The sequence below is a fragment of the Butyricicoccus porcorum genome (assembly GCF_051246315.1).
Classification (GTDB): domain Bacteria; phylum Bacillota; class Clostridia; order Oscillospirales; family Butyricicoccaceae; genus Butyricicoccus_A; species Butyricicoccus_A porcorum.
Genome location: NZ_CP178353.1, coordinates 229,971 through 287,641, shown reverse-complemented (window position 1 = coordinate 287,641; position 57,671 = coordinate 229,971). Strand labels below are relative to the sequence as shown.

At 52.4% G+C, this 57,671-nt stretch carries 53 protein-coding genes, 1 tRNA gene and 1 pseudogene (2 of these 55 cut by a window edge); 31 read left to right on the top strand and 24 right to left on the bottom strand.

Features of this window, described 5'->3' with window-relative positions:
• Nucleotides 1-497: the end of a heavy metal translocating P-type ATPase gene (locus ACLM7Z_RS01335; protein ID WP_435645481.1), read on the top strand. Its footprint begins 2,122 nt before the window's first position; only the last 497 of its 2,619 coding nucleotides appear in the window; the start codon falls outside the window, past its left edge; its stop codon occupies nt 495-497.
• A 233-nt stretch (nt 498-730) separates the two neighbouring features.
• Here ACLM7Z_RS01335 and ACLM7Z_RS01330 read toward each other — a convergent pair whose 3' ends face one another.
• Genes ACLM7Z_RS01330 through ACLM7Z_RS01320 form a run of 3 tightly spaced genes read right to left on the bottom strand, consistent with a single transcriptional unit; the run spans nt 731 to nt 2,953 of the window.
• Nucleotides 731-904, bottom strand: coding sequence for a DUF6472 family protein (locus ACLM7Z_RS01330; protein ID WP_165761143.1), 174 nt, complete (start codon nt 902-904; stop codon nt 731-733).
• A 41-nt stretch (nt 905-945) separates the two neighbouring features.
• Complete coding sequence (locus ACLM7Z_RS01325) at nt 946-1,980, bottom strand: bifunctional glycosyltransferase family 2/GtrA family protein (protein ID WP_273350202.1); 1,035 nt, start codon at nt 1,978-1,980, stop codon at nt 946-948.
• A gap of 13 nt (nt 1,981-1,993) precedes the next feature.
• Nucleotides 1,994-2,953 (bottom strand): RluA family pseudouridine synthase, encoded by a 960-nt coding sequence (locus tag ACLM7Z_RS01320; protein WP_087021217.1) that lies wholly within the window; start codon nt 2,951-2,953, stop codon nt 1,994-1,996.
• Nucleotides 2,954-3,161: 208 nt separating this feature from the next.
• Between ACLM7Z_RS01320 and ACLM7Z_RS01315 the strand changes: the two genes are divergently transcribed.
• The 6 genes from ACLM7Z_RS01315 (at nt 3,162) to ACLM7Z_RS01290 (ending at nt 7,507) form a co-directional block, all read left to right on the top strand.
• Entirely contained in the window at nt 3,162-3,665 is a 504-nt protein-coding gene (locus ACLM7Z_RS01315) for a YceD family protein (protein WP_087021214.1), read from the top strand.
• Between the two features lie 56 nt (nt 3,666-3,721).
• Nucleotides 3,722-3,904 carry a 50S ribosomal protein L32 gene (gene rpmF / locus ACLM7Z_RS01310; protein ID WP_087021211.1) on the top strand — a complete coding sequence of 61 codons (183 nt, stop codon included), beginning with the start codon at nt 3,722-3,724 and terminating at the stop codon, nt 3,902-3,904.
• A 322-nt stretch (nt 3,905-4,226) separates the two neighbouring features.
• On the top strand, nt 4,227-5,558 hold the full coding sequence (gene der, locus ACLM7Z_RS01305; RefSeq protein ID WP_087021205.1) for a ribosome biogenesis GTPase Der: 1,332 nt from the start codon (nt 4,227-4,229) through the stop codon (nt 5,556-5,558).
• The gene (plsY, locus tag ACLM7Z_RS01300) at nt 5,559-6,167 is read left to right on the top strand and encodes a glycerol-3-phosphate 1-O-acyltransferase PlsY (protein ID WP_087021202.1); all 609 of its coding nucleotides are present in this window, start codon (nt 5,559-5,561) and stop codon (nt 6,165-6,167) included.
• A gap of 41 nt (nt 6,168-6,208) precedes the next feature.
• Complete coding sequence (locus ACLM7Z_RS01295; protein WP_087021199.1) at nt 6,209-7,216, top strand: NAD(P)H-dependent glycerol-3-phosphate dehydrogenase; 1,008 nt, start codon at nt 6,209-6,211, stop codon at nt 7,214-7,216.
• A 24-nt stretch (nt 7,217-7,240) separates the two neighbouring features.
• Nucleotides 7,241-7,507, top strand: coding sequence for a hypothetical protein (locus ACLM7Z_RS01290; RefSeq protein WP_087021196.1), 267 nt, complete (start codon nt 7,241-7,243; stop codon nt 7,505-7,507).
• A gap of 292 nt (nt 7,508-7,799) precedes the next feature.
• On the opposite strand, the gene rpmB is transcribed toward ACLM7Z_RS01290, so the two are convergent.
• Nucleotides 7,800-7,988, bottom strand: a complete 189-nt coding sequence (rpmB, locus tag ACLM7Z_RS01285; protein ID WP_087021193.1) for a 50S ribosomal protein L28 — start codon at nt 7,986-7,988, stop codon at nt 7,800-7,802.
• Between the two features lie 240 nt (nt 7,989-8,228).
• Between rpmB and hprK the strand changes: the two genes are divergently transcribed.
• Nucleotides 8,229-9,167, top strand: coding sequence for an HPr(Ser) kinase/phosphatase (hprK, locus tag ACLM7Z_RS01280; protein ID WP_087021190.1), 939 nt, complete (start codon nt 8,229-8,231; stop codon nt 9,165-9,167).
• Nucleotides 9,168-9,226: 59 nt separating this feature from the next.
• On the top strand, nt 9,227-9,955 hold the full coding sequence (locus tag ACLM7Z_RS01275) for a phosphatase (protein WP_087021188.1): 729 nt from the start codon (nt 9,227-9,229) through the stop codon (nt 9,953-9,955).
• A 229-nt stretch (nt 9,956-10,184) separates the two neighbouring features.
• Here the strand turns inward: ACLM7Z_RS01275 and ACLM7Z_RS01270 are convergent.
• Nucleotides 10,185-10,258 (bottom strand) — tRNA-Gly (locus ACLM7Z_RS01270).
• A 179-nt stretch (nt 10,259-10,437) separates the two neighbouring features.
• On the opposite strand from ACLM7Z_RS01270, the gene ACLM7Z_RS01265 reads away from it, so the two are divergent.
• Complete coding sequence (locus tag ACLM7Z_RS01265; protein WP_273350210.1) at nt 10,438-11,010, top strand: TetR/AcrR family transcriptional regulator; 573 nt, start codon at nt 10,438-10,440, stop codon at nt 11,008-11,010.
• 53 nt (nt 11,011-11,063) lie between these two features.
• On the opposite strand, the gene ACLM7Z_RS01260 is transcribed toward ACLM7Z_RS01265, so the two are convergent.
• Entirely contained in the window at nt 11,064-11,258 is a 195-nt protein-coding gene (locus ACLM7Z_RS01260) for a hypothetical protein (protein WP_087021179.1), read from the bottom strand.
• A 35-nt stretch (nt 11,259-11,293) separates the two neighbouring features.
• Here ACLM7Z_RS01260 and ACLM7Z_RS01255 point away from each other — a divergent pair, with 35 nt between their 5' ends.
• The 5 genes from ACLM7Z_RS01255 (at nt 11,294) to carB (ending at nt 17,499) form a co-directional block, all read left to right on the top strand.
• Nucleotides 11,294-11,611, top strand: coding sequence for a hypothetical protein (locus ACLM7Z_RS01255; RefSeq protein WP_435645480.1), 318 nt, complete (start codon nt 11,294-11,296; stop codon nt 11,609-11,611).
• Nucleotides 11,612-11,644: 33 nt separating this feature from the next.
• On the top strand, nt 11,645-12,196 hold the full coding sequence (pyrR, locus tag ACLM7Z_RS01250) for a bifunctional pyr operon transcriptional regulator/uracil phosphoribosyltransferase PyrR (RefSeq protein ID WP_087021176.1): 552 nt from the start codon (nt 11,645-11,647) through the stop codon (nt 12,194-12,196).
• 31 nt (nt 12,197-12,227) lie between these two features.
• Nucleotides 12,228-13,136 carry an orotidine-5'-phosphate decarboxylase gene (pyrF, locus tag ACLM7Z_RS01245; RefSeq protein ID WP_087021173.1) on the top strand — a complete coding sequence of 303 codons (909 nt, stop codon included), beginning with the start codon at nt 12,228-12,230 and terminating at the stop codon, nt 13,134-13,136.
• A gap of 71 nt (nt 13,137-13,207) precedes the next feature.
• A complete protein-coding gene (locus tag ACLM7Z_RS01240; RefSeq protein WP_273350214.1) occupies nt 13,208-14,305 on the top strand; it encodes a carbamoyl phosphate synthase small subunit in 1,098 nt (365 codons plus the stop codon).
• Nucleotides 14,305-17,499 carry a carbamoyl-phosphate synthase large subunit gene (gene carB / locus ACLM7Z_RS01235; RefSeq protein ID WP_087021167.1) on the top strand — a complete coding sequence of 1,065 codons (3,195 nt, stop codon included), beginning with the start codon at nt 14,305-14,307 and terminating at the stop codon, nt 17,497-17,499. The genes ACLM7Z_RS01240 and carB overlap by 1 nt, the downstream gene beginning before the upstream one ends.
• A 53-nt stretch (nt 17,500-17,552) precedes the next feature.
• Here the strand turns inward: carB and ACLM7Z_RS01230 are convergent, their stop codons facing one another.
• Nucleotides 17,553-18,089, bottom strand: a complete 537-nt coding sequence (locus tag ACLM7Z_RS01230) for a hypothetical protein (RefSeq protein WP_435645479.1) — start codon at nt 18,087-18,089, stop codon at nt 17,553-17,555.
• 181 nt (nt 18,090-18,270) lie between these two features.
• Here ACLM7Z_RS01230 and ACLM7Z_RS01225 point away from each other — a divergent pair, with 181 nt between their 5' ends.
• The gene (locus ACLM7Z_RS01225; protein WP_087021161.1) at nt 18,271-18,492 is read left to right on the top strand and encodes a helix-turn-helix domain-containing protein; all 222 of its coding nucleotides are present in this window, start codon (nt 18,271-18,273) and stop codon (nt 18,490-18,492) included.
• Nucleotides 18,493-18,533: 41 nt separating this feature from the next.
• Here the strand turns inward: ACLM7Z_RS01225 and ACLM7Z_RS01220 are convergent, their stop codons facing one another.
• A complete protein-coding gene (locus ACLM7Z_RS01220; protein WP_087021156.1) occupies nt 18,534-19,256 on the bottom strand; it encodes a tRNA 2-thiocytidine biosynthesis TtcA family protein in 723 nt (240 codons plus the stop codon).
• Between the two features lie 302 nt (nt 19,257-19,558).
• Between ACLM7Z_RS01220 and rplM the strand changes: the two genes are divergently transcribed.
• The 8 genes and pseudogenes from rplM (at nt 19,559) to ACLM7Z_RS01180 (ending at nt 29,986) form a co-directional block, all read left to right on the top strand.
• Nucleotides 19,559-19,990: a 50S ribosomal protein L13 gene (gene rplM / locus ACLM7Z_RS01215; protein ID WP_087021151.1), complete on the top strand. Its 432-nt coding sequence runs from the start codon at nt 19,559-19,561 to the stop codon at nt 19,988-19,990.
• A gap of 25 nt (nt 19,991-20,015) precedes the next feature.
• Nucleotides 20,016-20,423 carry a 30S ribosomal protein S9 gene (rpsI, locus tag ACLM7Z_RS01210; RefSeq protein ID WP_087021148.1) on the top strand — a complete coding sequence of 136 codons (408 nt, stop codon included), beginning with the start codon at nt 20,016-20,018 and terminating at the stop codon, nt 20,421-20,423.
• A gap of 552 nt (nt 20,424-20,975) precedes the next feature.
• Nucleotides 20,976-21,713 (top strand): isochorismatase family protein, encoded by a 738-nt coding sequence (locus ACLM7Z_RS01205; RefSeq protein ID WP_087021146.1) that lies wholly within the window; start codon nt 20,976-20,978, stop codon nt 21,711-21,713.
• 132 nt (nt 21,714-21,845) lie between these two features.
• Nucleotides 21,846-23,933, top strand: coding sequence for a hydantoinase/oxoprolinase family protein (locus ACLM7Z_RS01200; RefSeq protein ID WP_087021143.1), 2,088 nt, complete (start codon nt 21,846-21,848; stop codon nt 23,931-23,933).
• Between the two features lie 23 nt (nt 23,934-23,956).
• On the top strand, nt 23,957-25,732 hold the full coding sequence (locus tag ACLM7Z_RS01195) for a hydantoinase B/oxoprolinase family protein (protein ID WP_087021140.1): 1,776 nt from the start codon (nt 23,957-23,959) through the stop codon (nt 25,730-25,732).
• Nucleotides 25,733-25,779: 47 nt separating this feature from the next.
• On the top strand, nt 25,780-26,118 hold the full coding sequence (locus ACLM7Z_RS01190; RefSeq protein ID WP_087021137.1) for a P-II family nitrogen regulator: 339 nt from the start codon (nt 25,780-25,782) through the stop codon (nt 26,116-26,118).
• A gap of 181 nt (nt 26,119-26,299) precedes the next feature.
• Nucleotides 26,300-27,705 (top strand): annotated as a pseudogene (locus tag ACLM7Z_RS01185) (IS1182 family transposase).
• 106 nt (nt 27,706-27,811) lie between these two features.
• On the top strand, nt 27,812-29,986 hold the full coding sequence (locus tag ACLM7Z_RS01180) for a cytosine permease (protein ID WP_435645478.1): 2,175 nt from the start codon (nt 27,812-27,814) through the stop codon (nt 29,984-29,986).
• Nucleotides 29,987-30,361: 375 nt separating this feature from the next.
• Here the strand turns inward: ACLM7Z_RS01180 and ACLM7Z_RS01175 are convergent, their stop codons facing one another.
• Nucleotides 30,362-31,240, bottom strand: coding sequence for a DMT family transporter (locus ACLM7Z_RS01175; RefSeq protein WP_087021131.1), 879 nt, complete (start codon nt 31,238-31,240; stop codon nt 30,362-30,364).
• A 204-nt stretch (nt 31,241-31,444) separates the two neighbouring features.
• On the opposite strand from ACLM7Z_RS01175, the gene ACLM7Z_RS01170 reads away from it, so the two are divergent.
• Entirely contained in the window at nt 31,445-32,950 is a 1,506-nt protein-coding gene (locus tag ACLM7Z_RS01170) for a hypothetical protein (RefSeq protein WP_435645477.1), read from the top strand.
• A gap of 142 nt (nt 32,951-33,092) precedes the next feature.
• Here the strand turns inward: ACLM7Z_RS01170 and ACLM7Z_RS01165 are convergent, their stop codons facing one another.
• Nucleotides 33,093-34,007 (bottom strand): S1 RNA-binding domain-containing protein, encoded by a 915-nt coding sequence (locus ACLM7Z_RS01165; RefSeq protein WP_273350229.1) that lies wholly within the window; start codon nt 34,005-34,007, stop codon nt 33,093-33,095.
• A gap of 180 nt (nt 34,008-34,187) precedes the next feature.
• On the opposite strand from ACLM7Z_RS01165, the gene ACLM7Z_RS01160 reads away from it, so the two are divergent.
• Both ACLM7Z_RS01160 and udp read left to right on the top strand, forming a co-directional pair.
• The gene (locus ACLM7Z_RS01160) at nt 34,188-34,388 is read left to right on the top strand and encodes a DUF951 domain-containing protein (RefSeq protein WP_087021123.1); all 201 of its coding nucleotides are present in this window, start codon (nt 34,188-34,190) and stop codon (nt 34,386-34,388) included.
• Between the two features lie 4 nt (nt 34,389-34,392).
• The gene (gene udp / locus ACLM7Z_RS01155; RefSeq protein WP_435645476.1) at nt 34,393-35,151 is read left to right on the top strand and encodes a uridine phosphorylase; all 759 of its coding nucleotides are present in this window, start codon (nt 34,393-34,395) and stop codon (nt 35,149-35,151) included.
• A gap of 62 nt (nt 35,152-35,213) precedes the next feature.
• Here the strand turns inward: udp and ACLM7Z_RS01150 are convergent, their stop codons facing one another.
• The 14 genes from ACLM7Z_RS01150 to ACLM7Z_RS01085 form a co-directional block, all read right to left on the bottom strand.
• Nucleotides 35,214-36,386: a Gfo/Idh/MocA family protein gene (locus ACLM7Z_RS01150; protein ID WP_087021117.1), complete on the bottom strand. Its 1,173-nt coding sequence runs from the start codon at nt 36,384-36,386 to the stop codon at nt 35,214-35,216.
• A 121-nt stretch (nt 36,387-36,507) separates the two neighbouring features.
• Nucleotides 36,508-37,914: an IS1182 family transposase gene (locus tag ACLM7Z_RS01145; protein ID WP_435645475.1), complete on the bottom strand. Its 1,407-nt coding sequence runs from the start codon at nt 37,912-37,914 to the stop codon at nt 36,508-36,510.
• Between the two features lie 107 nt (nt 37,915-38,021).
• Nucleotides 38,022-39,863, bottom strand: a complete 1,842-nt coding sequence (locus tag ACLM7Z_RS01140; protein WP_165761142.1) for an LTA synthase family protein — start codon at nt 39,861-39,863, stop codon at nt 38,022-38,024.
• A gap of 155 nt (nt 39,864-40,018) precedes the next feature.
• Nucleotides 40,019-41,200: an LL-diaminopimelate aminotransferase gene (locus ACLM7Z_RS01135; protein WP_087021108.1), complete on the bottom strand. Its 1,182-nt coding sequence runs from the start codon at nt 41,198-41,200 to the stop codon at nt 40,019-40,021.
• Complete coding sequence (locus ACLM7Z_RS01130) at nt 41,184-42,806, bottom strand: CTP synthase (protein ID WP_087021106.1); 1,623 nt, start codon at nt 42,804-42,806, stop codon at nt 41,184-41,186. The genes ACLM7Z_RS01135 and ACLM7Z_RS01130 overlap by 17 nt, the downstream gene beginning before the upstream one ends.
• A complete protein-coding gene (dapF, locus tag ACLM7Z_RS01125) occupies nt 42,803-43,645 on the bottom strand; it encodes a diaminopimelate epimerase (RefSeq protein WP_087021103.1) in 843 nt (280 codons plus the stop codon). Before dapF ends, ACLM7Z_RS01130 begins: the two co-directional genes overlap by 4 nt.
• Nucleotides 43,646-43,842: 197 nt before the next feature.
• On the bottom strand, nt 43,843-44,676 hold the full coding sequence (locus tag ACLM7Z_RS01120; RefSeq protein ID WP_435645474.1) for a hypothetical protein: 834 nt from the start codon (nt 44,674-44,676) through the stop codon (nt 43,843-43,845).
• Complete coding sequence (locus ACLM7Z_RS01115) at nt 44,645-45,214, bottom strand: ANTAR domain-containing response regulator (RefSeq protein WP_087021097.1); 570 nt, start codon at nt 45,212-45,214, stop codon at nt 44,645-44,647. The genes ACLM7Z_RS01120 and ACLM7Z_RS01115 overlap by 32 nt, the downstream gene beginning before the upstream one ends.
• Before the next feature lie 76 nt (nt 45,215-45,290).
• The gene (locus ACLM7Z_RS01110; protein ID WP_087021094.1) at nt 45,291-46,613 is read right to left on the bottom strand and encodes a glutamine synthetase family protein; all 1,323 of its coding nucleotides are present in this window, start codon (nt 46,611-46,613) and stop codon (nt 45,291-45,293) included.
• A gap of 94 nt (nt 46,614-46,707) precedes the next feature.
• Nucleotides 46,708-47,430, bottom strand: a complete 723-nt coding sequence (locus ACLM7Z_RS01105; RefSeq protein WP_087021091.1) for a glutamate synthase — start codon at nt 47,428-47,430, stop codon at nt 46,708-46,710.
• A gap of 18 nt (nt 47,431-47,448) precedes the next feature.
• Entirely contained in the window at nt 47,449-48,687 is a 1,239-nt protein-coding gene (locus ACLM7Z_RS01100) for an NAD(P)/FAD-dependent oxidoreductase (protein WP_087021088.1), read from the bottom strand.
• A 5-nt stretch (nt 48,688-48,692) separates the two neighbouring features.
• Nucleotides 48,693-49,121 (bottom strand): 4Fe-4S dicluster domain-containing protein, encoded by a 429-nt coding sequence (locus ACLM7Z_RS01095; protein ID WP_087021085.1) that lies wholly within the window; start codon nt 49,119-49,121, stop codon nt 48,693-48,695.
• 18 nt (nt 49,122-49,139) lie between these two features.
• A complete protein-coding gene (locus tag ACLM7Z_RS01090) occupies nt 49,140-50,645 on the bottom strand; it encodes a glutamate synthase-related protein (RefSeq protein WP_087021082.1) in 1,506 nt (501 codons plus the stop codon).
• Nucleotides 50,646-50,651: 6 nt separating this feature from the next.
• A complete protein-coding gene (locus tag ACLM7Z_RS01085) occupies nt 50,652-51,752 on the bottom strand; it encodes a class II glutamine amidotransferase (RefSeq protein WP_087021079.1) in 1,101 nt (366 codons plus the stop codon).
• 584 nt (nt 51,753-52,336) lie between these two features.
• Here ACLM7Z_RS01085 and ACLM7Z_RS01080 point away from each other — a divergent pair.
• The 4 genes from ACLM7Z_RS01080 to ACLM7Z_RS01065 form a co-directional block, all read left to right on the top strand.
• Nucleotides 52,337-54,412, top strand: a complete 2,076-nt coding sequence (locus ACLM7Z_RS01080; RefSeq protein WP_273349106.1) for a glutamine synthetase III — start codon at nt 52,337-52,339, stop codon at nt 54,410-54,412.
• A gap of 190 nt (nt 54,413-54,602) precedes the next feature.
• Entirely contained in the window at nt 54,603-56,315 is a 1,713-nt protein-coding gene (locus ACLM7Z_RS01075; protein ID WP_435645473.1) for an ammonium transporter, read from the top strand.
• 141 nt (nt 56,316-56,456) lie between these two features.
• Nucleotides 56,457-57,461 (top strand): FAD:protein FMN transferase, encoded by a 1,005-nt coding sequence (locus ACLM7Z_RS01070; RefSeq protein ID WP_435645472.1) that lies wholly within the window; start codon nt 56,457-56,459, stop codon nt 57,459-57,461.
• Nucleotides 57,451-57,671, top strand: partial view of a NusG domain II-containing protein gene (locus tag ACLM7Z_RS01065; protein WP_087021070.1) — the 5' portion only. 166 nt of this gene lie beyond the right edge of the window; only the first 221 of its 387 coding nucleotides appear in the window; its start codon is at nt 57,451-57,453; its stop codon lies off the right edge, out of view. Before ACLM7Z_RS01070 ends, ACLM7Z_RS01065 begins: the two co-directional genes overlap by 11 nt.

Here is a 57,671-nt window from a genome sequence, read left to right as displayed (position 1 = left end):
CGGAGATGAAGCGCCTCGGCGTCACAGCGGCGATGCTGACTGGCGACAGCGCGGAGAGTGCAGACGCGATTGCCGCACAGACCGGCATTGATGCGGTCTATGCGCATTTGCTGCCGGAGCATAAGCTGGAGCGCCTGCGTGAAATTCGGGACAAATACGGCCCGGTTCTGTTCGTCGGTGACGGCATCAATGATGCGCCGGTGCTGGCGGGTGCAGATGTCGGCGCGGCGATGGGAAGCGGCGCGGATGCGGCGATTGAAGCGGCGGATGTGGTTTTCCTGACGGGCGAGCTGTCCGCTGTGCCGCAGGCGGTTGCGCTGGCAAAGCAGACGGCGCGTGTATCCAAGCAGAACATCGTGTTTGCACTTGCCGTCAAGCTGGCGGTCATGGTGCTCGGCCTGTTGGGGATTGCGTCGATGTGGCTGGCGGTGTTCGCGGATACCGGAGTTGCCATGCTGTGCGTGCTCAACTCGATTCGCCTGCTGTATCAAAAATAAATCAGACAGAACAACAGCCGGACTGCCGGGGGATTCCCATGGCGGTTCGGCTGCTTTGCGTTTGCGTGTATTTAGGGCGTATCTGAACAATCGAAAATTTTGACTATTCTACAAATACGGACTGCTTCTTCGTTCAAAACACTTGAAATCCGAACGAATTCCAGCGTGCTTTTGCCTCGAGCCAGTCTCGCCTTTGCGAAATGTTCGTCATTTTCTTGGGTTTCAGACCGCGCCTAATTCTGGTGCCGGACGATGGAATATTCATCGCCGGGGCGGTAATAGGGACAGTTGTCGAATGTATCCTGAATGAAGTGACGCATTTCATCCTCATCCAGATCCTGTTCACAGACGGAATAGCCAAATTCCTCGTCATAAGTAAAATACATGCAGTCGTCGCATTTCGACATGAAGCAATCAGACTCCTTTGTTCTTGGAAGATAAAAAATGATTATGACTTGTGGAACACCCAGTTGTGCTGGATGAAATAGCTGGCAAAGAACAACGCGGTGTCCACTAATATTTTGATGAGCGTGAGCGGCAGGGGAAGGAAGGACAGCAGCCATACCAGCCCGCCGCTGGCGAGCATCTGGCACAGGAACAGTGCCAGATAGCGCAAGCCCTGTGCCCACCAGGCGTCCTGTGTACTGGAAAAGCTCCAGTTGCGGTTGAGTGTGAAATTCAACACGCCGGAACATACGCGCGCCCCGATGGTGGCGAGCAGGATGGCGCGTGCGGTGCGAGCGCGGAACAGGTGTGAGAACAGCGCGAACAGGACGATGTCCACGACAAAGCTGCCCAGCGATGCGGCGGCAAAGCGCAGCGGCATCGCATAGATGCGCGCGGAATCCGCAATCGGACGGAAGTGTGAGCTGCGGTTATCCTTTTCATAGATGGCTGCAATCGGGATATCATGCAGCGGAATGCCCTCCCGGGCGGCGGTGAACAGGACGTTCATTTCGTACTCGTATCGGCTTCCCGGGACGGATAGCGCGAACTCGAACAGAGATGCGGGAATGCCGCGCAGGCCGGTCTGTGTATCCGGGCAGGAAATACCGGCAGACAGCCGGAAAAACAGCGAGGAAAACCAGTTGCCGAAGCGGCTGCGTGCGGGGACGTTCCCGGTGGAAAAATCGCGTGTGCCGAGCACAATGCAGTCCGAATGCCGGGTGACCTCCTGCATCACGCGCAGGATATCGCGCACGGCGTGCTGCCCATCGCCGTCGGCGGTGACAACACCCGAAAGACCGGGGAATGCGGCTTGCGCCGCGCGTAAGCCGGTGCGCAGAGCCTCGCCCTTGCCGCGGTTGACAGCGTGATGGACAACCACACAGCCCATCGCCGCACAGCGGTCAAATGGCGCCTGCTCCGTACTGCCGTCGTCGATGACGACGATCTGTTCCACACCGGCCTGCTGTAATTGTCCGACGAGCGTGACCAGCGCATCGTCCGGGTCGAGCGAGGGAATGAGTACGGCGATGTTCATGCGTCCACCTCCATCAGCTGTCAAACAGGGACATGAATTCGACGCGCGGGACAGTAAATGTCCGCCCGTTCAGATAGGCGAGCGAGCCCGCATCAGTCGTGAAGTCGAAGCGCAGCTTGTAGGAGCACAGCGCCTGTGATTTGCGGTGATATTTGCGGTTCATATCGTTTGTGCCGTATTTGCTGTCGCCCAGCAGCGGGTGCCCCATATGTGCGAACTGCGCGCGCAGCTGGTGCGTGCGCCCGGTAATCAGGTCGCATTCGACGAGCGACAGCTCAGGCGTTTCGTTTATGACGCGGTATTGTGTGACCGCTGTGCGCGCGCCGGGAACCGGATGGTCGTGCACGCTGACACGGTGTTCGTTCTCGTGGCGCAGGATATAATTCTGGATGTGGCCTTCCCTGGGGCGCACATGCCCGCAGGTGACGCACAGGTAGCTCTTGTGTATCTCGCGGTCGCGGATCTTCTGGTTCATGACACGCAGCGCCTCAGCGGTTTTTGCCGCGATGACGATGCCGGAGGTGCCTCGGTCAATGCGGTTGCACAGCGACGGCGTGAAGGAAGCGGCATCGTTCGGATCCCAGCGCCCATATTGGTAGAGGTACGCATGAATGCGCGCGATCAGCGTATCCACCGTACCGCTGTCATCCTCGTGCACGACAAGCCCGGCGGGCTTGTTGACGAGCAGAATGTGGTCATCTTCATAGACGACGGATATATTGGGTTTGGCGGAGAGATATGTCGGCTGTTCTTTTTTCTTTGGCTTGCCGAAGAATTCGTCGTTGATATACAGCTGTAACAGGTCGCCTTCCTGCAAACGGTAGGCGAAATCTGTACGCTTACCATTGATTTTGATGCGCTTGAGACGGATATATTTGTGCATCAGGCCGCCGGGCAGCAGCGGCACGGCCTTTTCCAGGAATTTATTCAGTCGCTGTCCGCTGTCGTTTTTGGTGATTGTGAACTGTTTCACGGCGTCGGCCTCCTCTGGCTTTGTTCTGTTTTCAGTTTAAACGCAGGAAAGACAAAAAGCAATCTTTTTTGTGCGTACCGCTATACTTTGCACCAAAAATGTGCTATAATACATAAATCCAAAAAATGCGGGCGGGAATGCATTTTTTCTGTTGACAAACCGCATTTTTATGGGGTATACTAATAATTGACCGTCAGCGAGGATTGCTATGAAACTCGATTTGAAACGCATCGCGGTGACCGATGGGGAAACCATCCCGTTTTCCTACGACGCCGATCTCACGAAAGAGGAAATGAACGGAGAATACCCGTTCCGCACACCGGTTCATGTCGAAGGCGAGGTTCGGAACCATCTGGGTGTTCTCAATCTGCACGCAACCGTCCGCGCGCTGTATCAGACACAGTGCGCCCGCTGTCTGGCACCCGTCAATGTGGATCTCAATGTACCGTGCGACATGATTCTGTCCGCCGAGGTACAGGATGACGAGAGGGACGATATCTATCAGCTGGAAGGCGACAGCGTCGAGCTGGACGATATCGTGATTCCCGCACTGCTGCTGGAAGTCCATATGACTTACCTGTGTAAGCCGGACTGCAAGGGTCTGTGCCCGACCTGCGGCAAAAACCGAAACGAAGGTCCCTGCGGCTGTGACGGGCGGCAGATCGACAGTCGGCTGGCTGTCCTTCAGAAGCTCCTGGACAAGGATGACTGAAGACATGATTCCATCAAAAAAGTACTTTTAGGATAGACAGAGGAGGTGTTACCGAAATGGCAGTACCGAAGAGAAAGACTTCGAAAGCAAGACGTGATACGAGACGTAATAACGTATGGAAGCTTTCTGTCCCGGGCATGGTCAAGTGCCCGAAGTGCGGCGAAATGAAGCTCCCGCACAGAATGTGCAAGGCTTGCGGCTATTACAATGGTCGTGAGGTTGTAAAGGTTTCCGAGTGATTTCGGAGCACTTCAGCAGATTGACGAAGAAATAGAGAGGGCGGCCGCGGCTTCCTTCTCTATTTTTTTGCTGTCAGGCGGCAGGCCGCGCGTTTGCCGCGGCACCGTTCGCCTGTTTTCCCGCCGCGGTGCTTGACGGACACGCTGAGAAATGCGATAATCTCAGTAGAAGTGTCTGCGAAGAAACATGTATTAGAAAAGGATTGATGTTCCGGTGAAGCCGGGACAACGGCAGGGCGCTGCACCATGCCGCCCCTGTATAAATCCGCTGCAACGGATGTGGTTTGGAAGCATATCCGCAGGCAGAAAGGAGTATTCCATTATGGCAAAGCCAATTGTTGCAATTGTCGGACGGCCGAATGTCGGCAAGTCCCAGCTGTTTAACCGCCTGGCGGGCAAACGCCTGTCCATCGTCGAGGATACGCCGGGTATTACCCGCGACCGCCTGTATGCCGATTCGGAATGGCGCGGGCGCCCGTTTCAGGTCGTCGATACCGGCGGTATCGAGCCGAGCACGGACAACGAAATACTGAAATTTATGCGTATGCAGGCGGAAATCGCCATCAATGCGGCGGACGTGATTGTTCTGATGACCGATCTGCACAGCGGCATCACCGCAACGGATGAGGATGTTGCGACCATGCTGCGCCGCTCGCGCAAGCCGGTGGTGCTCGCGGTCAATAAATGTGACCGCCCGGGCAAGGAGCCGCCGGAATTTTATGAGTTTTACAACCTCGGTCTGGGTGAGCCGTATGCGATTTCCGCGCTGCACGGCTACGGTACGGGCGATCTGCTGGACGCCTGTTATGAATATTTCCCGGAGGAAGAGGGGAACGAAGAGGACAGCGAGTATATCAAGGTCGCTGTCATCGGCAAGCCGAATGTCGGAAAGTCTTCGCTCATCAACCAGATTTTGGGCGAGCAGCGCGTGATTGTCAGCAATATCGCGGGCACGACGCGCGACAGCGTCGATTCGCGCTTTGAAAACGAAAAAGGCAAATATCTGTTAATCGATACAGCGGGCATCCGCAAGCGCTCCCGCGTCGATGAAAAGGTGGAAAAATTCAGCGTCATGCGCTCCCTGATGGCGATTGAGCGGTCTGATGTCTGCGTCATCATGATTGACGCGACTGAAGGCGTCACCGAACAGGATACCAAGGTTGCAGGCGAAGCGCACGATGCCGGAAAGGCATGCATTATCGTCGTCAACAAGTGGGATCTTGTTGAGAAGGACGGTAAGACGATGGATCAATATACGCGCCGTGTGCGCGAAGGGCTGGCATATATGCCGTACGCACCGGTGCTGTTTTTGTCTGCGATGACCGGCCAGCGTGTTCCCAAGCTGTTTGATACCATCAATGCTGTTTATGAACAGAATGGCAGGCGTATCCCGACCGGCCAGCTCAATTCGCTGCTGGCAGAGGCGACGGCGCGCGTACAGCCGCCGACGGACAAGGGTCGCCGCCTGAAGATTTATTATATGACGCAGTCGGGGGTTCGTCCGCCTACGTTTGTATGTTTTTGCAACGACGCGCGGCTGTTCCATTTTTCTTACCAGCGCTATCTGGAAAACCAGATTCGTGAGGTATATGGTCTGGACGGCACGCCGATCCGCATGATTATCCGCGAACGCGGGGATAAGGAGAATGGCTAAATGGATTTGGTGGTCAATATTCTCGTCCTCGCTGTAGTGGGCTACCTGCTGGGCAGCATCAATTCAGCCATTCTGGTGTCCAAGCTGACCATGGGATATGATATCCGTACAAAGGGCAGCGGCAATGCCGGACTGACCAATGCATACCGCTGCATGGGCGGCGGCAGGACGCTGCTGGTACTGGTCGGCGATGTGGCAAAGGCTGCTGTTGCGCTGTATGTCGGCGGCATGCTGATGGGTGCTATGGGCAAGCTGATTGTAGGTGCGTTTGTCATACTCGGACATGTTTTTCCACTGTATTTTGGCTTTAAAGGCGGAAAGGGCGTGTTGGTTGGCGCGACTATGATCGCAATGTTCGACTGGCGTATTATCCTGATCCTGCTGGTGGTATTTCTCATACTGGTCGGCACCACGAAATGGGTTTCACTCGGTTCTGTGACAGCGGCAGCGCTGTTTCCGTTCCTGACCTATTTCTTTTACCGGGATATTCCGATGTTCGTGCTGACAGTTGCCATGGCAGCTGCGGTCATCTATATGCACCGCAGTAATATCGTTCGCATTCTGCACGGGGAAGAAAATAAGCTTACGCTGCACAGCAGCCGCAAATAATGGCGCTGCGCGGTGTACGATCAATACGGAGGAGTTTCTGCATGAAGATTTTTGTAGTCGGCTGCGGCGGCTGGGGTATGGCGCTGTCCATCCTCCTGCATGAAAATGGACATGAGGTCACCGCCTGGTCATTTTTTGAAGAGGAATGCCGTATGCTGCGCGAGGAGCACGGCAATGAGCGCCTGCTGCCCGGTGTAACGCTGCCGGAGGATATTGAGATTACCAATGACCTGACAGGTGCTGCGGAAGCAGATATTGTTCTGATGGCCGTGCCGTCGTTTGCGGTGCACTCGACCGCACAGCAGCTGTCGCACATCATTCCGCCGCAGACTGTGATTGTCAACGTCGGCAAGGGTCTTGACCGTGACAACGGCTATTGCCGCTTTTCTGAGACCATCACGAATGCGACAAATGGAAAAAATCCGGTTGTCGCACTGACCGGCCCGACCCATGCGGAGGAGGTTGCGCGCGGTATTCTGACTGCGATTCTGGCAGCGTCTGAGTCGCGCGCTGCGGCGACGCTCGTACAGCAGGCATTTATGAATGACCGATTCCGTGTCTACATCTCGCCGGATATCATCGGTGCAGAACTGGGCGGCTGCTTTAAAAATATCATCGCACTGGCAGCAGGTATTTGTGACGGTGTCGGACTGGGCGACAACTCCAAGGCAGCACTGATGACGCGTGGTCTGACAGAGATTGCGCGCCTTGGTGTCAAATTGGGCGGACGCAGTGAGACCTTTGCCGGATTGTCCGGTATGGGCGATCTGATTGTTACCTGCACCTCGATGCATTCGCGCAACCGCCGTGCCGGTATTAAAATTGGACAGGGCATGGATGCACAGCAGGCGATGAAGGAAGTCGGCGCTGTTGTCGAGGGCTATTATGCAACCGAGGCGGGCTATATGCTGGCAAAGAAGGAAGGCATTGACATGCCGATTACCTGCGCCATGTATGACCTGCTGTATCGCGGCAAACCGGTACAGGAATGCATCCAGAAGCTCATGGAACGCCCGCGCAAGAGCGAGATTGAAGACATCTGGAGATAATCATACAGACAGAGCAGCGGACACATGCCGGAATTTTATCGGCTGCGCCCGCTGTTTTGTGTGAAAATGAAAAATCTCCCTGCTGGGAGGGCGGTTGCTGAGAGCGCATATCTGGGGCGATTTGGCATGAAAAAAGCTCCCTGCGTGTTCGCAGAGAGCCAATTTATTCCCGTTGATATCAAATCAGATTGCGCGGGTAACCTTGCCGGAACGGAGGCCGCGTCCTGCCTGTGGCAGGCGAGCAAAGCGAGAGCGGGCCCCCGGCGAACTGAAATCAAGCGCGGCGCATGAACCGGAGGCAGGAGACCGGTGCCGAAGTCTCCGGCATGAAAAAAGCTCCCTGCGTGTTCGCAGAGAGCCAATTTATTCCCGTTGATATCAAATCAGATTGCGCGGGTAACCTTGCCGGAACGGAGGCCGCGTCCTGCCTGTGGCAGGCGAGCAAAACGAGAGCGGGCCCCCGGCGAACTGAAATCAAGCGCGGCGCATGAACCGGAGGCAGGAGACCGGTGCCGAAGTCTCCGGCATGAAAAAAGCTCCCTGCGTGTTCGCAGAGAGCCAATTTATTCCCGTTGATATCAAATCAGATTGCGCGGGTAACCTTGCCGGAACGGAGGCACCGAGAGCAAACATTGACATGGCACGGAGTGCCGTTAACGATAGCCTTTACGCGGCGAACGTTGGGCTTCCAAGTACGGTTGGAACGTCTGTGCGAATGGGAAACCTTGATACCAAAAGTTACACCCTTGCCGCAAACTTCACACTTTGCCATCTTTCCTGCACCTCCTTATCTTTATCATTTGAGTAACGGATATTATAATACCACAACAAACAGAGAAATGCAAGAGCAATGGACAAAAATATTTGGCAGATATAAAAAAACAGAGCGGGCGCATTGCATTGACCAGAGGTATCCGTTATAATAATATATACAGTTGAGATATCATATATCCGTACTGCCGGGCTGGCAGAAACGGTGAGAGAAATAGGATAGCATAGGAGGCTGAAGGACATGCAACTGAAAGAATTCAGCGTAACACTTGGCCAGCTGATTACTGAGTTCAAATTTGAAATTATTTACGGCCCGGAAGGGTTTGAGAAAATTGAAATTACCACAGATGACGTCAACCGTCCGGGACTTCAGCTTGCCGGTTATTTTGATTATTTTGAACCAAATCGCCTGCAAATTATGGGAAAAGTTGAGAATACCTATGTAGAACAGTTTGAAAGTGAAAAGCGCTATGAAATCTTCGATCAGCTGTGTTCTACCGGTATTCCGGCTGTCATTATCACACGTAATATTGAAGTATTCCCCGAACTGGTCGAGGCTGCAAAAAAATATGACGTAGCCGTGCTCCGAACCAACGAATTTACGTCATCCGTGATGAACGCGATTGTCGCATCTCTGAAGGTTTCGCTTGCACCGCGCATCACGATGCATGGCGTACTGGTTGAAATCTACGGCGAAGGCGTGCTCATCCTCGGCGACAGCGGCGTTGGCAAGAGCGAGACTGCCATTGAGCTGGTCAAGCGCGGACATCGTCTGATTGCAGACGACGCCGTTGAAATCAAGCGTGTTTCTGACCGTACCTTGGTCGGCACTGCGCCGGAAATTATCCGCCACTTTATCGAGCTGCGTGGTATCGGTATTGTAGATGTCCGCCGTATTTTCGGTATGGGCGCCATCAAGGACACCGAACGCATCGACCTGATTATCAATCTGGAGCCGTGGGTAGAGGGCAAAATGTATGACCGCCTTGGCTTGGACAACCAGTATAATGACATCCTGGGCCTCAGCATTCCGTCGCTGACCGTTCCGGTACGCCCCGGACGTAACCTCGCCGTTATCATTGAGGTTGCCGCCATGAACCATAGACACAAGTCGATGGGCTACAATGCGGCAAAGGAGCTCAATGAGCGCATGATGAAGTCGATGGGTATGAACCAATAAAACGTTTGACACACCGCCTGACAGCTGCTTGTCAGGCGGTTTTTTACAAGGAGGATTGTATGAAAATTGTCGCAGATATGCACACGCACACCAATGCCAGCACACATGCATACAGCTCGCTGCATGAGATGGTGCAGGGCGCAAAACGGCAGGGGCATATTGCCATCGCCATCACGGATCATGGCCCTGCCATGGACGACGCGCCGCACTGGTGGCATTTTGGAGCCAATCGCCCGTTTCCGCACAGGATTGACGGAGTCTATGTGCTGTGGGGCATTGAATATAATATTCTGCCGCCCAACGGCGGCATTGATCCCATTTCCTTGGAGGCGGCAGAATCGCTGGATTATACGATTGCCTCGTTCCATGGGCCGTGCTATTCCCCGGCAGACCAGCGCGCACATGACCTTGCGCTGGATACCATTCTGAAAAATCCACTCGTCATGTGCTTCGGCCATCTGGGCAACAGCAAATTCCCGTTCGACAAGGAAAAACTCATCTCACAGTGCAATCAGTATGGCAAAATCGTGGAGATTAACAACAATTCCACACGCGTGCGCAAGGGCAGCTGGGAGAACTGTACAGAAATCGCAAAGCTGTGCGCAAAATACCGCGTGCCGATTATGGTCACATCGGATGCGCATTCGGAATTTGCTGTCGGGCAGGTGGATGCCGCGCTGGAGCTGGTGCAGTCTGCGGGTGTGCCGGAGGAGCTGGTTATCAATGCAGATGAAAACCGCCTGCGAAATTTCCTGCTGGAACGTAGGGGCATTGATATTTTTGCATGAGGATACCGAAGCGGCAGCCTTCCGACTGCCGCTTTTGTCATTTTGGTTGGATAGAAGCCTGCTGTCAGATCGGACGCAAGTCGGGTTTCAAGGGCTCTCTCAGATTTGGTATCATACGTGCGGACACACGGTCGATCGGTGTGTCCGTTTTTTGTTTGTAGAATATCACAGGATTAGAATAACATCAAAAAAACAACCCTGCATTCATACTGAATACAGGGTTTGATTTTGGAGCAGGTAACGGGAGTCGAACCCGCTTATGCAGCTTGGGAAGCTGCCGTTCTACCGGTGAACTATACCTGCGTATCAGTTTCGTAACATATTTACTATACCATATCTGGAATTCGGTTGCAAGTAAAATATAAATTTTTATGCGGCAGGGCACGGGAATTGCGCATGGAACTGTTGCTTATCGGCACGCTGTATAGTATAATACAAATCAAATAAAATTGTACAGTGAAGGCTGTATTGGAGGAGTATATATGGCAGCGCAGAAAGAAGACAGAAGAATTCGGCGCACAAAGCGGCTGCTGCGGCAGGCGTTGGCGGAGCTGATGAACGAAAAGGAGTTCAAAGATATCACAGTAAAGGAAATTACAGACCGCGCGGATCTGAATCGCGGTACATTTTATTTCCATTACACGGACACCTATGATCTGCGTGAAAAAATCGAGGATGAATTGGTACATGATTTTAAGGAGGTCATTTCCAGCTACAGCCCAACGCCGGAAAATTATTCTGCAAGGCATATGCTGGAGCAGGCTATGGGATATATTCAGGAACAAAAATTTCTGATTCGGACGCTATTTCACAGCAGCAGCGTCGGGGATGGCCTGCAAAGCAAATTCACAGTGGTGATCGAGGACATGATTACCAGGGTGCAGGAGCAGCTGAATCTGAATGATACCGGCAAACAGGCAAAATATATCTGCCGGTTCTGCTCGAGCGGCATCATCGGATGCCTGAACATGTGGCTTCAGGAGGGAGAAGGCATGACCGGCAAGACGCTGGTTGACTGTCTGGATGATATGATTAACCGCGCGATTGTGATCTGAAGATCGTATGTAACCGGGGACGGCTTCTGTCGGAAGAGCCGTCCCTTTCTGCATCATTGCACCATTTTGTCGACCGTGTTTGCGGCATCCTGTACCGCCTGACTGACCATGCCTGCCGTTTTGTGCGCTGTGCGTGAGATTGTGCGTCCGGTGTTCGTTCCGGCGAGCGTATAATTGACTGCCATTACTGTTGCGGCAGCACCTGCAAATCCGGTGATGACACCAGTTAGAAAAGAACCTGTACGCATCGCTGCATTCCCCTTTCTCCGAGTCTGGTATCAGCATGCCCGTCGGACGCGAAACGTATGCAGGAAAATGCAGGGGATGGTTTCAAAATGTATATTTTTTGATAACTGGACAAAATATTTGGCGAAAACAGGCGCATCCTGTGCATTTCGACGGAAAGTTTGTCCGCATTTCGGTTTACAAAATCCGCCGTGCGGTATATAATAAAACACAAGATAAAACACAAGAAAAAACTGCACCTTTAAGCCGTTCCCGTGAGTTCGGCAAGGCGTTCGGAACAGTAAGTGAAGAAGGGGAATTGGGTTCAAATTACCCACCTTTGGCTTTTCGGCTTCCCGCCTGTTTGGTGCGGTGAGCCGTTTTTTATTTTCCGATGGGAGGGGAACGGATGAAGCAGGTGAAAAAGGCGGAAATCATGGATGAAAACGCCATGCGGCGTGCGATTAATCGGATTTCATATGAGATCATTGAGCATAACCACGGCAGCACGGGGATTGTTCTGGCGGGTGTGCGCACGCGCGGGGTGTTCCTTGCCGAACGCATTGCGGACAAAATCGGTGAGGTGGAGGGCACACGCCCGCCTCTGGTTTCGCTGGACATCACCGCATTCCGCGACGACAAGCAGGGCGGTACCGATGCCGCACAGCTGCCGGTGATCGAGGATATTGAGCACAGCAGCGTGATTATAGTCGATGATGTACTGTCTACCGGCCGAACAGTGCGTGCGGCGATGGAAGCCGTACTGCATATGGGGCGCGCGCAGTGCATTCAGCTCGCCGCGCTCATCGACCGCGGTCACAGAGAACTCCCCATCCGTCCGGATTATGTCGGCAAGAATCTGCCGACCTCGCGCGCGGAAACCGTTCGCGTTTATATGAAGGAATATGACGGCAGGGATTGCGTCGCCATTCTGACTGACGCAGAAGCCGAACAGGAATAAGACACACACCAATCCACAGGAGGAAGAGATTATGTCTGTCAATGCACTGGTAAGCAAGATTCGCGAGAAAAACAATCCGACTGTTGCGGGGCTGGATGCCCGTCTGGAGTATATCCCGGACCATATCACCGAAAAATATGTTGCAGAGTACGGTAAGACGCTGAAGGCAGCAGCTGCGAGTATGATGGAGTTCAATAAGGGCCTGATTGACGCGCTGTGTGATATCGTGCCGGCGATCAAGCCGCAGGCGGCATATTATGAGCTGCTCGGCCCGGAGGGTGCGATTGTCCTGCGCGATACCATCGCGTATGCACACGAAAAGGGCATGTATGTCATCGCGGACATCAAGCGCAACGACATTGGTGCAACAGCAACCGCCTATGCACAGGCATATCTGGGTCGCAGCGAGGTCTGTGGCGAGAGTCTGCCGGTCTACGACAGCGACTCCTGCACCGTGAATGCTTATCTGGGTACGGACGGCATCAATCCGTTCCTGACTGAGTGCAAAAACCGCGACAAGGGCATTTATGTCCTCGTCAAGACATCCAACAAGTCTTCCGGCGAGTTCCAGAACCGCCTGATGGGTGACCAGCCGCTGTATGTCCGCATGGCGGAGAAGGTCGCGGAATGGGGCGAAGACCTCATGACGGAGTGCGGTTACTCGCAGGTCGGTGCGGTTGTCGGTGCAACCTATCCGGAGGAGCAGAAGATCATCCGCAAGATTATCCCGCACAGCTACTTCCTCGTACCGGGCTACGGCGCACAGGGCGCAACCGCAAAGGATATTGCCAATGCGTTTAATGACGACGGCCTGGGCGCAATTGTCAACTCTTCCCGCGGCATCATGTGTGCATGGAAGAAGTGCGACCTCGATTATCAGGAAGCCGCGCGTCAGGAAGCAATCCGCATGCGCGATGATATCGTAAGCGCAATCCGCTGATTTGCGGACAGCATCTTAATTTCAGTTTGTTAAAGTTTTTTTCACATAGAAGATAAGGAGTGTATGGAACCTTGAAGAAAGCCTATCTCCTGCTGGCTGACGGCACGCTGTTTGAAGGCGTAAGCGTCGGTGCAGAGGGCGCATCTATTGCGGAAATCGTGTTCAATACCGGCATGGCGGGCTATCAGGAAGTGCTGACCGACCCGTCCTATTACGGACAGAGCGTCTGCATGACCTATCCGCTCATCGGCAACTATGGCCTGAATGCAGACGACTTTGAGTCGCGCAAGTGCTGGGTTTCCGGCTTTATCATGCGCGAAGCGTGCGATTATCCGTCCAACTGGCGCTGTGACCGTTCGCTGGATGCCTACCTGAAGAAGGAAGGCGTTGTCGGCCTGGCGGGGATTGATACCCGCCGCCTGACCCGTATTCTGCGCAACAGCGGTGTTATGAACGGAATCCTCTATTCCGAAGGCCATGAGCCGGACGAAGCGATGATCGAACAGATGAAGGCATATAAGGTGACCGGCGCAGTGAAGGCGGTCACCATCTGTGAGCCGGAGGTTTATCCGGCAACGACCGAGCAGAAGCATCGCGTTGCGCTGCTCGACTTCGGTGTGAAGCGCAACATCCAGCGCGAGCTGTGCGCACGCGGCTGTGAGGTCACTGTCATGCCGGCGTACACCGACCCGCAGACCATCCTGAACGGCGGTTATGACGGCGTGATGCTGTCCAACGGCCCCGGCGACCCGTCGGAAAATACCGAGATCATCGAAAACCTTAAGGTTCTGATCGGTTCGGGCATGCCGATTTTCGGCATCTGCCTCGGCCATCAGCTGCTGGCACTCGCCATCGGTGCGGAGACCAGAAAGATGAAGTTCGGTCACCGCGGCGTCAACCATCCGGTCAAGGATCTGGCCAAGGATCGCACCTATATTACCAGCCAGAACCACGGCTATGCGGTTGTGGGCGATACCGTCAACCCGGAAATTGCCCGCGTCAGCCATATCAACATCAACGACAATTCCTGTGAAGGCATTGAGCACATCAACGCCCCGATTTTCACCGTTCAGTATCATCCGGAAGTCAAGCCGGGCCCGCAGGACACTGCGTATCTGTTCGACCAGTTTGTTTCCCTCATGGATGAGAAGAAAGGAGGCGCTCAGTAATGCCGCTGCGCAACGATATTCATAAGGTAATGGTACTCGGCTCCGGCCCGATTGTCATCGGTCAGGCAGCAGAGTTTGACTATGCAGGCACGCAGGCCTGCCGCGCGCTGCGCGAAGAAGGTCTTGAGGTCATTCTGGTAAACTCCAACCCGGCGACCATCATGACGGACAAGGCGATGGCAGACAAGGTTTATATTGAGCCGATGACCATCCCGTGTGTACAGGAAATCATCAAGAAGGAGCGTCCGGACTCCATTCTGCCGACGCTGGGCGGCCAGACTGGTCTGAACATTGCGATGGAGCTGGTTGCCAACGGCTTCCTCGACGAGTATGGCGTCAAGCTGCTGGGTGCAAACCCGACCACCATCGACAAGGCGGAGGATCGCCAGCTGTTCAAGGACACGATGGAAAAGATCAACGAACCGATCATCGCGTCCAAGGTCGTGCACACGGTTGAAGATGCGGTTGCCTTCACCAAGGAAATCGGTCTGCCGGTCATCATCCGTCCGGCATATACGCTCGGCGGCACCGGCGGCGGTATCGCTTATACCTGGGACGAGCTGCGTGAGATTTCCGCTTCCGGCATCCTGTATTCCCGTGTCGATGAGATCCTCGTCGAGAAGTGCATCGCGGGCTGGAAGGAAATCGAATACGAAGTTATGCGTGACGGCAAGGGCAACGTCATCACGGTTTGTAATATGGAAAACATCGATCCGGTCGGCGTCCACACCGGCGACTCGGTCGTTGTCGCGCCGAGCCAGACGCTGTGCGATTATGAGTATCAGATGCTCCGTACCTCTGCGCTCAAGATCATCACGGAGCTGGGCATCGAGGGCGGCTGCAACGTCCAGTTTGCACTCAACCCGGATTCGTTTGAATATGCCGTCATCGAGGTAAACCCGCGTGTATCGCGTTCCTCTGCACTGGCATCCAAGGCGACCGGTTATCCGATTGCCAAGATTGCGGCCAAGATTGCGGTCGGCTATGGTCTGGATGAGCTGACCAATGCCGTCACCGGAAAGACGGCAGCCTGCTTCGAGCCGACGCTGGACTATTGCGTTGTCAAGTTCCCGCGCTGGCCGTTCGATAAGTTTGTCTATGCGGACAAGACCCTCGGTACGCAGATGAAGGCGACCGGTGAGGTCATGGCAATTTCCAACAGCTTTGAAGGCGCCATGATGAAGGCCGTCCGTTCGATTGAAATGAAGGTCGATTCGCTGTCCATGCCGCTGATTGCGAAGATGAGCGACGAGGATATTATCGCCAAGGTCAAGACCTGCGATTATGAGCGCCTGTTCTCCATCTGTGAGGCATTCCGCCGTGGTATCATGACCATCGATGAGGTGCATGAGATCACCAAGATCGACACCTGGTTCCTGCACGGCTTTATGCGCATTATTGACATGGAACATGCGCTGGAGCAGGCGGAAGAAATTACGCCGGAGCTGTATCTCTCGGCAAAGAAATTTGGCTTTACCGACAAGGTCATTGAGCGCCTGTCCGGTAAGTCGGTTGAGAAGGTCACCCGCATGCCGGTCTACAAGACGGTTGACACCTGTGCGGCAGAATTCGAGGCGGAAACCCCGTATTATTATTCCACCTACGATGAGGAGAGCGAAGTTAAGCCGTCCGACGGCAGAAAGAAGATTCTGGTACTCGGTTCCGGCCCGATCCGCATCGGTCAGGGCATCGAATTCGACTATTGTTCCGTTCATTCGGTTTGGGCACTCCAGCAGCTTGGCTGTGAGACTGTCATCATCAACAACAACCCGGAGACCGTTTCCACCGACTTCGATACGGCAGACCGCCTGTATTTCGAGCCGCTGACGCCGGAGGATGTCACGGGAGTTGTCAATGCCGAGAAGCCGGATGCGGCAATCGTTCAGTTTGGCGGTCAGACTGCCATCAATCTGGCAGAGCATCTGGAAAAGCTCGGTGTGCCGATTCTGGGCACCCCGGCATGGAGCATTGACGCCGCGGAGGACCGCGAGAAGTTCGATGTTATCCTGAACAAGACCGGCATTCCGCGCGCCAAGGGTGACACGGTATTTACGGAGGAAGAGGCAGTCGAGGTTGCAGATCGTCTGGGTTATCCGGTACTCGTCCGCCCGTCCTATGTCCTCGGTGGCCAGGGCATGGAAATTGCCTACAAGGAAGAGGATATCCGCGAATACATGCAGGTTATCACCCGCACCAAGATCGAGAACCCGGTTCTGGTCGACAAGTACCTGATGGGTCGTGAAATCGAAGTCGACGCCATCTGTGACGGCGAGGATATCCTGATTCCGGGTATCATGGAGCACATGGAGCGCGCCGGCATCCATTCGGGTGACTCCATCTCTGTATATCCGTCCATCACGATTGAGGATAAGCACAAGAAAACCATCATTGATTACACCAAGAAGCTGTCCAAGGAGCTGGCAGTTCTCGGTCTGGTCAATATCCAGTTCGTTCTGTACAACGATGAGGTCTATGTCATCGAAGTCAACCCGCGTTCGTCCCGTACCATCCCGTATATCTCCAAGATTACGGGCGTGCCGATGGTTGATCTGGCAACCCGCTGCATGTTTGGCGAGAAGCTGCGCGACATGGGCTATGGCACCGGACTGTATCCGGAGTGCGAGCATTATGCGGTCAAGGTTCCGGTCTTCTCGTTCCAGAAGCTGCGTGACCTCGATACCCAGCTCGGACCGGAAATGAAATCGACCGGCGAGGTTCTGGGTGTATCCACCTCGTTCCGTGAGGCTCTGCTCAAGGGCATGATGGGCGCAGGCTATGAGATGAAGAAGAAGGGCAAGGTTCTGATTTCCGTCCGCGATGCGGATAAGCAGGAAATCGTGACGGTTGCCGAGCGCTTTGCCGAGCTGGGCTTTGAGCTGTATGCGACCAGCGGCACGGCAAACGTTCTCAACCGCCACATGGTTGCGACCAACTCTGTCCGCAACGTCGATGAGCCGTCCCCGAATATGATTGACCTGATTGAATCGGGTGATATTGACTATGTCATTACCACTTCTGTCAAGGGTCGTCATCCGGAGCTTGGTGCGGTCAAGATCCGTCGCTCCACGGTTGAGCATGCAATCCCGTGCCTGACGGCGATTGATACCGCAAACGCGCTGCTGCGCTGCCTGGAAGGCGATACGCGCATTGAGTCGTGCGAGCTGGTTGATATCAACACGGTACACCTTCAGTAATTCAGATAAAAATACAAATGACGTTCCCAAACGGCGAGAGCCGGGCGGGAGCGTCATTTTTTTTGCGGCAATTTAGGGCGAGTGGGGATCGAGTGGGCGGTGTGCAGGCCGAGCGCAAAGATTCTTTCAAGGACATGTTGCAGCCGGAAATCCCATGTGCAGGGGATTGCATCAAGGGTGAGCTGGAAGACGGTTCCCAACTGGTTTTGCAGAGCCTGAAAATGCGTTTGTGCTGTTTGCATGCGCTGGTAATAGGCGTTGTGCGCGTCTGTCTTTGGATCGGAACAGAACGGAATGACAGCGGCATTCTCGAAAAAATAGTCTGATGCTTGTTCTTCCGGCGTTTGGGTCATTCCGACGAGGACGCCGCGGACAAAGCCAAAGCGCAATGCATAGCGCAGGTTTTCCAGGCATAGCTGTTCCGCTTCTGCAAGCATCTTCCGTTGCTGCCGGGTCAGAACGGCAGACAAAGCAGCTGTGGCAATCTGGTACTCGGCTTCGCAGTCCGTGCAGTCGGCGAGGATGGCTCGCAGGAGGTCATTGGTAAGAGATTGCTCTGACCACATAGGCGACTCGTTTTTCTGTGTCATAGTATCATTCCTTTTTATACAACAAACGATATGGCTAAATAATGGCCATATTATATGACTATTATAACAGCCATAATAATCAGTGTAAAGGGAAGCCGGACAAATATTGTCGAGATACTTGATATGTGGCAATAAATGGCATCCTTTTGAATACCGTATGGGAAGGAAGGGCTGCACGGTCATGATTCGATACCGTCCGTTGTGGAAAACGATGGCTGAACAGAAAGCGACTACATACACGCTGCGCGTCAAATATGGGATGAGCCATGCAACAGTGCAGCGATTGCAGGCAGATATGCCGGTATCTACTCATACACTCAATAAGCTGTGTAAAATTCTTAATTGCCGTCTGGAGGATGTTGCGGAATATATTCCGGACGAAGAAGATACTGAAAACGATTAAAAGGACTGCCAACGGCAGCCCTTTTTGCATGTCTGAAAAGATTATTTCTCGCCGTCCAGCTCCCAGCCGCGCAGCGGATAGCGCTGGATTGCACCAAAAATGCGCTGGCGCACACCGTGGTTTTCGCGCTCCAGGGAACGGAGCAGCTGCTTGATTTCCTCGCGCTTGGTGTTGCCGTCCGCCGGGCACGGATTGTGTACCACCGGCAGCTCCAGACGGCGTACCAGAGATTTGATGTATGATTCCGGCGCATAGATCATTGGACGAATGACGGTGATATCCTTGCGGTCGAGATAGGTCTGCGGCAGGAAACAGTTGATGCGTCCCTCATACAGCAGTGACATCATCAGCGTTTCAATGACATCATCATAATGGTGTCCCAGCGCGACCTTGTTGCAGCCGTTCTGTTTGGCGGTGTCGTTGAGCGCGCCGCGCCGCATTTTTGCACACAGCGAACATGGATTTTCTTCCTTGCGGATATCAAAGACAATGGTTTTGATGTCCGTCGGACGGATGATGTATTCTACCTCCAGCTGTTCGCACAGGCGCGCAATCGGGGAAAAATCCATCTCTTCATAGCCCATGTCCAGTGTAATGGCCTTGAGCGTAAAATGATTTGGATAAAACCGGCGCAGGTTGGCAAGCACTGCGAGCAGGGCAAGCGAATCCTTGCCGCCGGATACACCGACCGCAATCGTATCGCCTTCGTTTATCATATGATACTGATCCACCGCACGGCGGACATAAGACAGCATTTTCTGCATGATGAGCCTCCAGATCAATTGTGTCAGTTCTGATTCAGCTTATTATACCGCAGAGGTAGGAATATTGTACAGAGAAAAATTTTAATTTAGGTTTTGAGAATACGAGAGAATACAAGAGAATACAAGAGAAAACAAGAGTTTATTCCGGGGAAAATTAAAATCAGCAAAAAACGTGTTGACTTTGCAAAAAAGATATGGTATAACATTAAAGCACCCGCAAAGTGCAGAAAAAAGTTGCACAGACGGGAAATTGACTTCGTGAATGAAACATTCAGATAAAAATTATAATCGGAGGTTAGATCATGTCCACTTTCATGGCTAAGGCTGAAAATATCGACCGCAAGTGGTATATCGTCGACGCAGCAGACAAGCCGCTCGGCCGTACCGCAGCAACCGTAGCAGCTCTCCTTCGCGGCAAGCATAAGGTAGAGTTCACCCCTAACGTAGATACCGGCGATTTCGTTATCGTCATCAACGCTTCCAAGGCTGTCCTGACTGGCAACAAGCTGGAGCAGAAGTACTATCGCAGACATTCCGGCTGGATTGGCGGCCTGAAGGAGACCCAGTACAAGACCCTCATGGCTGAGCGTCCGGAGCTGGCTGTGGAGCTGGCTGTCAAGGGTATGCTCCCGAAGAATTCCATTGGCCGTAAGGCTGCTACCCGCCTGAAGGTTTATGCAGGCAGCGAGCACAACAACGCAGCACAGCAGCCGATCGTTTGGGCTGACAAGTAATTCTTACAAGGAGGAAATTTGAGTCATGTATACCCCTAAGAAAGCATATTTCTACGGCACCGGCAGAAGAAAGTCCTCTGTTGCAAGAGTTCGTCTTTTCCCGGGCGGCACCGGTGAGATCACCATCAACAACCGTACCCTCGACAACTACTTCGGTCTCGATACCCTGAAGCTGATCGTTCGTCAGCCGCTGGAGGCTACCAAGACCGGCGATAAGTTCGATATCGTCTGCACCGTAACCGGCGGCGGCTTCACCGGCCAGGCTGGTGCAATCCGTCACGGCATTTCCCGTGCACTGCTCCAGGCTAACGCTGAGGAGTATCGTCCGGTTCTGAAGGCTGCTGGCTTCCTGACCCGTGACCCGAGAATGAAGGAAAGAAAGAAATACGGCCTGAAGGCTGCCCGTCGCGCACCGCAGTTCTCCAAGAGATAATCTGCCGATTCTTTCAGCACAATTTTGTGCGTCTCAGAACGTCAAAATGCAGTTTTTATGCGATCTTTGGCGTCCTAAAATGTTGAGAGCTTTGGAACTGCATTTGCGACAGGCGACAAGCATGTGACAGAGAAGCAGCAAAGCTTTCGGACAAATTTAAAATATTGCAAGGGATGTTTCCGGTAAAAACGGAAGCATCCCTTGTTTTTTATTCTCAGATTGTATGGATGGCATAGCTGCCCAGTATTCAGCAAAATCACATGAAACCGCCTATCACGTTTGCGGCAATTTGTGGAACATGTCTGAAATATGAATAATATAAGAGATATAAATTCATTTTATATCGATGGCAGTCCAGACGTGTCAAATTTCTGTCAGTGTATTACGATGGACAAAAGTGCGAAAACTGTTGAAAAATACGGCTTGTGATGATATTATCAGATCGTCAAGTACAGAAGATGCTTTTGGAAAGAAAAAAGGCTTCGGACGCTGGACAACCCGGGAAATGAAAGATTGATAACTAATTCCGTCAAATAAGAAAGGAAGATTTCCATGGCAGAGAATAAAGACTTCAAGTTTGTTGACCATTATGAATTCGATGAAGAACTCCTGAAGAAGGCTTTTGCAGAAGCAAGAGCGATTTATAAGGAGCGCGGCTTCATGAGAAAGATGGGCTTCGGCAAGGCGCCGGCAATCACAACCGTTGATATGGCAAAGGCTTGGATGAGTGAAGGCCATCCGTTCACCTGCGATCATTCCGAAGAGGTTTGTGCAGAAGCGCTGAAGGTACTGGAAGCTGCAAGAAAATCCGGTGTGCCGATCTTCCACACAACCACCGGTTTCCTCGGTGAACAGCAGATGGATCTGGGCCGCTGGGATGAAAAGATTCCGCTGAGCACGCTGGATATCAACAGCGACTGGATGGAAATCGACCCGAAGCTGAAGCCGCGTCCGGAAGAGCCGGTTATTCACAAGAAGTATGCATCTAACTTCTTCGGCACGTATCTGGCACAGACGCTGAATTATCTTGGCGTCGATACCCTGATTGTCATGGGTGCAACTGCATGTGCATGTGTACGTCATACAGTTATGGATTCTACCGGCTACGGCTTCAAGACTATCGTTCCGGAAGGCACCGTCGGTGACCGTGTACCGGGCGTTGTCGAGTGGAACCTGTTCGATATGGAAGCAAAGTTCTGTGATGTCGTTCCGGTCGACGAGGTTGTCAAGTACCTCGAAGGCATTGATCCCTCTGTTTACACCAAGCATGAGAGAAAGTTCGATAAGTAAGACGGAGCACGGGTTTACATAACCAATCAATATATCAAAAACATAAACGTACGGACAAAGGTGTCAGGCATAGTTGAGGCGCCAGTGTCCGTACGTTTTTCATTTTTATATTCATATAAGGAGTGATCTGACATGAAGCGAATGGGCGTCGATGTTGGCGGTACATTTACGGATTTTATCTATGTAGACGACAACGGCAAAATTGACGTATATAAGACCTCCACTACGCCGCATGACCCTTCTATCGGTATGATGGAAGGCATCAATGCCATTTGTGACAAGCTGAACATCAAGCATGAGGAAATTGATGAAATTTTCCATGGCACGACCATTGCCACCAATATGGTTCTGGAGCATAAGGGTGCCAGAGCCGGCATGATTACCACAAAGGGATATCGCGATATCATTCATATTGCGCGCCACAAGCGCCCGACCAACTTCTCTATTGTTGAGGATATTCCGTGGCAGAAGTATCCGGTATGCCAGAGACGTGACCGCTATGGCGTTTCGGAACGCGTTGTGGCTCCGGACGGCGCAGAGCTGATCCCGCTGGATGAGGAAGAAGTGCGTCAGGCAGTCCGCAAGATGAAGGCGGACAAGGTGGAGGCCATTGCGGTATGCTTCCTGTTTTCCTTCCTGAATCCGGCACATGAGCAGCGCGTCAAGGAAATCATCAAGGAGGAATATCCGGAGGTATATATCTCCCTCAGCTCGGAGGTTCTTCCGCAGTTCCGTGAATATGAACGCTTTACAACCACGGGTCTGAATGCATACATCGGACCGACCACTGCAAAGTATATCAAGCAGTTGCAGCAGACGCTGAAGGAACAGGGATATCGTGCGAAGGTTCATCTGATGCAGTCGTTCGGCGGCGTAGCTTCCGCTGAATCTGCGCAGGAAAAGCCGGTTAACCTGCTGCTTTCCGGCCCGGTCGGCGGCGTTTTGGGTGCAATCTGGACGACCAAGCTGACCAAGATCAACAATGTCATCACGCTGGATATCGGCGGTACCTCGGCGGATATTTCCGTCCTTGCTGATCTGAACCCGAGCATGAAGCATCTGCTGGACACCAAGGTTGGCGGCTATGCGGCCATGGTTCCGATGATTGATGTCGGTACGATCGGCGCAGGCGGCGGTTCCATTGCCTATATCGATGAAGGCGGCTTCTTCCGCGTCGGCCCGCAGAGTGCAGGCGCTGTCCCGGGTCCGGCATGCTATGACCGCGGCGGCATCGAACCGGCAGTTTCCGATGCAAACATCATCCTTGGCAGACTGGGCACCAAGCTGCTCGGCGGCCGTATGGATATCAAGCCGGAGCTTGCAGAAAAGGCAATTATGGAGCGCATCGGCAAACCGCTGGGCAAGGATCTGTATGAAGCAGCGCTCGGCATCATCGATATCATGAACAACAACATGATTCAGGAAATCGAGAAGGAAAGCGTCAGACGAGGCTTTGACCCGCGTGAATTCGCGTTGTTTGCCTGCGGCGGCGCCGGTTCCCTGCATGCTTGCAGCGTCGCACGTGAGCTGGGCATGAAGAACGTCATTGTCCCGCTGAATCCGGGCGCACTGTGCGCCGTCGGCCTGGTCAACACCGACCTGATGTATGACTACTCCAAGACCGAAATGCAGCTGTCCACGAATGTCAATCTGGATATCCTGGACAAGGACTATGCGATGCTGGAAAAGGAAGCGCATGACCGTCTGGTTGAGGACAATATGGCGGAAGAGGATATTGTGATCCAGCGCGTTGCCGACTGCCGCTATGAAGGCCAGGGCTATGAGATGCGTGTCCCGGTCATCGGCGGAAAGGTTACGATGGAGACCATCGAAAAGATGAAGGAATCCTTCCACACCGTACATAAGAGACAGTTTGGCCGTTCCTACCGCGATGTTGCAGTTGAAATTGTAAACATTCGTGTCATCGGCACCGGTAAAATTGAGGATCTCGAACCGATCAAGATTGGGAAGGGCAATGGTCATGTCGAGGATGCTGTCATCGGCGAGCGACAGGTTACCTTCAAGGTAAATGGCAAGCCGGCGCATATGATGACCAAGATCTATGACAGAAGCCTGTTCAAGGCGGGCGATGACATTCAGGGCCCGGCAATCATCAACCAGATGGATACTACCATTGTCATTGAACCGGATTGTGTCGGTCATGTCAATGATTACGGCATCATTGTCATCGATATCAACGATGCGGGCTCGGAAGACTAAGAGCAAGGAAAGGGACGATATTCATGAGTAAAATGATAGAGAGCTTAAATATCCCCAGAGTGGAAGTCGATCCGGTCACCCTTCAGGTGCTCGGCGGATCGTTTAAGATGATTGCTCAGGAAATGGGCATGGTTCTTTACAGAATGTCTTATTCCAGCATCATTCGTGAGTCCGAGGACATCGGCGCAGGCATCGTCGATACCATGGGACGTCAGCTCTGCGAAAGTGAGAGCACGCCGATGCATGTCGGCTCCATTGGCGGCAATGTCAAGGGCATTCTGACCAGATGGAATCTGGAGGATATCCATGAGGGCGATATTTTCATCCACAACCATCCGTACTACGGCACCTCGCATTCGCCGGACATCCACATTTGTCTGCCGATTTTCTATCATGGCAAGCTGATTAGCTTCTCCTGTGTACAGGCTCATCTGCTGGATAACGGTTCCCATACCGCAGGCATGGATGTCGATGCGCGTGATGTATACGCTGAGACCAGAATTTACTATGCACTGAAGCTGTATGAAAAGGGTCAGCGCAATGAGCAGCTGTGGCGCATGATTCTGGACAATGTCCGCACGCCGTCCATGAATGAAAATGACCTGAAGGCGATGATCGCTTCGGCACGCCACGGCATCAAGCGCTTCACGGAGCTGATCGACAAGTACAGCCTGGAGACTGTGTTCTCTGCAATTGAAGACTGGATGGATTATTCCGAACGCATGCTGCGAAGCGCAATCCGGAAGGTTCCGGACGGCACCTATTATGCAGAGGGCTGGCTGGATAACGACGGCAAGAATCTGGATAAGATGCTCAAGGTCTGCACCACGACCACCATCAAGGACGATACCATTACCATCGATCTGACCGGCAGCGCAGATGAAGTTTATACTGCTTTCAATGCTTCCTTTGAAGGCACGACAAAGACGTCGATCAACTATATCATGCATGCGCTGTTCCTGGATGATGATATTTATCATCAGTACATCCCGCAGAATGACGGCATGGCGCGCCCCGTTACGATTATTGCGCCGAAGGGCTGTATCTTTAACCCGAATTTCCCGCGTGCTTCGTTCTCCCGATTCAATCAGGCGAACCTGCTGGCAGACTGCGTCATGCGGTCGTTGGCAGATGTCATGCCGGACCGTGTTTCTGCCGGCACCAGCGCCCACATTCACTTTGTCAGCTACAATGGCTTTAATGCGAAGAAGGGCGAGTATTGGGTTTACCTGGAAGTCGATGAAGGCTCTTATGGCGGACGCTGTGGCAAGGATGCCATTGACTCCTGTGACGCACTGGTTGCGAACACCCGAAATGTCCCGATTGAAGAGATTGAATGGCATTATCCGCTGCGCGTAGAGCGATATGAACTGAATCCGGAAATTGTTGCACCGGGCAAGTGGAGAGGCGGACTGGGTATTATCCGCGAAACCAGATTCCTTCAGGAAGGTACGGTCACCTGTGAGGGCGACCGCCACAAGGAAGCACCGAAGGGCATTTTCGGCGGCGCAGACGGCAGCTCGGCCAGCATGACCAAAAATCCGTATTCCGAGCATCCGATCAGCCTGGAGTCCAAGTTGTCGGATGAGGAGTTCTCTGCGGGCGATGTTTTGCAGATCCGCACGCCCTGCGGCGGCGGTTACGGCAATCCGTTTGAACGCGATCCGCAGAAGGTTCTCGGCGATGTTCTGGATGACTTCACGACCATCGAAGACGCACGGGAATCCTATGGTGTTGTCATTGATCCGGAAACAATGACAGTTGATAAGGAGGCAACCGCTCAGCTTCGTGCCGGTTGATCTGTGCCTGGTCGCTGTATTTCATAATCCGGAAGGAGAATACAGGGATGAAGAAGATTGAAGTCATTATGAGACCGGAAAAGGTCGGAATTATGAAGGCTATTCTGAGCGAAATTGGCGCCACCGGCGCCATGTTCTCCAGTGTTCAGGGCTATGGCTCGGAACACAGCGAACAGTACATTTACAACGGGGAGCAGTTCTATGAGCAGCTCTTTTCCAAGACCAAGGTTGAGGTTGTTGTGAAAGACGAACTGGTTGAACCGCTCATCAATCTGGTTGTAACCAGAATTTCCAGCGGCAAGATCGGTGACGGCCGTATCTTTGTTTACAACTTAGAGGAGGCTGTAAGAGTTCGAACCGGAGAAAGAGGGGAATCCTCTCTCTGATATAATGTAATGTTCATGTACAGCGGCCGGGCGGACACGATATCGGTTCGCAGGCTGGGCGACTGCATATACTCAACGGCGAGGCATTCTTTATGAATGCCCCGCCGTTCCAGCCTGTCGAAAAAGTCGCCGAAAGGCGGCTTTTTCTGTTATAATAAAGATAAGAGAGACAGGTGATAAAATGATAGTAAAAGGGAAGGAAAACAGAGAGGCAGTAGAGATTGTAAGTCTGGATATGTTAGTGCCCGAGGATCATCTACTGAGGAAAATAGATGCAGCAGTAGATTTCAAACAAATTTATGAATTTGTAGATGATTTGTACTGCAAGGACAACGGCAGGCCAAGTATCGATCCGGTAGTATTGTTTAAGATTGTAATGATACAGCACATATATGGGATACCATCGCTCCGGCGGACGCTGGAAGAAGTGAATATGAATGTTGCATACAGGTGGTTTATCGGTTATCCATTGAATGAGCAGGTGCCGCATTTTTCAACAGTAAGCTATAATTTTAAGCATCGTTTTACAACAGCAACTGTAGAATATATATTTCGGTGGATATTGAACACAGCAGCAAAGGAAGGATTTCTGGATACGAGTGCAATTTTTATCGATGGGACACATATCAAAGCAAGTGCAAACATGAAGAAAAAAGCACGAAAAGCTGTTCCAGTTGAAGCAAAACGATATGCAAAGGAGCTGCGGAAGAAATTAACAGAGATCGCGAAGAACACGACAAAAAGCCATTCAACGATGATGACGATTCAACACCGCCAAAGGAGAAAGAAATAACAGTTTCGACAACGGATCCGGATGCCGGCGTATTCCATAAAGGTGAACACAAGAAGTGTTTTGCCTACGAAGCGCATACAGCCTGTGACAAGCATAATTTTATTCTCGACGTAGAAGTAACAGCAGGAAATGTACATGACAGTGTAGCATTTGACCCGTTATATGACCAGCTTTGCGAACATTACCCAGAACATAAAACGATAGTAGCAGACAGCGCCTACAAAACTCCTTCGATTTGTAAACGTATTTTTGAGAGTGGAAGAGTATTATCTACAGCATATAAACGTCCAATGACAAAGAAAGGCGGTCATGAATGGTGGAAATATGTTTATGATGAGTATTATGATTGTGTAATCTGTCCGGAGTATAAAACACTTCATTATGCAACAACGAACAAAGATGGATATCGTGAATATAAGAGCAGGTCATACGTCTGCGAACATTGTCCGACCAGAGAGCTGTGTACATCGAGTGCAAAGTTTGAAAAGACTGTCACCAGACACGTATGGGCTGATTATGTAGAGTTGGCAGAAGACGCACGTCATATGACTGAATATCGTGACTTATATAAACTCCGACAACAAAAGATTGAACGTGTATTTGCAGATGCCAAAGAAAAGCATGGTATGCGCTATACACAATATCGAGGCTTGGCTCAAGTTACCAACTGGGTGAAGCTTAAATTTGCTGCCATGAATCTGAAAAAGCTGGCTATGTGGAAGTGGAAGATCCATTTCCCTATTCCAGTTTTCCGGCTTTTTCCCTATATGTGCCAAAATCTGGCTCTCGCTTAATGCGCAGCCGGGTTCTTCGACAGGCTCCAACGGCGAGGCATTCTTTATGAATGCCCCGCCGTTCTCTTTTCTTTTGCTGTATGAATGAAAAAAGGATGTGATCTCTGTGAAAGATAATTTAGACGGCAGATCCCGCAACAGCAATACGCTGATTTCAGAGGATATACTGCCGATTACTTCAAAGCGGCGTTCTCTGGGCGGTCTTGGATTTGCAAATATCTGGATCGGCATGGCAATTGTCATTTCTGTATTCAGCTTCGGTGCCAGCGGCATCGAAGGCATGAGCATTTTTGGTGTTGCCAGTGCAACGCTCGTTGCCAATATCATCATTGCCATCGTCGGCAGCCTGACCGGTGACATCGGCGTGGAGCACGGCCTGTCCTTTGCAACTTATCTGCGCGCGCCGTTTGGCATTGTCGGCGTGCATTTTCCGGCTGTAGCGCGCGGCATTGTCGCATCGTGCTGGTTCGGCATCAATACCTATATCGGCTCTACTGCCATCAACTACTTCACCATTGCCCTGTTCGGCATTGACAACTGGTTTATGTGGTTCCTGATTTTCGCAGCAGTGCAGATTGTCAATACCATGCTGGGCATCAAGGCAATCGATAAGTTCGCTTCGTTTGCTGCGCCGTGCATTATCCTGATTACCTGCTGGATGTTCTATAAGGTCAATAACATTGCGGCGATCAACAATATATCTATTCTGGGATATGTCCCGTCACAGCCCACGGCAAACTGCTGGTTGATTACCATGTGTGCAAATACCGGCATGTGGGCAGCGCTCGCGGCGGATATTCCCAACATGACCCGCAGCCTGAAAGCGCCTGTCAATGAAAAGAACTGGTTTAAGCGGAATCGCAACAACTGGATTCCTCAGTTTGCAACGCTGCCGATTATTGAAACCTTCATCGCAGTGATCGGCGCAATTTCGTATCTGACGACCGGAAACTGGAACCCGGTAGAGGTCATTCAGGCGCAGGCGAAGGGTGTCACACTTCTTGTCCTGCTGGTTATGGTTATTCTGGCACAGTGGTCGACCAATACTGCCGCCAATCTGGTTCCACCGGCGATGTGCTTTACCAATGCTTTCGCAAAATGGAATCTTCCGTATAAAATTGCTGTTTTGATTGCGGGACTGATCGGTGTATGCGTCATGCCGTGGAAGATTCTCGATCAGCTGTATACCTATCTCGGCTATTTTGGATCATTCCTGTCCGCACTGGCAGGCATTATGATCTGCGACTATTATATTATTCGGAAGCGCAGGCTGAATGTACAGGATCTGTATAAGCGGGACGGTCAGTACCGGTATCATGGCGGATTTAACGTCTGCGGTATCGTTGCCTGGATTCTCGGCACAGTTGCAGCAAATGTCGGCTCGGACTATGGCTATCTGTTTGGACTGCCGACCGGATTTGTCGTCTATCTGGTTCTGATGAAGACATGGTATCTCAAAAAGTTCCCGCAGGCAGAGGTTGAATCGGGCTATTCCGATGAATATCTCGGCATCTCCGTTGGAAATGATTGGGTTATTCCGGGCTATGAGAGTGTCGCCGGTGTCGCAGACGAAACAGGCTCTCTTGTATCCGATATCGATGTCAGCAGGTATACCGGCGGCAAAGAATATGAAGCGGAAACCGGCCACAAGCTCATCATTACCTTTGGCAGACAGTATGGCAGCCGCGGCAAGGAACTGGCTGGTATTCTGGCAAAGAAGCTGGATCTGCCAATTTATGATGAGGATATGATTAAGCTGGCTTCCAGAGAGCTTGATATGGATGAAGAAGATATCAAGAAGATGGATGAAGTTCCGCGCAACGAGCTGGTTCATGCGCTGACCGCCGGCGGCATGTATGCGGCGAGGGAATATGAGTCCGCAACAAGCGATAAAATGTTTGCGATCCAGTCGCAGATTATTCTGGATCTCGCAAAGAAATCCTCCTGCATCATCGTCGGACGCTGCTCCAATTATGTGTTGGACAACGCAAAGATTCCAACCATCGATGTATTTGTCGTTGCAGAACTGGAGGACAGAATCCGGCATATTGCAGAACGTGACCATGTCGATTATGAAAAGGCCAAGGCATATGTATTCAAAACCGAAAAGAAACGCCAGGCATATTTCAATTACTATACGACATATGAATGGGGCAATCCGCAGTATTATAACCTGTGCGTCAATACAAGCGGTGATATGAGCATGGATGAGCTGGCGGAGCATATTGCGGCATTTATTGTGAATAAGCCGAAGACAGCTGCAAAGCAGAATATTGCATAGCATAAAAAATATATCGCACATGCTGGGCGCGTTACAGAATACAGATTCCGTAGCGCGCCCAGATTTTCGATGTCTGCGGGGGGTGCGTTCTTCCCGCAGAGGAGGCGCTTGTGAAATTTCCCAAATGAATGGATCACGCATATAACAGCAGAGGATGCCAGGGCATGTACCCGCTCATTTCCTGTGGAGACCGTTCACATGGTCGTAAGGGGGGAGAAAAAAGGTGGATTTTTTCCCGGCGATGAGAGACCGTTCTCACAGTCGGAGCAAGCACGTTGGAGAGCGGGGCGCGTTCCATAGAGCATTTTCCTGCCGGACAGCAAAAAGTAGCGGAGGATTCCGCTGCTTGCTTATGCAGATGTGGGAAGTGACCCCTTATTGTTTTACTTTCTGTCCGCCGATGTTGAGATAGACAATTGCGAAGACGATGAGCAGCATTCCGATGACCTTGGATGTGGTAAACTGTTCATGGAAGAACAGGGCGCCCACAATTGCGGCTACAAACGGCTCTACCGTCGCAAGGATGGATGCCTTCCCGGCATCAATTCCGCTCAGCCCCTTTGTATAAAACAGGAACGGAAGAACCGTGCTGAACAGGGCGAGACCCAGTGCGGACAGCAGGCTGCTGATTTGAAATAGTTGGGTAATATTTTCTGTTATACCGGAAATCGGAAGCGTTCCGATTGCGGCGATGACAAAGGTATAAAATGTAATGGTGGAGGCATCATATTTGCCGACAATGCATTTGCCGAAAATGCTGTACAGAGCATAGCCGAAGCCGGCGCCAAGGCCGAGAATCAGTACCTTTACGGAGAGCGTTTCTTCTCCACTGAATGCGCCGGTTACGAAGCCAAGGCCGATAAAGGTCATAGCCAGTGCGATGAGTTTCGGAACTGTGACGGACTCATGAAAAAAGATGGCCGACAGAACCATAACAAAAATCGGAGCGGTATACAGCAGCAGAGCAGGCACCGCAGCGCTGCCTGTCACATTGATGGCTTCAAAGTAGCAATAGTTAAAAAATACAATGCTGAAAATTCCTGTTCCAATAAAGTACGGAATATCCCTGATGCGGATTTTCAGCTTGTGACGGTCGGTCAGAAACAGATAGAGAAACAGCAGTAAAGCGGTAAAAAAGGAACGGATTTCCACACATTGCAGCGAATGAAAGCCCGCAGCGTTTAAAATACTGACAAAAATTGAAATGATGCCCCACAGACTTCCTGCGAGGATGATATAACATGCGTTTTTCATAAGGACCTTTCTCTCATTTGAAACAGATTGTTTATTTTAAAAGCAAATTGTATTATAATCAATACATACCATACCGCATGCGGAGATTGCAAGATGGATGCCGAAATTGTCATTTGAAATACAATGACGTTTTTTGACGCGGCTTCTATGGCATGCCGAAGGTGCATGGTATAAGGATTCTTTGCGTAACAGGAAAGGAATAAAATGAAGAATACAGCACTTTCAACACTGGGATTCCTGATGAATTATCTGGATATCCAAACGGTATCCATGTCACAGGCAATTCATGTCGACGCGAGCCTGGTCAGCAAATGGAAAACAGGAAAACGGATGTTTTCCGGGAAATCTGTTTATTTTGATGCGGTAGTCGAGTATATTCTGTCTCAAAGCCGGAAATCGAATCACCAGCTTCTGAAAAATGCCCTACTTCAGCTCTATCCGCATGAGACTGTTCAGGAAACCGTGGATGTGGAATCGCTGCTCCGTCAGGCGCTGACAAATACCGCTTCGCATGAAGCCTCCAGACAGCACCAGCTTTTGTCAGACAGCACAGACGCTGTTTCCGCACTGATTTTTGAGGGAAACGAAGGACGGCGGCAGGCAATCACAAAGCTGATTGATTATGCAGAGGATATGACGGTTCCGGGTGAAATCATTTTTCTGGACTCGGAAGAATACATCTGGCTGCTGGAGGATGAAGCATTTTCCGACCAGTTTACCGAACGCATTTTTTCCCTGTTGCGCAGAGGCTTTCATGCGAAATTTGTCCTGGATTATTCCTCCTATCGCGATCGCTTTATGCAGCTGTTCAGTGCATGCAGCCCGTTGATTTTTCATCGGAATGTGGAGTGGTATTATTACGAATACTACGATGAACATATTATGAATTTTTCTTTCTTCATTTTAAATCATGCGGTCTCTCTACTGGGCTTGTCCGTGGGCGGAGAAGACCCGTCCACGATGGTATTTACCGATACCTCTCTTGTCATCCGCCACGAGGTTCTCGCAGACCGTATGATTAGGCAGTGCAGCTGTGCGTTTACAACCTTCCATCCGTCAGAGTTTGAAGGTGTCGTAAATGATATTTATCAGTTCAGAAGAAAGGGCGCTTTTTATACCTATCTTCCCGCTCCGGCATTTATGTCGTCCAGAGAATCCCTGATGCGGGAAATTCTAACAGACAATGGGATCAGTGAAGCAGAGATTCAGCAGCAGCTGATGGTAAACAATCGGTTTCGTGAGGTGACATCCTGCCATTTCCTGGAGGGAGAGACACAGCGGGAACCGTTTGTCTTTATTTTTCAGCTCGAGGAAATGCTCCGGCGCATTAAAAAGGACATCTTTATCAGCAGAAGCCTCACCATTCTGAACGGAAAGGAAATACGCATTACAAAGCGCCAATATGCGCAGGAAATCCGCGATTTTGTGCAGGATCTGATGCAGTACGACAATATGCAGATTGTTTTTGTATCTGAAAAAGATAACATCCGGCTTCCTTCGGTCAACTGCTGGTGTAAGCGGAATCTCTGGATGGTTCAGATGGATCAGGAGGGCTTCCGGTTGAGCGATGAAATTGGCATTGTCAATTCGGCCGCGATTGCGCTGGAGAGCTGTGTGAAAAAGGTCCCGCCGGAACGAAAGGAAAAAAATTCGGTTCGCCAGTTTATGCTCGAGCTGGCGGATGAAATGGAATCCGATGTGAACGGATGATTTTTGAAAAGCAGCCTGAATAAAAAAGATGGTCTGGCATAAAGCACAGGATTTTTCTGTGAGGACAGACGCGAGTGCCTGTTTGCACCAAAACAAAACCTCTGTTTCCGAATGGATCCAGAGGTTTTGCTTGTATACTCAGTCACTCATTGATGATATCAAATTGTGTGCGGATCAGACGTGTCGTGCAGCATTCCGGGGAATACTGCCAGAAGGCGAGATGTCCGCTGTCAATATAATACGATAAAGGAGGCGGGACAGCTGGGATATGCCCGATGCGGTCAATGAGATTCAGCTTGATCTTCATGCGTTCCGGCAGGATGGATTTGATGTAGCAGGATACGGTTTCTCCCGGGGATACCGGAAAGCGCTGTTCTGCCAGACCGGATAAATTGGGTGTCAGCTCGATGAACACACCGTAGTCTTCCACACTGCGCACAATGCCGCAGACGGTTTCTCCGGCGGCAAATTGTGCGGCATTCTGTTCCCAGGTGCCCAGCAGCTCACGGTGTGTCAGAGAAATGCGTCCGGTTTCTTCATCCATGCCGGAGATCACGGCGCGCAGCAGCTGTCCGACACTTACACGGTCAGACGGATGGAAAATGCGGCTGACGGACAGGTTTTCAATTCCAATGAGAGAGATCAGACCACAGCCGACATCGACAAACGCACCAAACGGTTCCAAATGCGTCACACGCACCGGCAGGATATCTCCCGGACGTCGTTCCGTAAAAAGCGCGTGCAGTGCTTCCTGTTGTGCCGTGCGGCGAGACAGATAGGCCGTATTGCCCTCAATGCGCTGGACATGGAAGCAGACCGGTTTGCCGACACGTGACAGAATAGCGATTTCCCGTGTCTGCCCGGTATCAATGCCGAGGGCACATTCCTCACGTGGCATCACGCCGGTCAGGCCATCCAGCTGAATCATCAGATTATGCCCCGCGTCACACCGCACGGCAACCGACTGCAAAATACTGCCGTCCTGTGCGGCGGCATATACTTCCTCCCGTTTTGGGATGGTTGTTTCCAGATTTTCCGGTGCATAGCTTGGATGCATAGGTTCCCTCCATTCTCAAAAGTCCATGGCTTTTTGCTCTGCTTTGACTATATGCCGGAAACCGGTCAGACATGCGTGTTAGTTTTTTCCGGACAGGCACGAGGGTTGAGAAGGAAAACCGTTCGCTTGTCTTTCGCAGACAGGTATGCTACACTAAGGACAAAAGCAAGGAGGGAAAAAATGGACATTCGATTGGGCGATATTCTGACAATGAAAAAAGCGCACCCGTGTGGGAGCCGGGAATGGGAGGTGCTGCGTGTCGGTATGGACTTCCGTCTCCGGTGCACTGGCTGTGGGCATACGATTATGATTCCTCGCAGCAAGGCGGAAAAAAATATCCGCGGGGTTGTGCATACGGACGGCACGGAAGGGAAGGAATAATACCATGCTGATCGATGGAAAACAGATGCATTTGCGGTGTACGGCAAAAGAGATCGGACGATATGTCATTCTGCCCGGTGACCCCGGGCGCTGTGCAGCTATAGCGGCGTTTTTCGATGACGCCCATGCAGTTTCCTCTAATCGGGAATTTAACGTCTGGACAGGCTTTCTGGACGGGGAAAAGGTGTCTGTCTGTTCCACCGGAATCGGCGGGCCGTCTGCGGCGATTGCACTGGAGGAACTGGTGGAATGCGGCGCGGATACCTTTATCCGTGTCGGCACCTGCGGCGGTGTGGATGCGTCCGTGCGCGGCGGTGATGTGGTAGTAGCGACTGCGGCTGTGCGGCAGGAGGGCACTTCGCGTGAATATCTCCCGCTGGAATATCCCGCAGCGGCGAGTTATCCGATTGTGCGCGCACTGGCAGATGCCTGCGAGGCGCTGGGCTTCCGCACGCATGTCGGCGTTATCCAGTCCAAGGACAGCTTTTATGGCGAGATCCGGCCACAGTGCATGCCGATTGCGGCACAGTTGCAGGAGAAGTGGAACGCATGGACAGCGGCGGGTGTACTGGCCAGTGAGATGGAATCTGCGGCACTGTTCGTCGCAGGTGCCTGCCTGCATGTGCGCTGCGGCACGGTGCTCAATGTGCTGTGGAACGATGAGAGCGAAGCTCCTGCCGTGCCGGAGGGTGCCGCACAGCGCGGCATTCGTGCGGCTGTCGAAGCCATCCGCAGACTGATCCGGGAGGATAACAGATCATGATCCGTACAACGGCAGACAAGATAACAGCGCAGCCCCGGCATTGATTGGGGCTGCGCTGTTTTTTATCGTACCGGGAAATCTTCCGGCAGCGGGGCAGGACGGTCAAATGTTGTCTGCATCGTGCGGAACTGCTGACTCTGTGCCGAGTCCAGCATGTGTTCCATGACTTCGAGCGAATGCAGAGCCATCGCACCGCTGGCACGCTCCGGACGGTTTTTCGCAATGGCAAGCACCATGTCGATCAGGCCGATGCCGCGGCTGTTTTCCGCATGGCTGGTGGAACGGAACGGGCGGGTAATGGGGATGTGAATCCAGTCTTTGTCCAGATCAGCCTGTGCGCGCGGCATCTGGTACCAGCGGTAATTGTCCTGTGTGCGCAGGAGGATGTCACCGCCGAAAATATTCGGGCCGTCCAGCGGGTCGATATCCGGAATGCACAGCGTGCCCTTTGTGCCGTAGAGTTCCATGCGCGGCAGGTTGGAATCCCACACATCAAACGAGAACATCGCGGTACCAATTGCACCGGAGGCAAATTGCATCAGGCCGGTGGTATAGGTGTCCACTTCGACGTCAATCTGTTCCCCGCAGTGCGGCTGGCTGGTGATCGGGCGCGTGTCAAAGGTACGCTTGGACATGGCACAGCAGGTGCTGACCGGGCCGAGCAGGGAGAGCAGGGCGGTGACATAATATGGGCCGATATCCATCAGCGGGCCGGCTCCCTTGTGATAGAAAAACGCCGGATTGGGATGGAATGTTTCACCGCCGTGATAGATGACGAACGCAGAAGCACCGATGACTTCGCCGATGGTGCCTGCATCGAGCACATCGCGGCAGGTTTGCAGGCGGCCGCCGAGGAACGTGTCCGGCGCACAGCCGACGCGCAGATTGTTCTGTGCGGCAAGCTGCATCAGTTCCTGCCCTTCGGCAAAGGAGCCTGCGAGCGGCTTTTCCGTATAGACATGTTTGCCGCATTCGAGTGCGAGCTTGTTGAGCGGATAGTGCATGTCCGGTGTGGTCAGATTGAGGATGAGATCGACATCCGCTTCGCGGATCAGATCCTCTGCACAGGCATACGCCTGCGGAATGCCATATTCGGCCGCTTTGCGCTGGGCTTTTTCCAGTGTACGTGAAGCACAGGCACAGAGTGTGACAAGATCGCTGTATTTTTGAAGCGTGGTCAGATAGACATGACTGATATCGCCGAGACCGACGACGCCGATGCGCAGTTTCTTCATAATGGGGAAACCTCCTTACTGTTGTTACAACCAGTATACCAGTCCGTCGGTTCCGGAGCAAGAAAAAAACGGAAGCAGATTTTTCTGCTTCCGTCAGCCTGTCGAAGAACCCGGCTGCGCATTAAGCGAGAGCCAGATTTTGGCACATATAGGGAAAAAGCCGGAAAACTGGAATAGGGAAATGGATCTTCCACTTCCACATAGCCAGCTTTTTCAGATTCATGGCAGCAAATTTAAGCTTCACCCAGTTGGTAACTTGAGCCAAGCCTCGATATTGTGTATAGCGCATGCCATGCTTTTCTTTGGCATCTGCAAATACACGTTCAATCTTTTGTTGTCGGAGTTTATATGAGTCACGATATTCAGTCATATGACGTGCGTCTTCTGCCAACTCTACATAATCGGCCCATACGTGTCTGGTGACAGTCTTTTCAAACTTTGCACTCGATGTACACAGCTCTCTGGTCGGACAATGTTCGCAGACGTATGACCTGCTCTTATATTCACGATATCCATCTTTGTTCGTTGTTGCATAATGAAGTGTTTTATACTCCGGACAGATTACACAATCATAATACTCATCATAAACATATTTCCACCATTCATGACCGCCTTTCTTTATCATGGGACGTTTATATGCTGTAGATAATACTCTTCCGCTCTCAAAAATACGTTTGCAAATCGAAGGAGTTTTGTAGGCGCTGTCTGCTACTATCGTTTTATGTTCTGGGTAATGTTCGCAAAGCTGGTCATATAACGGGTCAAATGCTACACTGTCATGTACATTTCCTGCTGTTACTTCTACGTCGAGAATAAAATTATGCTTGTCACAGGCTGTATGCGCTTCGTAGGCAAAACACTTCTTGTGTTCACCTTTATGGAATACGCCGGCATCCGGATCCGTTGTCGAAACTGTTATTTCTTTCTCCTTTGGCGGTGTTGAATCGTCATCATCGTCGAATGGCTTTTTGTCGTGTTCTTCGCGATCTCTGTTAATTTCTTCCCGCAGCTCCTTTGCATATCGTTTTGCTTCAACTGGAACAGCTTTTCGTGCTTTTTTCTTCATGTTTGCACTTGCTTTGATATGTGTCCCATCGATAAAAATTGCACTCGTATCCAGAAATCCTTCCTTTGCTGCTGTGTTCAATATCCACCGAAATATATATTCTACAGTTGCTGTTGTAAAACGATGCTTAAAATGATAGCTTACTGTTGAAAAATGCGGCACCTGCTCATTCAATGGATAACCGATAAACCACCTGTATGCAACATTCATATTCACTTCTTCCAGCGTCCGCCGGAGCGATGGTATCCCATATATGTGCTGTATCATTACAATCTTAAACAATACTACCGGATCGATACCTGGCCTGCCGTTGTCCTTGCAGTACAAATCATCTACAAATTCATAAATTTGTTTGAAATCTACTGCTGCATCTATTTTCCTCAGTAGATGATCCTCGGGCACTAACATATCCAGACTTACAATCTCTACTGCCTCTCTGTTTTCCTTCCCTTTTACTATCATTTTATCACCTGTCTTTCTTATCTTTATTATAACAGAAAAAGCCGCCTTTCGGCGACTTTTTCGACAGGCTGACGGAAGCAGATTTTCTGCTTCCGTTTGTATGTGTGTCAGCTTGCTGCGCTTCCTGCGACGGGAGTGTCGGAGCCGGTGTCCGTGCCGCCCTCATTGTCGAAGACGTATTCGTATTGTACGATTTTATAGTCGTGCAGATCCTGTGCTGCCATTTCCAACGGGACGAAAATACCATCCTTGTTGATGCAGCCGGTTGCCGAAATAACCGGATATTCGTCCTTCAGGCTGTAGACATATTCCTCATATTCGCTCATCTGTGCACCGGCAACGTCGAGCGTCATCGGCCCAAGATAGTTGGCGCTGATGCGTCCGGCATCGTAGCCTTCAATGTCATAGTTCGCCCAGATGAAGAACGGAACGGTGTGTTTATCCATCTCGATTTCTGCATCCGTCTTGGTGGAATACATGGTCAGATGGTTGTAATACGAATTTTCGATGTACGGCATATGGTCGCCGAAGAAGACAATGATCGTCGGCTCATCCTGTTCACTGAAGTATTCCACCAGCTTTTCAATCGCGCGGTCGGATTCCTGAATCAGGGAGAGGTACTGCTTGGTGTACGGATACAGTGAATCATATTCAAACTCGACGGTTTCCGGGAAGTTGGAATAAACCGTATCATAGCCGCAATGGTTCTGCATCGTGACGTTGAACAGGAACAGCGGATCATCCGATTCCGCATTGTTCGATTCATAGGTCTCGATGATCTTGTCAAATGACGAATTGTCGCTGACATAGCGGCGGAGATATTCGGTGGTTTCGTCATCGAAGTCGTCAATGTCGAGGAAGGTATCAAAGCCCATCAGCGGATACGCACGGTTGCGTCCCCAGCCGGAGCCGTAATACGGATGAATGGCCACTGTGCTGTAGCCCTGCTCCGACAGAACCGAAGCGAGGGATTCGGTTTCACCGTGGACATATTGCAGCATCGGATAGCTGCCGGATTTGAAAAATGCGTAAGTATTGCTGGTCAGGAATTCATATTCCGAGTTGCAGGTGCCGCCGCCGAAGGCAGGGACAACCAGCTGTCCGGTGATGGCATTGTCGTCTTCACTCAGCGAGTGAACAAACGGCATCACGTCATCGATGTTTTCCAGATTCAAATCACCGAGGATGGACAGATCTGCAAAGGTTTCATCCATGATGGCGATGATGTTCGGCTGTTCTGTGGCTGTGTCTGCGGTTTCATCGCTGGAGACCGAGGAGAGAATGGTGTTTGCATTCTCTTTGGAATAATCGCTCGGTGCCTCGTTGAACAGCGAATCCATGTTGATGGTGAAGTTGAGTGCCATGCCGTTGCGGCGGTTGGCCGTTACCTGACGCCATGCACTGATGTAGAAGTTATCCCGTCCGACGGTTGCAATCAGCGTAAAGGCGGTCAGCATCACGGCAGAAGCCGCGAACAGTTCCACGCGTTTGCGCACCCGCGGTACAGGGAATTTCATGCGCATTGTGATGACCCACCAGATGATGCAGCCAACCACACAGGCAATGACCTGCGGGGGAATCGTCCAGGTAAAGCCATCGAGCGCCTGTGCTGCGGTTCCTACCGCGTACAGGTCCCACGGGACAACCGGTGAATTGCGGATATCGATCGAATAGTAGTTGATGACGCCAAAGATGAGAAAGACCAGGTTGAGAAAAATGATAGAAAAACGGGTGCGTCCGGTCACCGCGCGGAACAGGAGGAAGACACCATAATAGAACATCAGGTTTACCCAGAAAGCAAAGCTGTTCGGCAGCATGCATTCGCTGTCGCTTCCGCCGAATTCCAGCACCTCCACCATGAGGAAGGTTGCCAGCGGCGTGAGATAAAAGAAAATCATTCCTATGTTGGACGCGAGAAACTGTTTACACAAATTTAACTTATTTTTCATTCTTAAAAGCGCCTCCATTGGACTTAAAACACGGTTATTATACCTTTTGAGTAACAAAAAGTCAAGGGACGCGCAGGAATGGCCCACACGTCCCTTGTGAAAATGTATAGTTTCCGTAAAAAGTTTTAGAAGACGCTTTTTACGTCAGAAAAAGTTCAGGAAAGCAGCTTTTTGATACGCTCAACGGCTTCCTTCGTCTTATCACGGTCACCAAATGCAGTCAGACGGAAAAAGTTTTTGCCGTTTTCACCAAATCCGGCGCCCGGCGTGCCGACAACGTTGGCATTCTCCAGCAGGTAGTCAAAAAATTCCCAGGACTCCATGCCGTTCGGGCACTTGAGCCAGATGTACGGGGAGTTTTTGCCGCCGGTGTACCAGATGCCGAGTTCATCCATTGCATCTGCGAGAATGCGTGCATTTTCGCGGTAGTAGTCCAGATGCTCCTGTACCTGCTTGACGCCTTCTTCGGTGAAGACAGCAGCCGCACCGCGCTGGACAATGTAAGCGACGCCATTGAACTTGGTGGTCTGGCGGCGCAGCCACATCTTGTTGAGGTTCATGCCCTCAAACTCCAGCTCCAGCGGGACGACCGTGTAGCCGCAGCGGGTACCGGTGAAGCCTGCGGTCTTGGAGAACGAGCAGAATTCAATGGCACACTTCTTTGCACCTTCGATTTCAAAGATGCTGCGCGGCAGGTTTTCGTCTGCTACAAAGCACTCGTAAGCTGCGTCGAACAGGATCACTGCCTGATTTGCCAGTGCATAGTCAACCCATGCCTTCAGGCCGGCACGGTCGTAAACAGCACCGGTCGGGTTGTTCGGGGAGCAGAGGTAGATGATGTCTGCCTTGACAGCCGGATCCGGCAGCGGCAGGAAGCCGTTGGATTCATTTGCATCCATATACAGGATCTTGCGGCCTGCCATCGTGTTGGTGTCGACATAAACCGGATAAACCGGATCCGGAACGAGGACGGTGTTATCCTGATCGAACAGGTCGAGAATGTTGCCGACATCGGACTTTGCACCGTCGGAAACAAAGATTTCATCCGATTCCAGCTGGGTGCCGTGAGAAGCATAGTATGCCTGGATGGCATCCTTCAGGAAGTCATAGCCTTGCTCCGGGCCATAGCCGCGGAAGCTCTCCTGATGGCTCAGCTCATCGACAGCGGCATGCATCGCGTCGATGGAAGCCTGCGGCAGCGGCAGGGTGACATCGCCGATGCCCATGCGGATAACCGGTGCATCCGGATGCGCTGCGGTATAGTCCGCAACCTTCTGCGCGATGGTAGAAAACAGATAGCTCTGTGCAATATTCGCAAAATTATGATTCACTTTCATAGGTTGTATCTCTCCTTTTCATAGATGCTGCAATAAACGCTTTAAACAGCGGATGGGCGCGGTTCGGACGGGATTTGAATTCCGGATGGAACTGAACACCGACATAGAACGGATGCTCCGCGATTTCGACCGTCTCCACCAGCTCGCCGGATGGGGAGGTGCCGGAGATGGTCAGGCCATTGCTCTCAAATTCCTGACGGAACTGATTGTTGAATTCGTAGCGGTGACGATGACGTTCGGAAATATCCTCCTGCTGATATGCCTCTGCCATCTTCGTACCCGGACGGATGTGGCACGGATATGCGCCCAGACGCATGGTGCCGCCCTTCTTGGAAACACCCTGCTGGCTTTCCATCAGGTCGATGACACAGTGCTGGCTCTCCGGGTCAAATTCACCGGAATTTGCATCCTCATAGCCGAGCACGTTGCGCGCATAGGAGATTACGGCAATCTGCATGCCGAGGCAGATGCCGAAATACGGAACCTTGCGGACACGGCAGTATTCTGCCGCGCAGACCATTCCCTCGATGCCGCGCGAACCGAAGCCGCCCGGCAGGATGATACCGTCACAGCCGGAAAGCAGCTTGTCCACAGAGGAGTCATTGATCTCCTCGGAATCAATCCACTCGATTTCGACCTCCGTGCCGTTTTCATACCCCGCATGTTGCAGGGCTTCCGCGACGGACAGATAGGCGTCATGCAGGCGGACATATTTGCCAACCAGGCCGATTTTGACGCTGCCCTTGCGGCTGTCGATGCGGTCGAGCATTTCATACCACTCGCTCATATCTCCCTTGCGGCAGTCGAGCACCAGCTCTCGGCAGACGATATCACAGAAATGACTCTGCTCCAGCATCATCGGTGCCTGATACAGCACCGGCACGGTTCTGTTTTCAATGACACAGTCCGGCTGAACATTGCAGAACATGGAAATCTTGTGGCGGATGTCATCGGTCAGCGGCTGGTCAACACGGCAGACAATCATATCCGGCTGGATGCCCAGGCCGCGCAGCTCTTTGACAGAGTGCTGTGTCGGCTTGGATTTCGGTTCATCCGAGCCGGAAATAAACGGAACCAGCGTGACATGGATGAACAGGCAGTTGCGGCGTCCGACCTCTGTGGATACCTGACGGATCGCCTCCAGGAACGGCTGAGACTCAATGTCGCCGGTCGTACCGCCGATTTCGGTGATGACAACGTCGGCGCTGGTCTTTTTGCCGACCGAATAGATAAACGATTTGATTTCATCGGTGATGTGCGGGATAACCTGGACGGTTTCGCCCAGATATTTGCCGTCACGTTCCTTGTTGAGGACATTCCAGTACACCTTGCCTGTGGTCAGGTTGGAATACTTATTCAGATCCTCGTCAATAAAGCGCTCGTAATGTCCGAGGTCGAGGTCGGTTTCCGCGCCGTCTTCAGTGACATACACTTCGCCGTGCTGAAACGGGCTCATCGTACCCGGATCGACATTGATATACGGATCGAGCTTTTGCGCAGCGACCTTCAGGCCGCGGCTTTTGAGCAGTCGGCCAAGTGAAGCAGCCGTAATGCCCTTACCGAGGCCGGAAACGACACCGCCGGTTACAAAGATATACTTGGTCATGCTTCCACGCTCCCTTCAAATACAGTAGTTGCAGAACCGCTGAGGAACACGGCCTCATCGGTATAACAGATCGTCAGATCACCGCCGCGCAGATGGATTGTGATATCCTCGCCCTTGGGGCAATAGCCGTTCAGGACAGCTGCGACAGCTGCCGCGCATGCGCCTGTGCCGCATGCCCAGGTTTCACCGCTGCCGCGTTCCCAGACACGCATTTGCAGGGTGTGATCGTCGATGACACGGATAAATTCAGTGTTGATGCGTTCGGGGAACATCTCATGGTTCTCGAACGACGGGCCGATTGCGGGGAGGTCGAGAGTTTCGACATCCTCATCGACAAAGACAACGCAGTGAGGGTTGCCCATGGAGACACAGGTGACCGCATACTGTTTGCCGTCCACATCGAGCGGAACGGAAACGGCGAGATCGCCCGTGAACTTTGTCGGAATTTCCGACGGCTTCAGGATTGCCTTGCCCATGTCGACGGTGACACGGACAATTTTGCCGTCTTCTGCGACCATTTTGAGCAGCTTGATGCCGCTGAGCGTTTCCAGCGTCATCTCAGGCTTGTCAATCAGGCCGTTGTCGTACATATACTTACCGATACAGCGCGTTGCGTTGCCGCACATCTTTCCTTCACTGCCGTCCGCGTTGAACATGCGCATTTTTGCATCTGCAACATCAGAAGGGCAGATCAGGACGATGCCATCGCCGCCGATGCCAAAATGACGATCGGACAGACGGATTGCAAGTGCTTCCGGGTCGGCAACCTGCTGATTGAAGCAGTTAAAATAAATATAGTCGTTGCCGCAGCCGTGCATTTTAGTGAAATTCAGCTTCATTTGCGTGTCATCCTCTAAAATCTGTAGAATTGGTTTGCTGCGCCGGGGCGCACAAAATACATTCAGACTAATTATACAGGGAAAGAAAGTCTATTTCAAGGGAGGAAAGCGACAAGATTACGGCGAATTTCCTCCGTTCCTTTGACTGCCGGGCAGACAAAGGAGAGAGTTCTATACAGACGCTCTTTTTTTGCTTGTTATTTCGCAAAGAGAAAGCGGCAAGAGAGCGCGATGCGGATAACGGGAGAATCCGGCTGCCCTGTACGGCAGACGGATTCCAAACACACGTTTTTCTTTTGCTTATTTTTCTGTTTTACAGAAAGAAAGCGGCAAAAAGGCGCGACGCGGATAACGGGAGAATCCGGCTGGCCTGTACGGCAGACGGATTCCAAACACACGTTTTTCTTTTGCTTATTTTTCTGTTTTACAGAAAGAAAGCGGCAAAAAGGCGCGATGCGGATAACGGGAGAATCCGGCTGCCCTGTACGGCAGACGGATTCCAAACACACGTTTTTCTTTTGCTTATTTTTCTGTTTTACAGAAAGAAAGCGGCAAAAAGGCGCGACGCGGATAACGGGAGAATCCGGCTGGCCTGTACGGCAGACGGATTGCAAACAAATGTTTTTCTTTTGCTTATTTTTCTGTTTTGCAAAAAGAAAGCGGCAAGAGAGCGCGATGCGGATAACGGGAGAATCCGGCTGGCCTGTATGGCAGACGGATTCCAAACACACGTTTTTCTTTTGCTTACTTTTCTGTTTTACAGAAAGAAAGCGGCAAAAAGGCGCGACGCGGATAACGGGAGAATCCGGCTGGCCTGTACGGCAGACGGATTGCAAACAAATGTTTTTCTTTTGCTTATTTTTCTGTTTTGCAAAAAGAAAGCGGCAAGAGAGCGCGATGCGGATAACGGGAGAATCCGGCTGGCCTGTATGGCAGACGGATTCCAAACACACGTTTTTCTTTTGCTTACTTTTCTTTTTTTGTAAAAAGAAAAGTAAGTCAGAAGGAGCGGATGATTTCCTCTGCGACATCGCGCTTGGTCTGTCGGTAATTCATGGCGCGTTTTTCGATGTAAGCATGCGCTTCTGGTTCACTCATATGTCGCTCCGCGACAAGAATGCACTTGGCACGATCAATGACGCGGATATCCTCAATGCGCTGGCGCAGCTGACGGTTTTCCTTTTGCAGCGTATAGACACGCATACGCGAGGCATTGACGAGATGCAGCGTCTGATAAAAAAGCGGGCGGGAAATCGGCTTGGTGATGACGAACACACCATCACTTTCCACACGCTCTGCGACAGAATCCGCAAGATCCGATTTAACAAGCATCAGCACGCCTGCCGTTGTGGTATGACAGGCGTGTACAGCAAATTCATGCCCAAATTCGTCTGTCAGCGGTGTATTGATAACAATCAGATCAACATTATTTTCAATTAAAACACGGCGCGCTTCATTGCAGGAGCCGGTGACCAAAATGCGATCGGGCCGCTGTCCGCCGGCCTGTAGCAGCTCCAGAAGCATATCCGCACTTTTCTTGGATGCAGTTACCAGTAATATTTTCTCCAAATTGACACCTCTCTGTGGCGTGGGATTTACACGTTATACTGCCGTGGTACGAAAACAGCAGACACACCACAAGCCGTCAGTAGGCAGAAAAATACAGCGAATCAATCATGGAAGATTTATCCGATGCATCGACATATCTGTTCCATTCGCTTGTCTTTGCCGACAGATACGCATCAATAATTTTCTCCGGAAGAGACCGATGTACAAATTCGCTGTTCTGCGATGCCTTAATTGCTTCATTCAGATTGCTTGGCAGGCAGTCATATTCACGCACGAGCGAAGCGGGTACATCGTACAGATTCAGGTTGCACGGATCACACAGCTTCAGGCCGCGTTCGATGCCTTCCATGCCTGCGCGGATGAGCAGGGAGAATGCAAGATACGGGTTTGCACACGGATCAGGTGAACGCAGTTCCATACGCTGATTGACACCGTGCGCCGCCGGAATGCGAATGAGCTGTGAACGATTCTGATGGCTCCAGGTGATATAGCGCGGTGCCTCATAGTTGCCGAAACGATCATAGGAATTGACCAGCGGATTGAGAAATGCCGAAATCTCATAGCAGCGGGTCAGAATACCCATGATAAAGCTCTCCACAACCGGGGAATGCGATTCATTCGGATTGCAGAACAGATTTTCTCCGTGCTGGAACAGCGACAGGTTGATGTGCAGGCCGTTGCCCGCATGATCGCGGAACAGCTTCGGCATAAACGATGCGTACAGACCGTTGGATGCCGCCAGCGTCTTGACTACACTGCGGAACGTAATCATATTATCCGCCGCAGTTACCGCGGAATCATAGGCAAAATCAATCTCATTCTGTCCGGGACCCTGCTCATGATGGGAGGCCTCCGGGCGCATATTCATCTCTTCCAGCGTCAGGCAGATCTGGCGGCGCACATTCTCACCCTTGTCCAGCGGCGCGATATCCAGATAGGACGCGTTGTCGTGCGGGATCTTGGTCGGCAGACCGTTTTCATCCTGCCGCAGCAGATAGAATTCACATTCCGTGCCGATTTTGACCGAATAGCCCAGACGACGCATGTCCTCCTGTGCCTGCCGCAGAACCTGACGGCCATCGCCCTCGAATGGCGTGCCATCCGGATACTTGATGTCACAGAAAAAGCGCACAACACGGCCCTGTGACGGACGCCACGGCAGAATGGAAAGCGTGGTCGGATCGGGGAACAGCAGCAGATCAGACATTTCAATATTCATGAATCCACGAACAGCGGATGCATCAAAGGAAATGCCTTCTTCAAAGGCACGCGACAGCTCGCGCGGCATAATGGAAATATTTTTCTGCTTGCCAAAAATGTCGCAAAAAGCCAAACGAATGAATTTTACATCATTTTCCGAGATGTACTGCATGACCTCGCGGTAGGTGTAATCGTTCATAAATCCTCCTCTGTTAAAAAACCGCAAAACGGACAGCAAGGAATTCTGGGTGAAATCTGCTGTCCGTATGGGTTTTATACTTGCAAAATAAAAATCAGTTAAAGGTATACATGCGCTTGTACGGGCTGTTGGAGTTCGGTGTCAGGACATAGAACTTCTCGCGCAGGAGCGCTTCCGGATCGCCGCCGAAGTTCTCACAGTAATCCTTGACATATTCCAGAATAGAAGCCTTGTCTTCGTTGGTTGCAACCTCGGCCTTGATCTGAACCGGAACATCCGGATCCTCATCACAGCGCAGGAAAATGCGTCCGCCGTGCATGCCGGTGCCGCAGAAGAAGCCGGTCGGCTGCTTGCCTTCACAGCCCTTGCCAAGGACGATGATAACGCCGCCTGCCTGGTATTCGCCCAGGAAGGAACCGGCCTTGCCGCCAATGACCAGAACCGGAATGTGCTCCTTGTACTGCTTCATGTGAATGCCTGCGCGATAACCGGCATCGCCCTTAATCAGGATCTTGCCGCCGCGCATGCCATAGCCGGTGGTGTCACCACAGTTGCCATCGATGATGATGGCACCGCTGTTCATGGTATCACCGGTTGCATCCTGTGCGTTGCCGTTGACCAGGATGGTGGAGCCGTCGAGATAAGCGCCCAGCGCATTGCCCGGCGTACCGGTGATAATAATGTTCTTGCCTCTGGAGGCCGCGCCGACATAGCGCTGGCCAATCAGATTATCAAGAAAAATCTCAGAATCCTCACAGGCGCGAACCCAGTTGTTGAGGTCTTCAAAATGCATGAGATCTACATTCAGTTTCTTCATAGTGATTCGTCCTTTCCCTTAGTGCGGCTGTGCGAGCTTCTTCGCGCGCTCCGCCTTGGCAAATGCCATCAACTGCGGATGCTGACGAATCAGGTCAAAGTCAATGGTGTCCAGCGGAACCTGATCGCGGATCAGGGAGGTGTAAATGCCGCCGCGATCTACATCGCCGATCAGAATAAAGCCGACCAGCTTATTGTCACGGACAACCAGCTTCTTATAGGAGGTTTCCGTCTTGGTGACAAATTCCTCGCCGTCATAGCTGCCTGCGGTAATCATATGCAGGCCGAGGAATCCGGACGCATTCATCGGGAATGCCTGATCGAATACCTTGTCGCCGCCTGCCATGTTGACGCCGGCAGCTTCGCCCTGCAGGTATGCGTTCGGCAGGATTGCCAGAATGCGGTCAGTGTCCGCTGCGATGTCATGCGAAACCGTGCAGTCGCCGGCAGCGTAGATGTCCGGAACGGTGGTTGCGCTGTGGGTGTCGACCAGAATGCCGCGATTGACCTCACAGCCAATTTCCTCTGCCAGACCCGTGTTCGGGCGGACGCCGACGGCGACAACCAGAACGTCGAAATCCAGCTCCATGCCGCTCTTGAAAATAGCATGGTTCGGTGTGGAGAACTTTGCAACGGAGTCAGACAGATAGAACTTCATGCCCAGACCCTCCAGATAGCTCTGGAGGAAGGAGGAACCGTATTCATCCAGTACATTCGGCAGGATGCGCGGCGCCATATCGACGATGGTCAGTGATTTGGACAGGTGCAGGATACCTTCTGCGCACTTCAGACCGATCAGGCCCGCGCCGATAATCAGTACATCCTTGTCCTTCTGATCGCCCAGCAGGCCAGCCAGACGGTGAGCATCGTCGAGCGTCATGAACGGGGTCTGTGCTTCAACGGTATCCAGACCCTCCATCGGCGGGACAAACGGACGGGAACCGGTGCAGATTGCCAGCTTGTCATAAGAGACCTTGTCACCGTTTTCCAGAACGACAGCCTTTGCGTTCTTGTCAATGCTGGTGACGGTGCGGCCGAGCATTGCGGTTACATTGTTTGCTTCATAGAAATCACGCGGACGATAGTTCATCTTTTCCTCGGTGGTCTTGCCGAGCAGGAGGTAGGAGATGAGCGGGCGGCCGTAGGTGAAATGCGGCTCGCTGGAAATCAGGACGATTTCACCGTACTTGTCGACCGAACGGATGCCTTCAACCGTGCCGATAGCGGCAGTTGCATTGCCGATGATAACATACTTCACTTTGCTCACCTCTCCTCAAATACAATCGCGTGGTTCGGACATCCGGCAACACACTGCGGCGTGCCGTCTGCATTCTTGGTGCACAGCTCACACTTCTGTACTGCGCCTGCCTCGGAGGTGCTGATGCAGCCATACGGACAGGAGAGAACACAGGTGTAGCAGCCGACGCACTTATCGGAGTCGATGGAAATCACACCGTCCTGAATGGAGAGTGCGCCGGAAATACAGCCCTTGACACACAGCGGGTTGTCACAGTGACGGCAGGAAACAGCGAAGTTGATGCTGTCGCCTTCCTCTACGCGGATGCGCGGGGCGATGGTCTTGCCCTTGAGCGCTTTTGCCATGTCGTCGATGCCGGAATTGGCAAACGCACAGTTGTATTCACAAAGATGGCATCCAAGACACCATTTCTCATTTACATATACTCGTTTCATCTGGTAAGTCTGCCTCCCTTATTCACCGGCGTGCTTGATGCCGAGGATTTCCAGTTCCTTTTCGTTGAGGCCGATGCCGCGGAGCATCAGGCGGTTGCCGCGCAGAGCCTCGATGGAGTTGATGCCCATGCCGCCCATCATCTCGCGGATCTCATGACCCCAGGCGGTGAGCAGGTTAATCAGGCGTTCGGAACCGATGTCCGGATTCAGGCGTTTTACCAGTTCGGGGCGCTGGGTTGCAATGCCCCAGTTGCACTTGCCGTTCTGGCAGGTGCGGCACAGATGGCAGCCGAGCGACAGCAGGGCAGCGGTTGCGATGTAAACTGCGTCCGCGCCGAGTGCAATCGCCTTGACGATGTCTGCCGAGTTGCGGATGGAGCCGCCGATGACGATGGAAACATTGTCGCGGATGCCCTCGTCTCGCAGACGCTGGTCAACTGCTGCAAGCGCAAGCTCGATCGGGATGCCGACGTTGTCGCGGATGCGGGTTGGAGCAGCGCCCGTGCCGCCGCGGAAGCCGTCGATGGCGATGATGTCAGCGCCGGAACGCGCAATGCCGGAGGCGATTGCCGCGACGTTGTGAACCGCGGAAATCTTGACGATAACCGGCTTCTTATATGCGGTTGCTTCCTTTAAAGAATACACCAGCTGGCGCAGATCTTCAATAGAATAAATATCGTGATGCGGTGCCGGGGAGATGGCATCCGTGCCTTCCGGGATCATACGGGTGCGGGAGATATCCGCCGCGACCTTGGCGCCCGGCAGGTGTCCGCCGATGCCCGGCTTTGCGCCCTGGCCGATTTTGATTTCGATTGCGGCGCCGGCATCCAGATAATCCTTTTCAACACCGAAACGACCGGATGCAACCTGAACGATGGTGTTGCCGCCCCACTTGTAGAAGTCCTCATGCAGGCCGCCCTCACCGGTGTTGTAGTAGGTGCCCATCGCCTTGGAAGCGCGTGCCAGAGACTCATGTGCGTTGTAGCTGATGGAGCCGTAGGACATTGCGGAGAACATGACCGGAATGTCGAGCTCCAGACGCGGCGACAGGTTCGGGATGATCTTGCCGTTTTCATCGCGTTCAATCGTGGTCGGCTTCTTGCCGAGGAAGGTGCGGATTTCCATCGGCTCACGCAGCGGGTCGATGGACGGGTTGGTAACCTGAGAAGCGTTGATCAGGATCTTATCCCAGTAAATCGGGAAGTCCTTCGGGTTGCCCATAGAAGACAGCAGGGTGCCGCCGGAATTTGCCTGACGGTAGACCTCCTGAATGGTCTCGCCGGTCCAGTTTGCATTTTCGCGGAACTGATGGTTGGTCTTGGTGATCTTCAGTGCGCGGGTCGGACACAGGGAGACGCAGCGGTGGCAGTTGACACATTTGCTCTCGTCGGAGACCATTTTCTGAAGATCGGTATCAAAGTGATGTACTTCGTTCGCGCACTGGCGCTCACATACCCGACAGGCGATGCAGCGGTCCGGATTGCGCAGAACTTCGAACTGGGGATATAAATACTCAATAGCCATGATGGATTATTCCTTTCCTTGCGCGTCTTCGTTTAAGGTTACAATAACCGGCTCGCCGCCGCGCGGCGCCCAGATCTTATCCAGCTCCGGCTGGATGACGCGGATTGCCGCTTCCTCGGAGGCGATATAGACGTCTTCGCCCTTTTCACCGACAACCATGGAGCGGAGCTTCAGGCGGTCGTTGAGCGCCATCACGCCGCCGGTGAAGCCGAGCATGATGGAGAACGGGCCGTTGATGAGCAGGCCTGCGAATGCGTCGCGCAGGTAGGTATATTCTGCCTTCTGCTCCGGTGGCATCTTTTCGATGGTGGACCAGAACGGAGCGGCGACAACATGTGCAGCCTCCTCCAGCGTCAGGCCCTTTCTGCGGATCAGGTAATCAAAGATATAGGTAATCGCCTCGGTATCGGTCAGCAGGTCACATTTGTAGCCGTGCATCTCGATGGAACGGCGGTTTGCATCATAAGAGGAAATTTCGCCGTTGTGGACGATGGTGAAGTCGAGCATGGCAAACGGATGTGCGCCGCCCCACCAGCCGGGGGTGTTGGTCGGGTAACGGCCGTGTGCCGTCCAGGAATATGCTTCATATTCTTCCAGGCGGTAGTACAGGCCGACATCCTCCGGGAAGCCGATGGCCTTGAATACACCGCAGTTCTTGCCGCTGGAGAAGACGTAAGCGCCCTTGAATTTATGGTTGATGTTGGTGACACAGCGGACAACGAATTCGTCCTCGGACAGCTGGGTTTCAATCAGCTTATAGCGGCGCGGTACAACAAAGTAGCGCCAGATCAGCGGCTCGTCCGTAATGGACGGGTGCTTGCGGGTGGGGATGCGGGACATGGATGCGATTTCAAAGTGCTCCTCGAGGAACTTCTCGCAGACATCCTTGACGGACGGATCATCGTAAAACAGATGGAACGCATAGCAGTCCGCGTATTCCGGATAGATGCCGTAGGCCGCGAAGCCGCCGCCCAGGCCGTTGGAACGGTCATGCATCGTGGAGATGGAGCGGATGATTTCGGTGCCGTCCGTCCGGCGGCCGTCCTTGTGGAAGATGCCCGAGATCGCACATCCCGAAGGGATATGGTATTGACCTTCTTTTAGCATGGTAGATTCCTCCTAATATTACTTCACATTATCAATAGGATACGAGTCTGTGTACTGAATGATGTCTCTGCCGCATAGGATATACATATATTATTGTATACCGTAAGAAATACACCGTTGTATTGATACGAAAAGCCGGGAGCATGCCCCGGCAGTGCCGCAAAAACAAAAAGGCGTTCATTCCATAACATACCGGCCACGCGGCCTCTGTGCTATGGAATGAACGCCATTGTTCATTGCACTTATTCTATAATAAAGGTCGGGAAACGTCAAGCACTTTGCATAAGAAAAGTGAGTGATTTTGTAGATTTCATACAACCTGCATAGAATCTCTACTCAAAAAGGAGCATGAATGGGGCAAAATAGTAAAACTTGACCAGATTTGGAGTAAAGTTTTAAAAATTGAGTTGACAGATTCGGAACCGGAGGATATAATAGACAGCGTAAACAGCAAAGGCGCTGTGGATGTTCAAATCCGCGGCGCCATTTTTATTACTCGGGTAGAGATCTTAAGTAGTATAATCTAATTAAGAAGCAGTACGATTCTAATTCAAAAGATACATTGCATGGAGGTGCGTTGTACAATGGTTAACATTCCGGAGATATTCGCCGAGAACGTATTTAATGAAAACGTAATGCGCGACAAGCTGCCGAAGGAAGTCTTCAAGAAGCTGATGAAGACCATCGACCTCGGCGAGCCGCTCGACGTAAGCATTGCAAACGTCGTTGCGAACGCAATGAAGGATTGGGCGGTCGAGAAGGGCGCCACCCATTACACCCACTGGTTCCAGCCGATGACCGGTATCACCGCGGAGAAGCATGACTCCTTTATCACCCCGACTGCGGGCGGCAAGGTCATCATGTCGTTCGGCGGCAAGGAACTGATTCAGGGCGAGCCGGATGCATCCTCGTTCCCGTCCGGCGGCCTGCGCGCAACCTTCGAGGCACGCGGCTATACCGCATGGGATCCGAGCTCCTATGCCTTTGTCAAGGACGGCACCCTGTACATCCCGACTGCATTCTGTTCTTATACCGGCGAAGCGCTGGATAAGAAGACCCCGCTGCTGCGCTCCATGGACGCGATCAGCAAGCAGGCATGCCGCGTGATGAAGCTGTTCGGCAAGGACGTCAAGCGCGTTACCACCACCGTAGGTCCGGAGCAGGAATACTTCCTGGTTGACAAGAAGTATTACGACCAGCGCAAGGACCTGATCTTCACCGGCCGCACCCTGTTCGGCGCAATGAGCCCGAAGGGTCAGGAGATGGAAGATCATTACTTCGGCACCATCAAGCCGCGCATCGCCGCATTCATGGCTGACCTCGACGTTGAGCTGTGGAAGTACGGCTTGCTGGCTAAGACCAAGCACAACGAGGTTGCACCGGCACAGCATGAGGTCGCACCGATCTTCTCCACCACCAACATTGCAACCGATAACAACCAGCTGCTGATGGACATCGCAAAGAAGGTTGCCCTGAAGCACGGCATGGTTTGCCTGCTGCATGAGAAGCCGTTCGACGGTGTCAACGGCTCCGGCAAGCACAATAACTGGTCGATGTCCACCGATATGGGCGAGAACCTGCTGAATCCGGGCAAGGATCCGAAGGACAATGCACAGTTCATGCTGATTCTGACCGCTGTCATCACTGCGGTTGACAAGTATGCGAAGCTGATGCGTCTGTCGGTTGCTTCCGCAGGCAATGACCATCGTCTGGGCGCAAACGAAGCACCTCCGGCCATTGTTTCCGTATTCCTCGGCGACGAGCTGGAGCGCGTCGTCCGGGACATCATCGACGGCGGCGAGTCCGCAGTCGGCGGTCAGGCTAAGATTGAGCTCGGCGTTACCACCCTGCCGGTATTCCCGAAGGACAACACCGACCGCAACAGAACCTCTCCGTTTGCGTTCACCGGCAACCGTTTTGAGTTCCGTATGCCTGGTTCTTCCCAGTCCATCGGCTGCATCAACATGATGCTGAACACCGCAGTTGCTGACGTATTCAAGGACTTCGCTGACGAGCTGGAAGGCGCAGAAGACTTCCAGAAGGCTCTGAATGCTCTGATTAAGCGTGAGCTGACTGCACATCAGCGCGTTATTTTCAACGGCAACGGCTATGATGACAGCTGGATTGAAGAAGCTGAGAAGCGCGGCCTGCCGAACCTGCGCAGCACGCCGGAAGCACTGGCTGCATACGATGAGTTCGTTGACCTGTTTGAGGAGACCGGCGTTCTGAGCGAGGCTGAGCTGAAGTCCCGTCAGGAGATCCTGCTCGACGAGTACGCAAAGACCATTGCAATCGAGTCCCGCACCATGGTTGATATGTCCAAGAAGGACATTCTGCCGGCAGTTTCCAGCTATGTCAAGGAGCTGTCCGACATCGCGTGCAACAAGAAGACGCTGGGTCTGAATGCGGATCTGGAAATCAAGCAGATCGAGAAGCTGTCCGCTCTGGCATCCGATGCCTACGACAAGACCGCTGCACTGGAAGAGGTTATCGCAGGTGCGGCTGATGTCGAGGGTGCACAGAACGCCGCAAACTATGAGCATGAGACCGTCATCCCGGCAATGGATGCCCTGCGTGCAGTTGCCGACGAGATGGAAGTCAACACGGCTGAGAAGTACTGGCCGTTCCCGGCATACGACAAGCTGCTGTTCGGCATCTGATTTCTCACGACACATAAACGTATCATTCAATATTGTTTCTGACACAATGGCGTGTACACAGTCCCCCGATCATGGGGGAGGTGTATACGCCTTTTTTTCTATGGCTGCATACAGGCGCATCTGTGCATTAGGGAGCACAGATATGCCGGTTTGTACGATATAAATTTCTTGATAAAGGGGAATATTCAACATGGATACCACTTCGATTATGAGTGTTCTGGCGGATCATGCAGCCGCCATTGACACCTCGTGGACCCTGCTTGGCGCTGCCCTCGTATTCTTCATGCAGGCAGGCTTTGCAATGGTAGAGACCGGCTTTACCCGTGCAAAGAACGCCGGCAACATCATCATGAAGAACCTGATGGACTTCTCGCTCGGCACTCCGATTTACTGGCTGTTTGGCTTTGGTATTATGTTCGGCGGCACTGGCGCTCTGATCGGTGGCTTCGACTTTATGACCAACGGCGGCGACGGCGGCTACACCACCCTGATTTTCCAGACGGTGTTCTGTGCAACCGCTGCTACCATCGTTTCCGGTGCAATGGCTGAGAGAACCAAGTTCTCCTCCTACTGCATCTATTCCATGATTATCAGCGGCATTGTCTATCCGGTTTCCGGACATTGGGTCTGGGGCGGCGGCTGGCTTGCACAGATGGGCTTCCATGATTTCGCAGGCTCCACGGCGGTACACATGGTCGGCGGCGTTGCAGCTCTGATCGGTGCTGCATTCCTTGGCCCGCGTATCGGCAAGTTTGGCAAGGACGGCAAGCCGAAGGCAATTCCGGGTCACTCCCTCACCCTCGGTGCACTGGGCTGCTTCATCCTGTGGTTCTGCTGGTTTGGATTCAACGGTGCTTCCACCGTTGCTATGACCGACGGCGCATACGAGACCGCATCTTCTGTTTATGTTACCACCAACCTGGCGGCTGCTGTTGCAACCGTTACCGTTATGTGCATTACCTGGATCCGTTATAAGAAGCCGGATGTCTCCATGACCCTGAACGGCTCTCTGGCAGGTCTGGTAGCAATCACTGCGGGCTGTGACATGGTCACCCCGTTCGGCGCTGCGGTCATCGGCATCTGCGCAGGCTTCGCTGTTGTATTCGGCATTGAATTCGTTGAAAAGGTTCTGAAGATCGACGACCCGGTCGGTGCTGTTGGCGTACACTGCATCAACGGCGCACTGGGCACCATCCTGACCGGCCTGTTCGCTGTTGACGGCGGCCTGTTCTATGGCGGCGGTGCACACTTCCTGCTGGTTCAGATTCTCGGTGTCGTTGCAGTAGCTGCATGGGTTGCAGTTACCATGATCATCGTATTCTGGGTCATCAAGCACACTGTAGGTCTCCGCGTAAGCGAAGAAGAAGAAATCCGCGGTCTCGACATCATGGAACATGGCCTGACCTCCTCCTATGCTGACTTCATGCAGATTCCGACGGTCAATGGCCTGTATAAGCCGGAAGGTGAGTATGCTCCGGTAACCAATCCGGTTCCGGTTGCTGAGGCTATCCCGGCAACGGAGGTTCCGTCCACCGGCGAAGACGGACACAAGCTGTCCAAGGTTGTTGTCATCTGCAAGCAGTCCCGTTTTGAGGACCTCAAGAATGCTCTTGAAGAGATCGGCGTAGCTGGTCTGACCATGACCAACGTCCTCGGCTGTGGCGTAGAAAAGGGCGCGACCGAGTTCTACCGCGGCGTTCCGGTCAACGCAACCCTGCATCCGAAGATCAAGCTCGAGATGGTTGTCAGCCGTGTACCGGTTGAACAGGTTGTTGATACCTGCCGCAAGGTTCTTTATACCGGCCATATCGGCGACGGCAAGATCTTCATCTACGATGTACAGAATGTCATCAAGGTTCGTACCGGCGCGGTCGGCTACGATGCTCTTCAGTACGAAGACTAATCAGATTATCATCCTTCTATCAATCCCTAATACATGTTCAAGGCAGAGACCCGTACCGCTTCGGCGGCGCGGGTCTTTCGCTGTTGTAATTGGACAGGCGGCGTATTATAATAAAAAGGACTTTTAACTGGAGGATTTGCAATGAAAAAACGATGGCTTGGCGCCGTGGCAGCCGCTGTGCTCATGGCGGCGGTGCTGGCGGGCTGCGGGCAGAAGGAAGTTTCACAGGATTTTTATGCGATGGATACCGCAATGAATATCCGGGCATACGGTTCCCATGCACAGGATGCGATCAACCAGTGCGTGCAGTATATCAACGGACTGGAGCAGGATATTTCCCGCACGCAGGAGGACAGTGAGCTCTATGCACTCAACCACGCGGACGGCAAACCGGTGGAGCTGTCCGAACAGACGGCGGATGTGCTGGGACAGGCACTCCGGCTTGCGGAGGAAACGGAGGGATGCTTTGACCCGACGACCGCGCCGCTGTCTGATCTGTGGGGCATCGGCACAGAACAGGCGAAAGTTCCCGCGCAGGCAGAGATTGACGAGGCGCTGGCGCTGGTCGGCTATCAGCGTGTACAGCTCGACGGAACGTCTGCATCGCTTCCCGCAGGCGCACGCATTGACCTCGGCGGTATCGGCAAGGGCTATGCCGCCGACCATGTCGCACAGCTGCTGCGCGATGCTGGCATCAAGCAGGCGGTCATTACGCTCGGCGGAAATATTTATGTCCTCGGGGAGAAGGAGGACGGCGTGCCATGGACAGTCGGCATCACCGACCCGGACAATCCGGGCGACTATTTTGCGACGCTCAGCGTCAGTGATACCAGTATTGTAACCAGCGGCGACTATGAGCGCTATTTTGAGCAGGACGGCAAGCGCTACTGTCATATTTTCGATCCGAAAACCGGTTGGCCCGCCGAGACTGACCTGCGCAGTGTGACCGTGGTTTCCGCATGCTCGACAGAGGCGGACGCCTACACGACCGCGCTGTTTGTCATGGGCTATGACCGGGCACGGGCATTTTGCGAGGAACATGATATTGAGGCAATTTTTGTCCGGAACGATCAGACCGTCTATGTCACAGACGGTCTCAGGGACAAATTTTCCCTGACCAGCTTGGAGTATACCTATGAAGAATAAAATTCCGCTGAAGGCGGGGGATTTTGTCATTTTTGCCGCGATTATCGCGCTGGCATGCGGTATCTGGATTCGGTTGGCATTGATGCAGACCGACCAGACCTATGGCGAGATTCTGGTGGATGGCGAGCTGTACCGGCAGATCAAGCTCGGCGGAACAGAGCAGGAAACCATCGCATTTGAGGGCCGCACAGGCGAGGTCACGATTGAAAT

What these genes read in the sequence shown, in the direction of transcription:
- ACLM7Z_RS01330 (WP_165761143.1), bottom strand. Translation starts at nt 904, where the DNA reads ATGTCGAAATGCGACGACTGCATGTATTTTACTTATGACGAGGAATTT.
- ACLM7Z_RS01325 (WP_273350202.1), bottom strand. Translation starts at nt 1,980, where the DNA reads ATGAACATCGCCGTACTCATTCCCTCGCTCGACCCGGACGATGCGCTG.
- ACLM7Z_RS01315 (WP_087021214.1), top strand. Translation starts at nt 3,162, where the DNA reads ATGAAACTCGATTTGAAACGCATCGCGGTGACCGATGGGGAAACCATC.
- rpmF (WP_087021211.1), top strand. Translation starts at nt 3,722, where the DNA reads ATGGCAGTACCGAAGAGAAAGACTTCGAAAGCAAGACGTGATACGAGA.
- der (WP_087021205.1), top strand. Translation starts at nt 4,227, where the DNA reads ATGGCAAAGCCAATTGTTGCAATTGTCGGACGGCCGAATGTCGGCAAG.
- plsY (WP_087021202.1), top strand. Translation starts at nt 5,559, where the DNA reads ATGGATTTGGTGGTCAATATTCTCGTCCTCGCTGTAGTGGGCTACCTG.
- ACLM7Z_RS01295 (WP_087021199.1), top strand. Translation starts at nt 6,209, where the DNA reads ATGAAGATTTTTGTAGTCGGCTGCGGCGGCTGGGGTATGGCGCTGTCC.
- ACLM7Z_RS01290 (WP_087021196.1), top strand. Translation starts at nt 7,241, where the DNA reads ATGCCGGAATTTTATCGGCTGCGCCCGCTGTTTTGTGTGAAAATGAAA.
- rpmB (WP_087021193.1), bottom strand. Translation starts at nt 7,988, where the DNA reads ATGGCAAAGTGTGAAGTTTGCGGCAAGGGTGTAACTTTTGGTATCAAG.
- hprK (WP_087021190.1), top strand. Translation starts at nt 8,229, where the DNA reads ATGCAACTGAAAGAATTCAGCGTAACACTTGGCCAGCTGATTACTGAG.
- ACLM7Z_RS01275 (WP_087021188.1), top strand. Translation starts at nt 9,227, where the DNA reads ATGAAAATTGTCGCAGATATGCACACGCACACCAATGCCAGCACACAT.
- ACLM7Z_RS01265 (WP_273350210.1), top strand. Translation starts at nt 10,438, where the DNA reads ATGGCAGCGCAGAAAGAAGACAGAAGAATTCGGCGCACAAAGCGGCTG.
- ACLM7Z_RS01260 (WP_087021179.1), bottom strand. Translation starts at nt 11,258, where the DNA reads ATGCGTACAGGTTCTTTTCTAACTGGTGTCATCACCGGATTTGCAGGT.
- ACLM7Z_RS01255 (WP_435645480.1), top strand. Translation starts at nt 11,294, where the DNA reads ATGCCCGTCGGACGCGAAACGTATGCAGGAAAATGCAGGGGATGGTTT.
- pyrR (WP_087021176.1), top strand. Translation starts at nt 11,645, where the DNA reads ATGAAGCAGGTGAAAAAGGCGGAAATCATGGATGAAAACGCCATGCGG.
- pyrF (WP_087021173.1), top strand. Translation starts at nt 12,228, where the DNA reads ATGTCTGTCAATGCACTGGTAAGCAAGATTCGCGAGAAAAACAATCCG.
- carB (WP_087021167.1), top strand. Translation starts at nt 14,305, where the DNA reads ATGCCGCTGCGCAACGATATTCATAAGGTAATGGTACTCGGCTCCGGC.
- ACLM7Z_RS01230 (WP_435645479.1), bottom strand. Translation starts at nt 18,089, where the DNA reads ATGACACAGAAAAACGAGTCGCCTATGTGGTCAGAGCAATCTCTTACC.
- ACLM7Z_RS01225 (WP_087021161.1), top strand. Translation starts at nt 18,271, where the DNA reads ATGATTCGATACCGTCCGTTGTGGAAAACGATGGCTGAACAGAAAGCG.
- ACLM7Z_RS01220 (WP_087021156.1), bottom strand. Translation starts at nt 19,256, where the DNA reads ATGCAGAAAATGCTGTCTTATGTCCGCCGTGCGGTGGATCAGTATCAT.
- rplM (WP_087021151.1), top strand. Translation starts at nt 19,559, where the DNA reads ATGTCCACTTTCATGGCTAAGGCTGAAAATATCGACCGCAAGTGGTAT.
- rpsI (WP_087021148.1), top strand. Translation starts at nt 20,016, where the DNA reads ATGTATACCCCTAAGAAAGCATATTTCTACGGCACCGGCAGAAGAAAG.
- ACLM7Z_RS01205 (WP_087021146.1), top strand. Translation starts at nt 20,976, where the DNA reads ATGGCAGAGAATAAAGACTTCAAGTTTGTTGACCATTATGAATTCGAT.
- ACLM7Z_RS01200 (WP_087021143.1), top strand. Translation starts at nt 21,846, where the DNA reads ATGAAGCGAATGGGCGTCGATGTTGGCGGTACATTTACGGATTTTATC.
- ACLM7Z_RS01195 (WP_087021140.1), top strand. Translation starts at nt 23,957, where the DNA reads ATGAGTAAAATGATAGAGAGCTTAAATATCCCCAGAGTGGAAGTCGAT.
- ACLM7Z_RS01190 (WP_087021137.1), top strand. Translation starts at nt 25,780, where the DNA reads ATGAAGAAGATTGAAGTCATTATGAGACCGGAAAAGGTCGGAATTATG.
- ACLM7Z_RS01175 (WP_087021131.1), bottom strand. Translation starts at nt 31,240, where the DNA reads ATGAAAAACGCATGTTATATCATCCTCGCAGGAAGTCTGTGGGGCATC.
- ACLM7Z_RS01170 (WP_435645477.1), top strand. Translation starts at nt 31,445, where the DNA reads ATGAAGAATACAGCACTTTCAACACTGGGATTCCTGATGAATTATCTG.
- ACLM7Z_RS01165 (WP_273350229.1), bottom strand. Translation starts at nt 34,007, where the DNA reads ATGCATCCAAGCTATGCACCGGAAAATCTGGAAACAACCATCCCAAAA.
- ACLM7Z_RS01160 (WP_087021123.1), top strand. Translation starts at nt 34,188, where the DNA reads ATGGACATTCGATTGGGCGATATTCTGACAATGAAAAAAGCGCACCCG.
- udp (WP_435645476.1), top strand. Translation starts at nt 34,393, where the DNA reads ATGCTGATCGATGGAAAACAGATGCATTTGCGGTGTACGGCAAAAGAG.
- ACLM7Z_RS01150 (WP_087021117.1), bottom strand. Translation starts at nt 36,386, where the DNA reads ATGAAGAAACTGCGCATCGGCGTCGTCGGTCTCGGCGATATCAGTCAT.
- ACLM7Z_RS01145 (WP_435645475.1), bottom strand. Translation starts at nt 37,914, where the DNA reads ATGATAGTAAAAGGGAAGGAAAACAGAGAGGCAGTAGAGATTGTAAGT.
- ACLM7Z_RS01140 (WP_165761142.1), bottom strand. Translation starts at nt 39,863, where the DNA reads ATGAAAAATAAGTTAAATTTGTGTAAACAGTTTCTCGCGTCCAACATA.
- ACLM7Z_RS01135 (WP_087021108.1), bottom strand. Translation starts at nt 41,200, where the DNA reads ATGAAAGTGAATCATAATTTTGCGAATATTGCACAGAGCTATCTGTTT.
- ACLM7Z_RS01130 (WP_087021106.1), bottom strand. Translation starts at nt 42,806, where the DNA reads ATGACCAAGTATATCTTTGTAACCGGCGGTGTCGTTTCCGGCCTCGGT.
- dapF (WP_087021103.1), bottom strand. Translation starts at nt 43,645, where the DNA reads ATGAAGCTGAATTTCACTAAAATGCACGGCTGCGGCAACGACTATATT.
- ACLM7Z_RS01120 (WP_435645474.1), bottom strand. Translation starts at nt 44,676, where the DNA reads ATGTCGCAGAGGAAATCATCCGCTCCTTCTGACTTACTTTTCTTTTTA.
- ACLM7Z_RS01110 (WP_087021094.1), bottom strand. Translation starts at nt 46,613, where the DNA reads ATGAACGATTACACCTACCGCGAGGTCATGCAGTACATCTCGGAAAAT.
- ACLM7Z_RS01105 (WP_087021091.1), bottom strand. Translation starts at nt 47,430, where the DNA reads ATGAAGAAACTGAATGTAGATCTCATGCATTTTGAAGACCTCAACAAC.
- ACLM7Z_RS01095 (WP_087021085.1), bottom strand. Translation starts at nt 49,121, where the DNA reads ATGAAACGAGTATATGTAAATGAGAAATGGTGTCTTGGATGCCATCTT.
- ACLM7Z_RS01090 (WP_087021082.1), bottom strand. Translation starts at nt 50,645, where the DNA reads ATGGCTATTGAGTATTTATATCCCCAGTTCGAAGTTCTGCGCAATCCG.
- ACLM7Z_RS01085 (WP_087021079.1), bottom strand. Translation starts at nt 51,752, where the DNA reads ATGCTAAAAGAAGGTCAATACCATATCCCTTCGGGATGTGCGATCTCG.
- ACLM7Z_RS01080 (WP_273349106.1), top strand. Translation starts at nt 52,337, where the DNA reads ATGGTTAACATTCCGGAGATATTCGCCGAGAACGTATTTAATGAAAAC.
- ACLM7Z_RS01075 (WP_435645473.1), top strand. Translation starts at nt 54,603, where the DNA reads ATGGATACCACTTCGATTATGAGTGTTCTGGCGGATCATGCAGCCGCC.
- ACLM7Z_RS01070 (WP_435645472.1), top strand. Translation starts at nt 56,457, where the DNA reads ATGAAAAAACGATGGCTTGGCGCCGTGGCAGCCGCTGTGCTCATGGCG.